This window comes from Fulvivirga imtechensis AK7, assembly GCF_000331535.1.
Classification (GTDB): Bacteria; Bacteroidota; Bacteroidia; order Cytophagales; family Cyclobacteriaceae; genus Fulvivirga; species Fulvivirga imtechensis.
Window position 1 is genome coordinate 1 of the sequence record NZ_AMZN01000064.1, and the last position, 57,671, is coordinate 57,671.

Below are 57,671 nucleotides of genomic sequence, written 5' to 3' on the forward strand. Positions count from 1 at the left end.
ATCTTTCCTTCAAGATACCGAATCTTTTAGAGTTTCACCAATTAAAAAGTATATTTTTTTAATTTAAATCGCTGATTACTAATTAGTTGAATGTGACAAAGTAGTACTAGTTACCCTTCACCTTTCTCCATTCAAGATCATCAATTAGATCAGCAACTTTTTTCTCCAGTTCTTTAAGTTCCTCAGGAGCATTGTAGTAGTCCATGATCCTCTTTGATCTTCCTTCATAATTAAATGAAATATAAGTAGTAGGGAGGTCTGTTACATTGCTCTTATAAGAGTCTTCAAAGCCAAAAAAATCTCGCTCTTCAAAGGCTACTATAAACCCACTTACATCATCGTCTGACAATTGTGCCTCATACTTACCTTTTAATGTAAGGTTTTCTTCCGCATCCAACACCACCTTTCCATTCTTATATATCTCGATCTTATAAACAGGACAAGCACCCATGCATCTGGTTTTTTCCATACTGATCAGCGCTTCCTCCTGAATATTATTAGTTTGTGACGATTTACAAGCTATCAGTGCAATGCCAAGTAAAGCAACTATTCTTATGATCATATCGTACATTTTTGAGGAATAATGACTAACTTAAAGGGGTTTACCTTTTATGTAAAGGTAATATTTATATCAAATCGTATGTGTTTATGAAGAACTTTTTACTTTCTGCTTTTGTAATTTCCTCTTTTACTATATTTCAAGCCAGCGCCCAAAAAACAAATACTATTACCCCTTCAGGAAAAATAGTTTGCTACGCTAAAGAGGTAAGTGAACATACAAGGATCCTTCCTAAAATTGCCCCTGGGGCGCGTACACAGGCCAATGCGACTTTTAAAGTTAACTATAATGGCTTCACCGAAGACGCAAAAGCAGCTTTTCAGTATGCCGTAGATATTTGGGCTTCTACTTTACAATCACCGGTGGTAATACATATAGAAGCCAACTGGTCGCAGTTGGAATCCGGTGTTTTGGGTTCTGCAGGTTGGGCTTCTGTGCATGCTAATTTTGATGGCGCCCAAAAATTAAACACATTTTATCCAGCGGCCCTTGCCGAAAAAATGGCTGGAAAAACCCTCAACGATTCCACAGATATAGTGGCCAGGTTCAATAGCACCACCAACTGGTATCTGGGTACGGATGGCAATCCTGGCGCTAACCAGTATGACCTGGTATCTGTCGTACTCCATGAAATAGGGCATGGTCTTGGGTTTGTGGATACCTTTGATTTTGACAATGGTACAGGATCATTCGGGCTAACCACTTTTTCTATTCCAATGATCTATGATACATATGTAGAGAACATTGATGACCAGATAGTATTCAAGGATTTCTCAAACAACTCCGAAAACCTTGGCAACCAGTTGATCAGCAACAATATATATTTCAATTCACCTACAGCGACCTTAAATAATGGTTCGCGCCCGCGGCTTTATGCTCCCACTACCTGGAATGCCGGCTCCAGTATTGCTCATTTGAATGAAAGCACTTATCCGGCCGGGAACGCCAACTCGCTGATGACACCGCAGATCGGTATGGATGAAGTAATGCATGATCCCGGGCCAATAACGCTGGACATGCTGGCCGACATGGGATGGGAATTTACCTATATCGACCATTCCCGGCTCACCAACACCGAGAATATTGCCGGTCCCTCGTATGAGGTCACTGCCACTGTCACCAGCGATGTAGGCGTGGAACCCGGTACGGTGAAGCTATACTACTCACTTAGCGGGTTTGAAAATGATACCACAATTGTTGACATGACTGAAACCGAAGGGGTATACTCCGCCAACATCACGTCTGCAAATGTAGCATCTCAAACCTATGCCTATTTTATAAAAGCAAACGATATCGAAGGAAGGTCTTTCACCAAGCCCGGTGGGGCAGCCGAGACTTTCTTTTTTTTCACCACGGATGTGGATACAGAGGCTCCCGAAATTACACATACGCCTCCCCCTTATGTCAGGGAGTCCGCAACGAAGCTGGTGTTAGAGGCAGTTATCAAAGATTTTTCCGCACTTCAGGATGTAACCGTTGAATATATTATTAACGATCAGACTCCACTGGTTGCTGATATGCAATTAACCGAACCAGAAACAGATAGCCTGTATCGCGCTGTAATAGATATAACCCCCTACAACCTGCTTGAAGGCGATTCCATACGATATTCTATTATTGCGACAGACGCTTCGGCTGCTAATAATTCCGCCACCATGCCTGCCTCAGGGCTGTACAAACTTGATGTAGTTGGTATCGCTCCTGCAGTGGATAAGTATACCAATAACTTCAACAGCGCTACTGATGATTTCTTCCAAACCTCCAATTTTTCAATAACTACACCCAGCGGATTTAACAACCCGGCCATTCATTCAGACCACCCATATGAGGATGGTGCAGGGCCTAACCGGGAAAGCAACTATGTGATGGAAATGAGGGTACCGATAATCATTGCAGAATCAGATGCTACCATAACTTTTGACGAAGTGGTACTCGTTGAGCCCGGAGAGTCGGGAAGCTCCTTCGGTGCCTCTAACTTCTGGGACTACGTAATTGTAGAAGGGACCATTGATGGGGGCCAAACCTGGAAAGAATTTGCGCCAGGCTACGACAGTCGTGCCAATTCCGACTGGCTGGCGACCTATAACGGCAACATCTCAGGTGATAATTCGGAGGCAGAAGGAACAGCAGCGTTATACAGGCCCCGTGAAATTGATATGCTCGAAAATGGCCACTTCTCACCGGGAGATGAAGTGCTTATCCGATTCAGGTTATTTGCCGATGCCGCAGCTCATGGCTGGGGATGGGCTATAGACAACCTGGACATACAGGTAGACACCAAGCCCCCGGTTATTCGGCACGATCACCTGGATTACACCCTGACCAGCTCGGAGATCAAATTAGAGTCAACCATTACAGATAACAGAGCCGTAGACAGTGTGGCCATTGTAACACGAGTCAATGGAGTGGAACAAGAACTGATAAGCCTGGAACCCAATGTCAGCAATAGCTACACCGTTTTGATCAACGTAGCAGGCATGGAGGTTGGAGATGTGCTGGAATACAGGATTGTTGCTTTTGACAATAACACTCCCGAGCCAAATGTAGCGTACCTGCCTTCTGCAGATAGCTTTTTTGAAGTTCCTTACATTGAATTCGGCAATGCTATTGCCACTTATTCCAACAATTTCCATGCGAGCTCTGACGATTTTGTCGGCAACTTTTTCTCTATTGCCACTCCTTCGGGTTTTGCTGATGGAGCCATTCATTCAGCGCACCCCTATCCTGTTGGGTTTGGCGAAGGCAATACCAGCAGCTATACCTACACTTTCAAAAAACCGGTAATCATCAGTTCAGAAAAACCGCTAATGGCTTTTGATGAAGTAGTGTTGGTACAACCCTCTACTTCAGCAACACAAGACTATGTGGTAGTGGAAGGGTCCAAAGACGGAGGTACTACCTGGGCGCCTTTCCTGGAAGGTTATGACTCGAAAGCTATAAACCGCAATGAATGGATTACAGCATATAATGCAGGCAGCAATGGCAGTGACGACCTGTACAGATATCGTATTATCAACCTGACATCTTCAGGAGATTTTACTGCCGGAGACAACGTGCTGATCAGGTTCAGGCTATCATCAAACAGTGAGGTTAACGCCTGGGGCTGGGCTATTGATAACCTGGAGATCCAGAATGATAATATCACGGGCGTAGAAGACAATATAGCAGTCCGAAGCCTGGAAGCATATCCTAATCCCAATGCAACAGACCTGCTGCATCTTAAGTTAAACACAAATAATATTGTAAGAGCACTTGACCTTCGCATTATAAGCCCGGGTGGCCAGGTGGTTTATCAAAAGACTTTCACCAATGTTTCGCCGGAAACAGTACAAACAGTACCCCTCAATCATATTCCCAATGGTTTGTATGCGGTGCAAGCTGTAATTGACGGACAAGTAATAACTAAAAAAATAATGCGCTCACGCTAAAAAAAACCACTTTTTAAAAGAAAAGGATGCCCTGCTTCAGGCGCATCCTTTTTTACATTTTGATTCTCCCCATTTTCATATAACTTTGTGCCAATTTATGCTAAAGTCAATAATTTAAACCCTACACAACCACTATTAATGCCAAGAGATAGAAGTATCAGGTCAGTTCTAATCATCGGAAGCGGTCCTATTGTTATCGGTCAAGCATGTGAGTTTGACTATTCAGGTTCCCAGGCGTCACGTTCATTAAGAGAAGAAGGGATAGAGGTGATACTCATCAATTCTAATCCCGCAACAATCATGACTGATAAGGTCACTGCGGATCACATTTACCTAAAGCCCCTCACCAAACAATCGATAAGATATATCCTCGACAGACACAATATTGATGCAGTACTTCCTACCATGGGTGGGCAAACAGCATTAAACCTGGCGATTGATTGTGAAAAGGCTGGTATCTGGGATCATTATGGTGTGAAGATCATCGGTGTTGACATCAATGCCATTGAGACCACCGAGGACAGGGAAAAATTCCGTTTGAAAATGAACGAGCTTGGCGTTCATGTATGTAAAGGTGAAACGGCTACCTCTTTTCTTCAGGGTAAAGAAATAGCACAGGAAATAGGCTTTCCGCTGGTGATCAGGCCATCATTTACGCTGGGTGGATCGGGGGGTGGTTTCGTAAACTCGGCAGAAGAATTTGAAAAAGCATTAACACACGGATTGCACACCTCTCCGATACATGAGGTACTGATCGAACAAAGCATATTAGGGTGGAAAGAATATGAGTTGGAGCTCCTGCGTGACAACTTAGGCAACATCATCATCATTTGCTCCATCGAAAACTTCGATCCAATGGGAGTGCATACCGGTGACTCCATCACGGTGGCTCCCGCCATGACGCTGCCCGATACAGTATACCAAAGAATGCGTGATCTGGCCATCAAAATGATGAACGGCATAGGCATGTTTGCCGGTGGATGTAATGTGCAGTTTGCTGTAAACCCGGAAGATGATGATATTGTAGGCATTGAGATTAACCCACGGGTATCACGTTCATCAGCGCTTGCATCAAAAGCTACAGGGTATCCTATTGCCAAAATAGCTGCAAAACTGGCTATCGGCTACAACCTTGATGAGCTGAAGAATGCTATTACCGGCACTACCAGCGCCTACTTCGAACCTGCCCTCGATTATGTGATTGTAAAGATACCGAGATGGAATTTTGACAAATTCCAGGGTTCGGACAGAAGGCTTGGGCTTCAAATGAAATCGGTAGGTGAAGTAATGGGTATTGGCCGCAACTTTCAGGAAGCGCTCCAGAAAGCTTGCCAATCATTGGAAATTAAGAGGAATGGCCTAGGGGCTGACGGCAAAGAGCTGACAAAACAGCAGGAGATCCTCGACAGCCTGGAGCACCCAAGCTGGAACAGGCTTTTCCATATCTATGATGCGTTTAAACTGGGGATCCCTTTTAAAACCATCCAAAACCTCACTAAGATCGACAAGTGGTTCCTGAACCAAATCGAGGAACTGATCCTGTTGGAGAATGAGATATCAAAATACGATATAGAGACCATTCCCACCGACCTGTTGAAAACTGCAAAAGAAAAAGGGTATGCCGACAGGCAACTGGGCCACCTGCTGGATTGCTGGGAGAGTGAAGTACATAAAAAAAGAACGGAATCAGGCATCAACAGGGTATACAAACTGGTAGATACCTGTGCTGCCGAGTTTGAAGCCAAAACTCCTTACTACTACTCTACTTTCGACCAGGAAAATGAGTCGGTGGTAACAAACAAAAAGAAAATAATAGTACTGGGCTCAGGTCCCAACAGGATCGGCCAGGGTATCGAATTTGATTATTCCTGTGTGCATGGCATACTGGCTGCAAAAGAATGTGGTTACGAAACCATCATGATCAACTGCAACCCGGAAACAGTTTCCACTGATTTTGATGTGGCTGACAAACTTTATTTCGAACCGGTGTTCTGGGAACATATCTACGATATCATTCAGCATGAGAAACCTGAGGGTGTCATTGTACAGTTAGGAGGACAAACGGCCCTGAAACTGGCTGAAAAGCTGGAAAAATATGGTATAAAAATACTGGGAACAAACTTTAAATCCCTGGACCTGGCAGAAGATCGTGGAAGCTTCTCCAATATCCTGAAGGAAAATGACATTCCTTACCCTGAATTTGGTGTAGCTGAAGACGCAGAGACAGCAATCGAACTATCAAAAGAAATAGGGTTCCCGCTTTTAGTGAGACCATCTTATGTATTAGGCGGTCAGAGCATGAAGATCGTGATCAACGAAAAAGAACTGGAGTCGCACATTATAGATATTCTCAAGACGATCCCGGGAAACAAAGTATTGCTTGACCACTTCCTCGATGGAGCCATTGAGGCTGAAGCTGACGCCATTTGCGATGGTGAAGATGTCCACATCATCGGTATCATGCAGCATATCGAGCCGGCCGGTATCCATAGTGGAGACTCATACGCAGTGCTTCCTCCGTATAACCTTGGAGATTTCGTGATCAGGCAGATTGAGGCTTATACGAAAAAGATCGCCCTCGCATTGAATACTGTAGGGTTGATCAATATACAATTTGCTGTAAAGGATGATAAGGTTTACATCATAGAGGCAAATCCGAGAGCGTCACGTACAGTTCCATTTATATGCAAAGCGTATGATGAACCATATGTGAATTATGCCGTTAAAGTAATGTTAGGGGAGAAAAAAGTGAAAGACTTTACTTTCAATCCTAAGAAGCATGGTTACGCCATCAAAGAGCCCGTTTTCTCTTTCGACAAGTTCCCCAATGTAAATAAAGAGCTTGGCCCGGAAATGAAATCGACAGGGGAGTCTATCTACTTCATAGATGATCTGATGGATGACTATTTCATGAAAATTTACTCTGAACGAAACTTATATCTGAGTAAATAGGTATAATAGTTAAAAGGAAAAGTATGCTGAAGTTTTTTATCATAGTATTTCTTATCGGATTTCTGGCATTTAAGGTCCTGGGGCTTTTTTTCAGAGTTCTTTTAGGAGGCTCTGCTGCCGACAGATCGGGACAAAGAAGTTATCAAAACCAGCAATACCAGTCGGGAAGAAGTACTGATGGAAATGTAAATATAGATTATGTGCCTAATGGAAAATCCAAAGGAACCTCGAAAGAATTTAAAGGTGGAGAATATGTTGAGTATGAGGAAATAGATTAATTCTTCGACAAAATTATTATTTTGGACCCCGTTTCGGATATTTGGATCTTATTTATACCGAAGCGGGGTTTCTTATTTATATAGATATGGTCAATCTGAAATTTTATAAATACCAGGCCACTGGTAATGACTTTATACTGATCGATAACAGAACATTGAAGCTGCAACTGGACCAACCTCAGATTCAAAAGCTGTGCGACAGAAAGTTCGGTATAGGGTCAGACGGTTTGATATTGATCCAGGATCATCCGGATTCTGATTTTGAAATGGTATTTTATAATCCTGATGGTAGTCAGAGCCTATGTGGCAATGGCAGCCGTTGTGCTGTTAATTTTGCAAGCTTCCTTGGCATTTTTCAGGGATCAACACGTTTTTTGGCATTTGATGGTGAGCATCAGGCTGATATTTTGCCCGATGGCCAGGTCAGGCTAAAAATGGGAGACGTACAAAATGTCAGGTTAATGGCCGATGGTATGTTTATTGATACGGGGTCACCACACCTGATCAAATACGTAATCAATGTGCAGAACTATCGCGTATATGATGAGGGTAAGGCCATAAGGAACGGTGGCCTGTTCAAAGAGGCAGGTGTAAATGTAAATTTTGTCCAGATAACAGGTGATTCCGAGATATTTGTAAGGACTTACGAACGGGGAGTGGAAAATGAAACCCTGTCGTGTGGTACGGGAGTGACGGCTGCAGCAATAGCTTCGAGCCACAAGGGGCTAAATAGTCCGGTAACGGTAAATACTCAAGGCGGTACACTTACCGTTGAGTATACACAAATTTCGAACGACAACTACTCCGACATTTACCTCACAGGACCCGCTGAAAAGGTTTTTGAAGGCACTATTGAATTGAACTAACCAATTGATAAAGATTTAATTAAAACACTGTAACTTTAGGTGTTGAAAGAGAATAGAAAAAGGAGCGATTATGTTAAAATTTATTGCGAAAATATTCGGCACAAAGTCTGAAAAGGACATCAAGTTGGTGATGCCGATAGTTGAGAAGATCAACCAGGAATTTGCTCAGTTAAAAGATATAAGTGATGATAACCTCAGGGATAAAACCACAGAAGTACAGAATATAATAAATGAGTCCCTCAAATCTATAGATGATCAGATCAGCGCCCTGCACCAGAAGATAGAGGATAACCCTGATCTGGATATACACGAAAAAGAAGAAATTTTTGCTCAGATCGACAAACTCGAGGAAGATAGGAATAAAGACCTGGAAAAGGTATTAATGGATGTGCTCCCCACTGCTTTTGCCATTGTAAAAGAGACTGCCAGAAGATATAAGGAAAATGGTCAGTTGGAAGTAACTGCCACTATGCATGACAAAACCATGGCAGCCGAGAAATCCAACGTAGAGATAAAAGGTGAAAAGGCTATCTGGCATAACAAGTGGATGGCTGCCGGCAATGAAATAACCTGGGATATGCTGCACTATGATGTACAGCTTATCGGAGGTATTGTACTACACCAGGGGAAAATAGCTGAGATGGCCACCGGTGAAGGTAAAACACTGGTGGCAACATTGCCAGCCTTCCTTAATGCATTGGCCAGAAGAGGTGTACATATTGTAACGGTTAACGACTACCTGGCTAAAAGAGATAGCGAATGGATGGCCCCTATGTTTGAATTCCACGGCATGAGGGTGGACTGTATTGACAAACACGAGCCCAATTCCGATGCCCGAAGAAAGGCCTACCATGCGGATATTACTTATGGCACCAACAATGAATTCGGCTTTGACTACCTGAGAGACAATATGTCACGCGACCCTGAAGAACTCGTGCAGAGTAAGCATCATTATGCCATGGTCGATGAGGTAGACTCGGTATTAATAGATGAAGCCAGAACCCCATTGATCATCTCCGGCCCCATACCGAGGGGTGATGAACATGAGTTTTATGACCTGAAACCTCGTATTGCTAAATTGGTGGAAGCTCAAAAGAAGCTGATATCACAATTTTTGGTAGAAGCCAAAAAACAGATAGCCGAAGGGAATGAAAAAGATGGTGGTCTGTCTTTATTCAGAACCTACAGAGGCCTTCCTAAACACAAGCCCCTGATCAAATATCTGAGTGAATCCGGTATGAGACAAATTCTGCAGAAAACAGAAAACTTTTACCTGCAGGACAATCAGAAAATGATGCCGGAGGCGGACGATCCACTTTATTTCACTATTGATGAAAAACATAACAGTATAGAACTCACCGAGAAAGGTATTGACCTGATCACAGGCGAGGGTGAAGACCCTAACTTCTTCATTATGCCCGATATCGGCACTGAGATAGCCCAGTTGGAGAAAAATGAAGACATGCCGGATGAAGAGAAACTGAAAAGAAAAGATGAGATCATTAAAGATTATTCAGTAAAATCTCAAAGGATCCATTCCGTTAACCAGCTCCTGAAAGCTTACACACTTTTTGAAAAAGATACGGAATATATCATTGTTGAAGGCAAAGTGAAGATCGTAGATGAGCAGACAGGCCGTGTGATGGAGGGCCGAAGGTACTCCGATGGTTTGCATCAGGCTATTGAAGCGAAAGAAAATGTAAAAGTGGAAGATGCTACTCAGACATATGCCACAATTACATTGCAAAATTATTTCAGGATGTACCACAAGTTGGCCGGTATGACAGGTACTGCAGAAACTGAAGCGGGCGAATTCTGGGAAATATACAAACTGGATGTTGTGGTAATACCTACCAATAAGCCAATAGCTCGTGCCGACAGACAGGACATGGTGTATAAAACCGTTAGGGAAAAATTCAATGCTGTGGTGGATGAAGTGGTTGGCCTGACAGAGAAGGGTAGACCGGTACTTGTAGGTACCACTTCCGTGGAAATATCAGAGCTTCTGAGCCGAATGCTTACAATGCGAAAGATCAAGCACCAGGTTCTCAATGCCAAGCAGCACCAAAGAGAGGCGGAAGTAGTAGCAGAAGCAGGAAAACCCGGTACAGTAACCATCGCCACCAACATGGCAGGTCGTGGTACGGATATTAAGCTTGCTCCCGAGTCAAAAGCTGCGGGAGGTCTTGCTATAGTTGGTACGGAACGACATGAATCCAGAAGGGTGGACAGACAGCTTAGAGGACGTTCCGGACGTCAGGGAGACCCTGGTTCTTCGCAATTCTTCGTTTCCCTGGAGGATAACCTGATGAGGATGTTTATGCCTGAACGGATCGCCAAGATCATGGACAGGCTGGGACTACAGGAGGGAGAAGTGATATCCCACTCTATGGTTACCAAATCTATCGAGCGCGCTCAGAAAAAAGTGGAAGAAAACAACTTCGGCATCAGAAAAAGGCTATTGGAGTATGACGATGTAATGAACTCTCAGCGTGAAGTCATCTATACCCGTAGAAAGAATGCGTTGTTTGGAGAACGATTGCAACTGGATATCATGAACATGCTTTTTGATACCTGCGAAGATATAGTAATAAACACCAAAGGCGCTGACAACTATGAAAGCTTTAAACTCACTGTACTGGGCGTATTGGGAATTGATTTCCAGATATCAAAAGAAAATTTTGCTACAATACCTCAGCAGGAGCTTTCTGAAAAGTTGTATCACGAAGCCTATGAATTCTACAAAAGGAAGAACAAAGGTATAGCAGAAAAAGCCTTCCCTATTATTAGTAACATTAACGAAACCAGGGGCGCCACTATTGAAAACATTCTTGTGCCATTCACTGATGGTAAAAGACAAATTGGCGTAGCAGCTAACCTGAAGAGATGTGTTGCCACACAGAATACTGAGCTTATAAAAGCTATGGAAAAAATGGTTACCCTGGCCATTATTGATCAGCTCTGGAAAGATCACCTCCGTGAGATGGATGACCTGAAGCAAAGTGTACAAAATGCGGTATACGAGCAGAAGGACCCGCTTTTGATATACAAATTCGAAGGCTTTGAACTGTTTAAAAGGTTCATTGCCAAAGTAAATGAAGACACTATTTCATTCCTGCTGAAGGCGGACTTGCCGGTGCAGGAGCCCGAACAGGTTCAGGAGGCTCGCTCTCACAGAAGGCAGAAGTTGAAAGAGCAAAAAGATGAGTCGAGATCATTACTTAGCGGAGGAGGCGCCCCTACTCAGGCCAATAGACCACCAGCAGAAAAAACCATGCCTCTTAAATCTGAAAAGATAGTAGGTCGTAATGATAAAGTAACGGTACAGTATATGGATGGAAAAGTGCTGAAGGATGTAAAATTCAAAAAAGTGGAAGAAGATATAAGAAATAACAAGTGTGTTTTAGTAGAAGAATAGATATGGTAAAACCCCTGATATATTGTCTTGTTGGCTCATGGATCATATTCGGGTGTAGCAGTACCACTACTCCTACCTCTTCTGACATGGAGAGGTATAAAGAGGACCTGTCTGTACTACGCCCCGAATACGAAAATCCGGAGGCGCTGAAAGACACTATATCGGCAGGTGAGGAAGAGGACTATAGCAGCATCACCCCTAAATACCATGTAACCCGCGAACTGAACGCCATTCTGGATAGTATTGATGTATTAAAGAAAGATGTAAGATATATCGATGGCTTTACTATTCAGGTGTATTCTGGCACCAACAGTGAACAAGCTCGCATAACCAGGGGTAAAATATTTAGCCTGATACCAGAGGCTGACCCGGTATTGAAATTTGATGAACCCAACTTTAAAGTAAAAGTAGGTAAATTCTACTCAAGAATTGAAGCTCAAAAAACCTATGCTAAATTAAAAGGTGAGTTCCCCAAAGCCATCATCATTCCTGAAAGGATCTACATACAATAATGTCCATCAAGCAACAAATAAAAAAGCTGGCAAAAAGAAATGCGAATGAAGTGATCAACATTAGGAGACACATCCATTCGTATCCCGAACTGTCGTATGAAGAATACAACACGGCTAAATATGTAGCCTCTCAATTAAAGGCCATCGGACTGCAGCCCACTGAAGGAGTAGCCAAAACCGGCTTAACAGCCCTTATAGAAGGAAAAAATCCAACAAAAAAAGTGCTGGCGCTGCGTGCCGACATGGATGCCCTGCCAATTATAGAAGCCAATGACGTTGATTACAAATCAAAAAATGAAGGTGTCATGCATGCCTGTGGTCATGATGCTCATACCGCATCGCTGCTGGGGGCGGCCAAAATACTTAACGAATTAAAAGATCAGTTTGAAGGTTCGGTAAAGCTTATCTTCCAGCCCGGAGAGGAAAAAAATCCTGGTGGGGCCTCTTTGATGATCAAAGAAGGAGTATTAAAAAATCCTGCACCACAATGTATCTTTGGCCAACATGTAATGCCCCTTATTCCTGCCGGAAAAGTCGGATTTAAGCCTGGCATGTATATGGCGAGTTGTGATGAAATATACCTGACTGTAAAAGGCAAAGGCGGACATGGAGCAATCCCCGAATTGACCATAGACCCGGTATTGATCACCTCTCATATTATTGTAGCCTTACAACAGATTATAAGCAGAAATGCAAGCCCAAAAACACCAACTGTGCTTTCATTTGGTAAAGTAATAGCAAACGGGGCTACCAATATCATCCCCGAAGAAGTGTATGTAGCCGGTACTTTCAGAGCTATGAATGAAGAATGGCGTGCCGAGGCGCTCAAAAGGATCAAAAAAATGGCTGAAGGCATTGCTGCCTCTATGGGAGGCATGTGCGAAGTGGATATTTCCAAAGGATATCCGTTTTTGGAAAACGACCCTGCGCTAACAGGGAAAACACGAAGTGCCGCGGAAGCCTATGTCGGTAAAGAAAATGTGGTTGACCTTGACGTATGGATGGGAGCTGAGGACTTTGCCTATTATACTCATGAAATACCTGCCTGCTTCTATCGCCTGGGCACCCGCAATGAGGCCAAAGGTATTACATCCTACGTACACACACCTACCTTTAACATCGATGAGGAAGCCCTCGAAATAGGTGCCGGCATGATGGCATGGATAGCCGTGAACGAACTGAACAGATAGCGGTTCTGAGTTCTGAGTTCTGAGTTCTGAGTTCTGAGTTCACAGTTCTGAGTTCACAGTTCTGAGTTCACAGTTCTGAGTTCACAGTTTTCAGCTCTCGGTTACAGTCCTATTCCAGAACAATGCCAAGTGCTCCCTTGAAAATTGGCTTTGAGTTAGGAGGGCGGATGTCCACGGGCAGCGTGGCCCGCTTGAGGCACGTGCGGAAGCGGCTTTAAGCGCGGGAAATAGCATTTAGAGAGGAAAACGGGCCCTTGCCTGTGGCGTCTTTTTCTTTACCGACATAGGCTTCTGCGGGATTGTTTCGTCCCGATTTGAAACATATTGAAACATCGGGATGAAAACCAGAGTTGAAACCTCAAAAAATGGCAAAAATGGGAGACTTCTGAAGTTTGAAGAAACCCGTGAACCACAATGAATTCTAAACTCAGAACAGTGAACTGAGAACTGCAAATTGCGAACAGTGAATTCTATGCCGAAACCAGATCCTCCTCGTCTTTGGCCAGTTCCCCTGTAATAGCCTCTGAAACATTGATGATATGATCACCTACCCTCTCCAAAAGATTATAGAGGTCTGAATATATGATACCACTCATGATATCATAGTTACCTTTTTCGATGTTCTTCAAATGTTTCTTTCTCAGCTTATCACGCTTGGTATTAATAGCGATCTCCCTTTCTACGGCAGCATTAAGGCTTACTTCTGAGTAGTCTTTATTCAGGTTGATGATCATAACATTGAATGCTTCATCAATTAATTCAAACATTTCAAGCAGATTTTTAACCTGCTTCTCTGAAAACCAGGCGTCACTCTCATTTTTACGCTGAACAGCCAGTGACATCTGAAAGAACAAATCCCCAATTCTTTCCAGATCATTGGTAATAGCCAGCATTCCCCGCAACCTGAGAGAAGATTCATTGCTTAGATTTGAAGTGGAAACTTTGGATAAATAATCCGCAATTTCAAGTTCCACCCGGTCTGTTATCTCCTCATATTTTTTAATACGCTTCATTAGCTTAGTTCGTGCTTTCACCTTCTTTTTCACAATGAGGGCCTGCACAAACCCCGACATACGAGCTGCAAGGTCTGCGAACTTCGCTATCTCCTTTCGAGCTTCTTCAAGTGATATTTCCGGTGTAGCCATTATGGGTGTGCTAATATATTCAAGCCTGAATTCCTCATCTTCACCCATAGATTTGACGTACCTGGTCACCACCGCAGCAATTTGGCGAACGAACCACACCAAAAGCAGCACATTTATAATGTTAAAAGTGGTATGAAAAATGGAAAGCGCTATGGGTACAGCCTCCGGATTACTTAAAGGAGACACTTCATAATTGATGGTCATAAAGGCGTCTATTCCCTTCAGGAACAAAGGGAAAGCCAATAACATCCAGAGCACTCCGAAAACATTAAAAATAAAATGTGCTCGTGCCGCCCGCTTGGCATGGATATTACCCACAATAGCAGCAATGTTGGCTGTGATCGTAGTACCTATATTTTCTCCCAGCACCATGGCCGCTGCCAGGTCAAATGAGATCCAGCCTTGGTTCGCCATTACAAGAGTCAATGCCATACTTGCGCTGGACGATTGGACTACAACTGTAAGGATGCTACCTATTGCAATAAACAATAAGGTGGAAAGGAAACCCGCATCTGTGTATCTGCTTAAAAACTCAAGCACCTCGGGGTTGGATTTCAGATCAGGTACTGACTCTTTAAGAGCTTCTAGCCCCATAAACAGCAAGGCAAACCCAATGATCACCTCTCCCCACGACTTGATCCTGTTTTTTGAAGAGAATAGCAATGGAAAACCAAATGCTATCAGCGGGAGGGCAACAGCCGCGATCTTCACTTTAAATCCTACGATCGATATAATCCACGCGGTAATGGTGGTACCTATGTTGGCTCCCATAATTACTCCCACGGATTCTATCAGCGAGAGTAGTCCGGCATTGACAAAACTCACCACCATTACAGTGGTAGCTGATGATGATTGCACCAGTGTGGTTAATAAAAATCCGGTCAGCACTCCCATAAAGCGATTAGAGGTCATAGCACGAAGTATCTGTCGCATTTTGCCTCCAGCCACCTTTTGTATCCCTTCGCTCATTACTTTCATTCCGTAGATAAAAAATCCAAGAGAACCAATGAGCGTTAGAAAATCTATTAAGGTAAATTCCATTTTATTAAATTCTAAGGATTAGTTTATCGTTTAGAAATGTTTTATTTCGCCCGAATGAGGCCTCTTTTTAGAAGTAATGATATATATCATATTCAGGGTCAATATTTAACAATTTGGTATTGACGGTGTTAAACTGGTTAAGGCAGTAGTGTTCCGGCAATAAGCATCGACAAAATAATTGAATTTATTAACAGAAAGGAAATTTTTACAACGCGAAATTAACATAAACTTAACATTAACTTAATATAAATTGTCAATGACCAACGTGCGTTCAGGGTAATTTTGCATCCGATTTAAAACTAAATAGCATGACATTAAAGGCAAATTTGACACTAGCTCTTTTAGCAACAAGCATCATTATCGCTTCTTGCGGATCAAAAGATTCAACTTCTGAAAGAGATACTACTAAAATTAAGGGCGAAGTTAAAATTGACGGGTCCAGCACAGTTTATCCGATCACCGAAGCAATAGCTGAGGAATTCAGATCAGAACAACCAAATGTAAGAGTTACTGTTGGGGTATCAGGTACAGGAGGCGGATTTAAGAAATTCAGCCGGGGAGAAACGGATATTAATGATGCTTCCAGGCCTATAAAGGACAAAGAAGCAGAGGCCTGCCGGCAAAATAATATTAATTATGTTGAGCTTACCGTTGCTTATGATGGCCTGGCCATTGTTATTAATCCTAAAAATGATTGGGTAGATCACTTCACTGTAGAAGAATTGAAAAAAATATGGGAACCTGCAGCCCAGGAAACCATTACCAAATGGAGCCAGATACGCCCTGAATGGCCTGATGAAGAATTCAGCCTGTATGGTCCTGGTGTGGCTTCCGGTACCTATGATTATTTTACTGAAGCTGTTGTAGGCGAAAGTGGATCCAGCCGGGGTGACTATACAGCCAGCGAAGATGATAATGTATTGGTACAAGGAATAATTGGAGACAAAAATGCTATCGGCTTTTTTGGACTGGCATATTACGAAGAGAACCAGAATAGCCTGAAACTTATACCGGTAAAAAATGAAGGAGAGCCTGTGCTTCCAACCCTGGAAACAGTAAAGAGCGGAGAATACTCTCCGTTATCCAGGCCTATATTTATTTATGTAAGCGATGTAGCTCTTAAAAGACCGGCGGTTGAAGCTTTTGTAAACTTCTACCTTGCTAATGCCGCAGAACTGGTTCAGGATGTTGGCTATATTCCACTGCCAAAGGAAGAGTATCAAAAAGAGATCTCTGAGTTTGAAAGCTTTACAAACAGAGGAAAATAATAATTATCAGCTTTGTGCCAGGCTCTCGGGGTCCGGCACTTTATTTAAGTTATTTTGAAAAGAACCGGAGAAAAAATTATTGAGGTCGCTTTATCAACAAGTGGCCTCATTACTATTCTTACCTCTGTTGGAATTATATGGGTTCTGGTGTCGGAATCTTTCAGTTTTTTCCAGGTAGTTTCCGTCTGGGATTTTCTGACAGACACCCAATGGACTCCTTTATTTACACAGAAGCATTATGGTATTCTACCACTGCTCAGTGGCACCTTCCTGGTTACTGCTATTGCTATTTTAACAGCCCTGCCTATTGGTATTTCAATAGCTGTATACCTAAGTGAATATGCTCCGAAATCCTTCAGAAAAAGTATTAAACCGGCACTCGAAATTTTAGCGGCAGTACCCACGGTGGTGTACGGTTTTTTCGCATTGACAGTGGTTACACCATTTTTACAGAGTTTTATCCCTGACCTGGGAAGCTTCAATGCGCTTTCTGCAGGTATTGTTATGGGCATTATGATCATACCCATGATATCCTCTTTGAGTGAAGATGCGCTTTATGCACTGCCCAAGTCGCTGAGGGAAGCTTCATACGGAATGGGGGCAACAAGATTTCAAACCGCTTTTAAAGTAGCTGTCCCTGCCGCATCATCAGGTATTATTGTGTCGATAATACTGGCTATCGCCAGAGCAATAGGCGAAACAATGATCGTAGCCATCGCAGCAGGCCAGCAACCCAACCTAACCGCTGACCCTCGCGAGGCTGTAATGACCATAACTGCCTATATCGTACAGGTAAGTCTTGGTGATGTACAGCATGGCTCTATCGAGTATAAAACAATTTTTGCCGCAGGTATAACATTGTTTGTTCTCACTTTCGTGCTCAATAACATCAGTTTTTGGATAAAGAAAAAATACCAGGAAAAGTATGAATAACACGTTAAAAAACAGGCTCATCGATTCCGGATTTAAGTACTTCGCCATCTTCTGTACTTTCTTTGGCCTAATAGTACTTGCCATATTCATTATCCAGATATTGATAGAGGGTGTGGGCAGAATAGACTGGGGTTTTCTGACCAGTCTTCCCTCCCGAAGAGCATCAAAGGCGGGTATCCTTACAGCCTGGACAGGTACAGCCTGGATACTTGGCCTTACGGCCCTGATCTCTATACCACTGGGTGTTGCTGCCGGAATATATTTGGAAGAATATGGAAAAAAGAACCGCCTGGCATCAATTATAGAAGTCAATATTGCCAACCTTGCCGGGGTGCCATCCATTATTTATGGCCTGCTTGGGCTGGAGATATTTGTTAGAACCTTAAATTTTGGTGGCAGTCTGTTAGCAGGAGCATTTACACTGGCGCTTTTGATCCTGCCTATTATTATTGTGGCTACGCGAGAAGCATTGAAAGCAGTACCAAAATCCTTGCGAGAGGCATCTTTTGGTATGGGAGCCACCAAATGGCAAACTATATGGTATCAAACACTTCCGGCTGCATCAGGGGGTATTCTTACCGGCATTATCCTGGCCCTGTCAAGAGCGGTAGGGGAAACTGCTCCACTCATTGTGATAGGCGCCCTGGCATATGTGCCCTTTGTAGCAAGAACACCGATGGATGAGTTCACAGTATTACCCATGCAGATCTTTAACTGGGTATCACGGCCCCAGCATGGTTTTATAGTGAATGCCGCAGCAGCGATCATTATTTTGTTATTAATTACTTTTGTGATGAATGGAATAGCCATTTACCTACGCAACAAATGGCAGAAAAAAGTAAACTGGTAAAGTTTACAGCATACAGATATGAAACACATTGAAACAAAAAATGTAAATGCATATTACGGTGAAAATCATGTGTTAAAGGATATCTCTTTAACTATGAAAGCCAATACCGTTACTGCTTTTATTGGCCCTTCGGGTTGTGGTAAATCTACCTTCTTACGTTGCCTCAACCGTATGAATGACTACATAGAAGGTTTCCGGAAAGAAGGAGACATCTTTATAGAAGGAGAGGATATATATGACAAAAAGGTAAGGGTTGAAGAGTTGCGGCAAAAGGTAGGAATGGTATTTCAAAAGCCCAACCCATTCCCTAAAACTATTTTTGAAAACGTGGCATACGGCTTAAAAATACAAGGCGTCAAAAATAAAAAGATCCTGGAAGAGGCTGTAGAAAAGTCTTTGATGAAATCAGCGCTATGGGCGGAGGTGAAAGATCAGTTGCATAAATCTGCCTTATCTCTCTCAGGTGGTCAGCAGCAGAGATTATGCATAGCCAGAACCCTGGCAGTGGAACCCACAACTATTTTGATGGATGAACCTGCCTCTGCACTTGATCCGATATCAACCGCCAAAATTGAAGAGCTGATCTCTGAACTAAAAGAGAACTATACTATAGTGATAGTTACTCATAATATGCAACAGGCGGCAAGGGTCAGCGATAAAACAGCATTTTTCTATATGGGTGAACTGATAGAATATGGTAAAACCAAAGATCTGTTCACTCACCCTAAACATGAGCGTACAGAAAATTATATTACCGGAAGGTTTGGATAAACAAGCCGGAACAGCTAATATAAACCCATAAATATGGCACACTTAGAACCAGAACTAGACCTACTAAAAAATAGCCTTCTTGAAATGTTAGAGTTGGTGACCTCTCAATTGGAAAAATGTAAGGCCGCTACCTTTGATGCAGATGCTGATTTGGCAAAAGAAGTAATTTCCCTTGAAAAACGTGTGAATTCACTGGAGCTTTCCATAGACAAGCGATGTGAAAATATACTTGCACTATACAACCCCGTAGCTACTGACCTTCGTTTTGTACTGGCGGCTTTTAAAATTAGCAATGACCTCGAACGGATCGGTGACAATGCAGAAGGCATTGCCAACTTCCTGTTTGATATCATGGAAAAGGCTGAAGACGATATGATTGAGAAATTTAAGCTCAACATGATGTTCGATGTGGCTATCTCTATGCTGAAGGACATGGAAGAAGCCATGGAAAATGAAGACACTAAGCTGGCCAGAAAAATCTTCAAAAAGGATGACTTCCTGAACGAGAACAATAAAAATGCTTCTAAAATTGCTGCTGAACTGATCCAGAAATATCCTAACAAGATCAAACTTATCTTAAAGTTGTTTTCAATTGTCCGAAAACTTGAGCGCGTTGGAGATTTGACAAAGAACCTGGGTGAAGAGCTTATCTTCCATATTGAAGCCAAGGTATTGAAACATAAAAAGGATCAGAAGAAAAAGAAGAAGAAGTAGTAGTCCGGTATTAACCCAATGTTAATGCTATGTTAACAATTTAACTATTCCTTAACATAAGATGAAGTGTTTTCACAATTCTAGATTATAGCTTTGCAGCTTGTTTAGAAAGGCTATTTTTAGCTTGATGAATTTCATCCCTGAAATAATGCTCGTTAATCGGTCAACAGTTATCCGGATAGGCTCAGTGGCACTATCCATTGTGATGTTTTTGTTCGCTCTGGATCTGATGAGCGATTCATTTAAGCATCTGAGCAGGAATACCGTTGAATCTATCATTCTGGCGGCATCGAACCCTTTCATTGGCCTTTTTATCGGACTACTGATCACTGCTCTTATTCAAAGTAGTTCCACCTCCACGACCATGATTATCACTGCCGTTGCCTCCGGATCGATAAGTTTCGTAGATGCTACACCAATGATCATGGGCGCCAATATAGGGACTACTATTACCAGCACAATTGTTTCATTGGGCTATATTGCCAACAGAGAAGAATTTAGAAAGGCCTTGTCAGCAGGTGTCGTCCACGACTTCTTCAATATTTTGGTGGTGCTTATTCTTTTTCCATTAGAGTTGAACTATGGCTTACTTTCATCCGTATCGCAGAATATTTCGGTGCTGATCACTGATGATGGAGTTCAGAACGGTGTAGGAACATTATCGATCAAGTTTTTAGATATTTCTCCATTAACCGGCTTGTATACCGGATTAGTAAGTAATCCCATCATCAATCTTATTTTCTCATTTATAATACTTTTTGCCGCTATAAAAATTATTGCCAGCATCATCTCCAATATGCTCATTGGAGATTCCCAGGAAAAACTCCAGGAATATATTTTCAACAATACGGGTAAATCATTTTTATGGGGAACACTGGTAACCTCTTGCGTACAATCCAGTTCGGTCATCACTTCGGTAGTGTTACCCTTTGTAGCAGCAGATAAGATCAGCTTAAGAAAAGTAACCCCATTTATAATAGGAGCCAATGTAGGCACCACAATTACCGCCTTCATTGCAGTGCTCTTTAAATCATATACTGCCGTGAATATTGCATTAGTACACCTGATATTCAACCTAATAGGGGTATTAATATTCCTGCCCTTTCCTGGGCTGCGAAGCATCCTGATAATTATGGCAGACCGGTTTGCTCTCCTGGTGAGCAAATACAGGTTTCTGGTTGTAGTTTACATACTGCTACTCTTTTTCCTGGTCCCATTTTTACTGATATACTTCACTAAAGGATTTAATCCATAGAGATCAATGACGTAGTAATTTTTTTTGACCCATACACATACAAATCCATACAACAAATGAACAAGTTAAAATATGTTCTCATTGCATTTATTTTATGTCCTTTGAGCATTATGGCCCAGGACAAAACTTCCAGTACTTTCGGAAAAGGTATTAGAGTGCTGGCCCAGGATTCATCATTCTATTTGAAATTTGGCGCTCGCTTTCAGACGCTATATGCCGGGCGATTAAATCTCGAAACCGATGAATGGTCGGATAAAATGATGATCCGCAGATCTCGTCTGAAGTTTGACGGGTGGGCTTATGACCCAAGGGTGGAGTATAAACTGGAGCTGGCAGTAAGTAACAATGACAATGGTAATATTAGCCCGGAGTCGGGTATGGCTGCTAACATAGTGCTTGATGCCGTGGTTAAGTATAATTTTGCCCCGGGCTGGGAGGTATGGTTTGGTCAAACAAAGCTTCCTGGTAATAGAGAACGGGTAATTTCATCTCAAAACCTTCAATTTGTTGACCGCAGTGCAGTAAATGGTCAATACAACATTGACCGTGGAGTTGGCATGCAGTTGCATCACATGCATAAAATAGGCAATGCTGTTCTAATGGAAATCGGTTCAATATCTATGGGTGAAGGCAGAAACCTTACCATATCGAATGTAGGAGGTTACGAGTATACAGGGCGAATAGAGATCCTGCCATTTGGAGATTTCGCAGGAAAGGGCGATTACTTTGGGTCTGACCTAAAAAGAGAAAAAACTCCAAAGCTGTCAATAGGTGTTACCTATGATCAAAATAATAATGCACCCCGTGAGGAAGGATTCACTGGAGAATTCCTGGATCAACATAAGGACCTGAAGACCATATTTATTGATGGCATGTTTAAATACAAAGGATTTTCTACCATGTTTGAATACGCTGATAAATGGACGGATGGTTCTCCGGTAGTTGCTGATGGAGTATTTTACACAGGCAAGGGTTTAAATGTGCAGTCGGGGTATCTTTTTAAGAATAACTTTGAAATAGCTGCCAGGTACACTTCAATTACCCCGGAAGAGATCACCGGTAATGAAGAATTTACTGAACTGACAATAGGTGTTTCTAAGTATATTGTGGATCATAGCCTAAAAATACAGAGTGACTTAACCCATACAGACAATCAGTTTTCCGATGATAAGTTGAGTTTTCGATTCCAGGTGGAATTGGCATTTTAATTTATAACTTAACGTGAGTCGATATAATAGAGCCGATTAAAGGTATACCTATCAGAAAACAGAACTTGCCTCAGGGAAGCATGAGGCCCTCCTTCGGTACCAATGACAAGCTTTCATTACATACTGATAGTCAGATGATTATTCAATTGCCCACTACCGTCAATTCCAGGATGACATGGTGGTTTGTGATTTCTGTGGTATAATGTCATTATCCTCAAAATCAACTCAAAGTTGTTGGCTACCTCAGGATGACCTCTAAATTAGATAGAGATATGAGTATTGAGGCCAGAGTATCTCATTTTGTAGTTCGTATTGGCGTTACTCAATACTCACGACTCACTGCTCATGACTTTTTTTGCCAAATGCATACTATTAAACCTGAATTATGCAATAGACTTCGTGATGAGCGATAAAAATGGCTGTGAGATAAGTGCTCACGTAGAATTTTGCAACGGAGGCATAGCATCGCTACGGTGAGTAGCAAAATTTGAGTAATGACTGTCCCGGCGAATGACGGGATGCTTAGATTACAGTCAGTTTTGTCGCGGAATAGATTTCTATTGCATAATTCGGGTTAAAGCTTTCGGGATAGCATGACCGAGCATTTTATATCGAGCTCACGTTAATTATTATGACCTTTTGAGTAGTCGCGCAATTTTGTTTATTTTGGTAATAGATAACCAAGCAAAATTGTGAGTGAAAAAAAAGGTTTTTTTAATTTCCTGAAACTGGATAGTCTGTTTGATCATTTGACTGCGTTTATAGAATCGAAAATTGAGATCTATAAAATACAGATAAGAGAAGAACTGGCGCAAACCATATCGAAAATAATGGTATGGCTCCTTCTGGCATCTGTTTTCTTCTTTTTTTTCCTGTTTCTTAATTTGGCGCTCGGGTACTACCTCGGATCAATCCTAAATAGCCTTTTTTATGGGTTTTTAATCATTTCAGGTTCTTATTTGTTAATATTTTTCATACTGTTCCTGCTCCGAGATACTATTGGTTTGCGGCAGCTTTTTGAGAAATTGTTAATAGACTGGTTAAAGATTGACAAGTAATATGACCCCGGATAACTTATACAACGAGAAAGAAAGGAAAGCCTATGAACGTGCTTCCGAAGAACACAAAGAAGCATTTGAACAAGAGCTTTCAGAAATGCTGGACAAAGGTAAGCGCATAGCCACATCTGCATTAGTGATAGGTGGTGGGTTTGCTATATCCTACTACCTTATGAAAAGGCTCAGTGGTGGGAAAAAGGTCAAAAAAGTTAAGAAAAAGAAACATTCACCATCAAATGAATACCCGGAAACTGTTAATGAAGTAGTAGTGGAAAAAAAGCCGACCGTACTTTCTACCGTTGGCAATGTGCTTTTAACTGAAATTGCTGTATTTTTACTGGCTATTGCCAAGGAAAAATTAGTAGAATACATAGAAAAGCAACGGGAAGATGAGCATCCTAAAGACGCTTAACACGCGTGCAGAAACCAGTCAAAAATCGCTAGCCATCCTGATAGACCCTGATAAGGTTGAGGATATTTCTTCGTTGACGGGCTTACTGAATTTAGCGAAGGAGTGTTATGTTGATTACTTTTTTGTTGGCGGCAGCCTCATCACCCAACAGAACCTTGACAAGGTAATAAAAGCAATAAAATCCAGTTGTTCCATTCCCACCGTTCTGTTTCCGGGCAGTAACATGCACCTTGATCTAAGCGCGGATGGCATCCTATTCTTAAGCCTGATATCCGGCCGCAATCCTGACCTTCTCATAGGGCAACACGTGGTCGCTGCTCCGATACTAAAAAATAGTGGTATTGAGGTACTCCCTACCGGCTATATACTAATTAATTCGGAAAGGACATCGGCAGTATCCTATATGAGCAATACCTCGCCGATACCCCCAGACAAGTATTCCATAGCTGCTTCCACAGCTATGGCCGGAGAAATGCTGGGATTAAAACTGATATTTATTGATGCAGGCAGTGGGGCCAGGGAAGCCATTACTCCCAAAATGATCCAGCAGGTAAAAAAGTCGGTAAATGTTCCGGTTATTGTAGGTGGCGGTATTAATTCGGCCGCTAAGGCCAAGGCTTCACTTGAGGCAGGCGCGGATGTGATCGTAATTGGAAATGCGGCAGAAAAAAACCCCAATCTTGTGATTGAGGTTTCTGAAAAGATCTATGATTTTAATAAGTCTCTAAATATTCATTAAAGTCTCTCTCTTTCTCATTTTTCCTGCAGGTATACCATACATCATCTTGAATCGTCTACAGAAGTATGCAGTATCTTTATAGCCACAGGCACGCCCTATATCGCGTATACTCATTTTTGTGGTACGCAGCAATTTCACTGCATGCTCCATACGCTGGTATTCGATGTAATCCTGCGGGTTAATCCCGGTAAGGGTCTTGAAATACTGCCCTACATAATCCTCAGATACGTCAGCCACATCAGAAAGTATCTTGTTGGTCAGTTCACCACCAAGGTTATCCTTGATGTATTTGAACAATTTGATCAACCTCGGATCCTTGAAGTAAGTACTGTTAGTGGCCATCTGCTCAACGAATAAGCGTTTTTCGATGATATGACGGATCGTCTCCACCACCAGCAACTCGGTTTTGATCTTCACCACCCTCTGGTTGCCCTCCAGCTCAGTTTCCTGCTCTTTAACTATATCATAAATGATATTGTTTATTTTCGAATTCTCCATCGAGAATGCCGGAATATCCAGAGCGGTGAAGAAATTTACTGTATCAAATACTTTGGTTTCAAAAACCACCGAAGTAAAATCAGCCACCGGTACCGATGATAACTGCTCTTCCGGATTAGTCTTGAAGTATTCGGTCTGTTTATAGCCAAATTCCTCCAACGATAGTTCCGGACTCTTATCATCCACATTTCCAAAAGAAAGTGGTGTATAACGCATGGCTGGAATAAACAGCGCATGACCCTCTTTTAGGAGTTCATTATCCTGCCCAAAGCGGATAACGCCCTTTTTAAGGATGATAATTGTGTTTTCTGTTTCTTCATAGTCCTGAATAGTGAACGGGTGCGTTACCTTTATATTATTGGACTTTACGAACTTAATCCCAAGGGATTCAATTATTTTATTGTAATCTTCCATCACTTCACTGTATTAAAACAACACCTAAAGGTAAACAAATTTTTTTATAAACCATGCACTTTTCAAAGATATATATAATTTAAATAGGTGGCTATTAGCTTTTAAGAAGCTCCCGGGCAATTACGATTTTCTGAATTTCTGTCGTTCCTTCGTAAATTTGAGTGATTTTGGCATCTCTCATTAGTCTTTCAACATGATATTCTTTTACAAATCCATAACCTCCATGGACTTGTACAGCCTCAACGGTGGTATCCATAGCCACCTTGGAAGCAAAGACTTTTGCCATAGCAGCAGCTTTCACATAATCTTTACCCTGGTCTTTCAGATGAGCAGCATTGAAGCACAGCAGCCTGGCAGCTTCAATCTGCGTGGCCATGTCTGCAAGCTTAAACTGGATCGCCTGATGCTGAGATATCTCTTTGCCGAATGCCTTACGCTCCTTCGAATACTGCAAGGCAAGCTCGTAAGCGCCTGAGGCGATACCCAAAGCCTGAGAGGCTATGCCTATTCGTCCGCCATTAAGCGTAGACATAGCAAATTTAAACCCAAAGCCATCCTCTCCTATTCTGTTTTCTTTAGGAACCTTAACATCGGTAAACATCAACGAATGAGTATCCGAGCCTCGTATACCCAATTTATTTTCCTTTTTACCTACAACAAAACCGTCCATGCCTTTCTCTACTATTAGAGCATTAATACCCTTATGTCGTTTCTCAGGATCGGTTTGAGCAATTACAATGTATATACCGGCGCTATTGCCATTAGTGATCCAGTTTTTGGTACCATTGAGCAGATAATAGTCGCCCTTATCCTCCGCGGTAGTTCTCTGGCTTGTAGCGTCAGAACCGGCTTCAGGCTCTGATAAGCAAAATGCCCCGATTATTTCCCCTGTAGCCAATTTGGTCAGGTACTTTTGCTTCTGTTCTTCGGTGCCGTATTTTTCAAGGCCCCAGCAGACAAGTGAATTATTTACCGACATAGCTACTGAACATGATGCATCTACTTTTGATATCTCCTCCATAGCCAGCACATAGGAAACGGTATCCATCCCTCCTCCATTGTACTTGGGGTCCACCATCATGCCCATAAAACCCAGCTCCCCCATCTTCCTGATCTGCCCGGCGGGAAATTCCTGCTTCTCATCTCTTTCTATTACACCGGGAAGTAGTTCGTTCTGAGCGAAATCACGTGCAGCAGCCTGAACTGCCAATTGCTCTTCTGTCAATTCGAAATTCATCGTTTATTACTGTTTTGCTTTGGATATAGTATTTTATAAAATAATAAGGGTTGTTATGCATGCATAACAACCCTTAAAATTACGATTATTTTAGATAAATCCCTTAGTCTCTGTTACCTAAAAACATGCTTATATAATAAAGCAGCGTTACCAGTGAAGACACGGCTACCACCACGTAGGTCATAGCCGCCCATTTTAGAGCGTCCTTAGCCATACCATATTCAGATGTATCAACAATATTTCTTTGTTTTACCCATGCCAAAGCCCTTCTGCTGGCATCGAACTCCACCGGCAAGGTTACGAATGAAAACAAGGTCATTACCCCGTAGGCTCCAATAATTACCAACAGTACCAACTGTACGGGGAATGTCTGGAATAAGAAAAACCCACCGAACAGCATCATCATCATAATGATGTTGAGGATCTTAGCACTGGCATTCTGAACAGGCACCATAGCTGAGCGGAATTGAAGCATACTATAGGCCGTAGCATGTTGCACGGCATGCCCACACTCATGAGCTGCTACCGCAGCAGCAGCCGCATTTCGTCCATGGTAAACCGCTTCACTCAGGTTCACCGTTTTGTTTACAGGATTGTAGTGGTCTGTCAATTCCCCCCCTACAGAAGTCACTTTAACATCATGAATGCCATTATCCGCGAGCATGAGCTGCGCAATTTCAGCACCCGACAAATTCTTATTCAGTGGTATCTGCGAGTATTTCTTAAACTTACTCTTCAGCCTTGAGCTTACTGCAAAGCTGATGATACCGAAAACAATCATAATGATTATTATTCCCATCTTCTATTCTAACGATTTAATTTTATCAACCAAATTAGTAGTGGAGTACCCCTCCACAAGTTGGATAGTCTCCACCCGTCCGCCATTACCCAGTACAATATCTGCGCCAACAACATTTTCTGCCAAATAGTCACTTCCTTTAACCAAAATGTCAGGCAGCAATTCCCCAATTAACTGATAGGGTGTATCCTCATCAAAATAAGTAACAGCATCAACAAAAGCCAGTGACGCTAAAACCCTGCCCCGTGAATACTCGTTGTTCAAAGGCCTGGTTTCTCCCTTAAGACGCCTTACGGAGCTGTCGGTGTTCAGGCCAATCACTAACCTATCCCCTAAAGCCCTGGCCTTTTCCAGGTAGTCGATGTGTCCCAGATGCAAAATATCAAAACACCCATTGGTAAAGACTACCTTTTCTCCAAGAGCTTTCCAGCCGGCAACCGTTTGCCGCAGGATATGCCGGTCCAGTATTTTATCTTTTGTAGCTTTCAATATTTTCTCTACGCAACAATTGACTCAAAAATAAAGATAAGGCGCCAACTATAATAATTACTAGTGTTTGCCACCCATGAAAAATAAAGGTAAATGGCACCGCCTTTTCCTCAGGAAGTGCATACAGTAGTACCAGTCCGAGTGGTACAAGTATGTGAAAGCTACCAGCCCCGCCAGGCAATGGCACCGCCATGGCGATACCACCAATTACAAATATAGTCAGCGCTGCAAAAAGGCCCAGATTCTCTGTCTCAGGAAATGCAAGCATTACCAGATACATCATCAGGTAGTAGCACAGCCATATCAGCAATGAGTAAACAATGAACAATACCCTTTTCTCCAGTTTAAAAATGCTGGTAACTCCACTTTTCAGGCCTTTTAACAGCTTTTTAAGTTTGGAGACATACCGTAAAGCCAGGAATCTTCTGCTTCTAAGCAGATATCTCACTACTAAATAAATGGCAGCAATAAAAATGAGCGCCCCAGCCAGCAATGTATAGGAAAAAGACGAATCGCCTGAAGAGGTAAGTTTTTTCATTTCATCAGATCTGAAAAAGAAGAGCAAATTATCCAGCTCGATAAAAAATGCCGCGGTAAGCAAAACTATCAGAAATATTAGATCGATGATCCGCTCCAGCACTACGGTACCAAAGGACACGTCAACTGGCGTTTTATTCAACCGGTAAAGATTATAGCAACGGGACACCTCGCCTCCGCGGGGTACCGCCAGGTTGATGAAATACCCGACCATTACTGACATGAAGCTCTCCTTTAGCCCAATACTGTACCCCAGGGGTTTCAAAAGTAGCTTCCATCGTTCTGCCCGGAATATGTGGCTGAGAATTGCAGCAAATGCAGATAGAAATAAAAAGGGTTTGTCAGCCGCCTTCCATGTATTTACTATGAAGGCCCACTTACTTTCGCCATCTGATACTTCAATATTTTGAAAGGATAGCCACAACAGAAATCCCGTAATGCCAAGCATTATGGTATACCTGATAATTTGTTTCGCGCGTGAAGCCATGAAGATTATTGCAGCAGTTTATTATCTGCGTCAGGAAAGATAAGAGTAGGTTCAAATTTCTTGGCTTCTTCAAATTCCATGGTGGCATAAGAGATGATGATAACAATATCACCAACCTGGGCTTTTCTTGCGGCTGGCCCATTCAGGCACACCATTCCACTACCGCGCTCTCCCTTTATAGTATAAGTCTCCAATCGTTCACCGTTGTTAACATTTACCACCTGTACCTTTTCTCCCTCGATCATATTAGCCGCTTCGAGCAGGTCTTCATCAATGGTGATGCTTCCTACGTAGTGTAACTCGGCCTGGGTGATCTTTACCCGGTGAATTTTGGATTTTAAAACTTCAATATTCATTGCTCAGAATTCAGAATTCTAAATTAAAAAACCACATTATCTATTAACCGTACGCCATCAACGTATCCGGCCACGCATAGCGCAACATTATTTTTCTCCGAAATGTTCGTGACAGCAGTTAAGGTGTCCGGATCTATCACCTCGAAATATTCCAACTGCACCCCCGCCTGCTCCACCATACCCCTGACTTCCTGTTTCACCTGTTCTATAGCTACAGGTACCTTTAACATTTTCTGCGCCTCTGTCAGTGCCTTATACAAAATTACAGCTTTTCCCCGGCCTTCCTTGCCCAGTCGCCTGTTTCGGGACGACATGGCGAGGCCATCATTCTCACGGATAATCGGCACACGCTTTAACTCAACATTAAATGACAGGTCTTTAACCAACTGCTGTATAATAACAAACTGCTGTAAGTCCTTTTGGCCAAAATACGCCCGGTCCGGCGCTACAATATTAAACAATTTAGAGACAACCAACCCAACCCCGCTAAAGTGACCTGGTCTGAATTTTCCTTCCATAATATGATCCAGCCGGTCGAATAGAAGCCTCGTCCGGGAAGGTTCGATATACATTACCTGATCAGAAGGGCAAAATACAGCATCACAACCTACCTCTCGAAGCATGGTCAGGTCATCATCCAATGTGCGAGGGTATTTGGCCAGATCCTGATCGTTATTAAACTGCGTGGGGTTTACATATATGGAACAAACGGTGACATCGTTGTCACTTTGTGATGCCCTGACCAGCGACAGGTGTCCTTCATGCAGGGCGCCCATTGTAGGCACAAGACCTATCTTTTTACCATGGAACTTATGCTCGTTTAAGTAATGTTGTAAAGGAGTAATATCCTTGTAAACCTCCATCAGAATCATTTAAAAGGATTGCAAAATTATGTTTTATCAAAGATAATAGCTTGAAAACTGCTAAAAATTTTGTAATTTTGTGGTCTTATTTACGCAAACAAATCTCTACTCAATATGTCAAAACTTCGTATTCTTTATGTAGCCAGTGAAATCAATCCTTTCTTACAAACTTCAAAAGTAGCAGAATTTGTGAGGAAATTGCCACAGGCTATGCAGGAAAAAGGGATGGAAATCAGGATACTGGTTCCGAGGTTCGGCTTAATTAATGAACGGAAGAACAGATTACATGAAGTTGTCAGACTTTCAGGCATCAACATCGCGGTTGGTGACGAGGAAAAGCCTTTGATCATAAAGGTTGCATCAATACCAAATGCTAAGCTACAAGTATATTTTATTGATAACGAAGATTATTTCCACAGGAAATATGTATTCCACGACAAGGAAAATAATTTTTACGAAGATAATGACGAGCGTGCAATATTTTTCTGCAAAGGCGTTATAGAAACAGTTAGAAAACTTGGATGGGCCCCGGATATCGTTCACTGCAACGACTGGATGACCAGCTTGATACCACTATATCTGAAGACCACCTACAAAAACGATCCTTTATTTAAGGATGCTAAGGCGGTATTTACAGTGTATAACAATAGTTTCAAGCATAAGTTTAACAACGACCTGATCGAAAAGGTAAAAATGATCGACATCGAAGACAGCATGCTTACTAATCTGCAAACGGCTGATTATTATGGTTTCATAAAGCTTGGGCTGGAGTTTGCCGATGCTGTAATTAAAGCCGAAGAAGATTCAGGCTTAAACGGCTACTTTGATGAAATACCCGACCGGAAGAAAATAGAAACAATAGAAAAGGACGATAATTTTACAGACTCTTATTACAACTTATATAATGAACTTGTGGGCTAGAAAATCAGGGCTGATACTACTATCAGCCCTGACACTTTTTTCGTGCGAAGAAGAATTAAGCACAGTTGGTCTCCCCCCCGAAAATGATTTGGGGATTTTTTTTGTCGATGTTCCATTAGGTGATAAAGTATCACAGGTATGGGTGGATAACGTAAACTCACGAAGCACAGGCACTGTGCTGGTGGGAAGCTATACGGATCCATATTTCGGAAATATTGAGGCCCGAAACTTTTCCGAGGTAAATCTTCCAAAGAATAATCCCGGAGAAGACGTGGATGGCTCGGCCGTGTTTGACTCCCTGGTGTTGGTGACACGTATCAGAGGTATATATGGAAATCAGGTAGCTGCCGGCACTCAGCGAATAGAGATCTATCAGTTAACAGATACCATCCCCCTGGTTGACGCAACCTATACCACTGCCTCCTCTCAGGAGACAGGTCAACTATTGTCCGCCTCTGAGTTTATGCTACACCCCGACTCATTGGGGCTAAAGTGGGAAGATACCGGACGCAAGTTGGAAACCAAGGAGGATACCTTGTATAAAGCGAGGTACTTCGACAGCAATAATGAATATATATACAGGTCTAATTTTAAAATAGATGAAGCTTATGCTTCAGAATTTTTCAATTTGCTAAAAGCAAAGGCAAAGGAATTCAGTTCAAGTAAAGATTTTGCCGCTCACCTCAAAGGAATTTCATTTGCGCCTACAACCGGCAACAGTGCAATTATAACTTATGGCGGTGCCGATACCAGGCTTGTACTTTATTACACCGAAACTGATGGCTCAGGAAATAAATCCCAGGAAACAATCAGTTTTCCTCTGAACACCATCAGAAGCTACAATCAAATAACTCCCAATGCAAAAAGTGGCTGGAATGGTTCTGATCTGGATGATATCACCACCTTTTATGAGCCATATACTATAGGTACCGATCTTGCCTATTTACAAAATGGCACGAATCTGCTACTCAGACTCGATATGTCGGGATTCAACGAATTTAGTGATACGGTGGAGAATGCTATCGTCCAAAAGGCAGAGTTGGTGTTTGAAAACCTCAAAGGTATTTCGAAAACCACTCCCCCTCCATCAACCATGGTCTATTACATGACAAGTCTTGACAGTTTAGCCAATAAGAACTACCGCGTTGGCACATTGATCAATAATAACAGATCTCCTTTGGTGATAGGTTATGATAAGGATAATAAAAAATTTTCCAATGACATTACCATATCATTGCAAAACCTCCTTAAAGAGGATACATTTAACCAATTGATCATGGCACCTGTTACCATTAACACTTCTAACGGATCAATTTCAGCAAATGGAAGTGGGGTGAACAGATTCGTAGTATCAAAGAATGACATCCGGATACGCTTTTATTATACTGTACCGAATTTAAATAATTAAAAATATGTGTGGAATCGTTGCCTATGTAGGGCCAAGACAGGCTCATGAGGTAATTATTAAGGGTTTAAAAAGGCTCGAATACCGAGGCTATGACAGCGCAGGTATTGCCTTATTGAACGGAGGATTGAATATCTACAAAAAGAAGGGCAAGGTAACGGACCTTGAAGAGAATCTTTACGATTATAACTTAAACAGTAACATTGGAATCGGACACACCCGATGGGCTACCCACGGTGAACCTAATGACGAAAATGCCCACCCCCATTATTCTCATTCAAAAAATCTCGCCATTATTCATAATGGTATAATTGAAAACTACAGCTCTCTGAAACAAGAGCTTATTAACAAAGGGCATACCTTTCAAAGTGAAACAGACTCTGAGGTCTTCATTCACTTTATTGAAGACATTCAAATGAATAATAATTGCTCATTGGATGAAGCAGTACGGTTGGCGCTGACCAAAGTAGTTGGTGCATATGCCATCGTGATCATGTCAAAAGAAAATCCTGATCTGCTCATCGCGGCCAGAAAGGGGAGCCCTCTGGTGATAGGTATAGGTAAAGATGAATTCTTTCTGGCCTCAGATGCCACACCCATTATCGAATACACCAATGAGGTTGTTTACCTCAATGATTACGAAATTGCTATTATTGACAACAACGAATTAAAGCTTAAGAACACGCAAGACGTCCCCTCTACTCCTTATATCCAAACACTGGATATGGAGCTGGAAGCCATAGAAAAGGGCGGTTACGAACATTTCATGCTGAAGGAGATCTTTGAGCAGCCTAAATCGATCAGCGACTGCATGAGGGGAAGGTTGAATGCCAATGAAGGAAGGCTGGTGCTGGGTGGGATCCGAGAATATGCCAATAAGCTAATCACGGCTGATCGTATCATAATCGTTGCCTGTGGCACATCATGGCATGCAGGCCTGGTAGCGGAATATTTTATTGAAGAATTTTGTCGCATCCCTGTTGAGGTAGAGTATGCATCGGAATTCAGGTATAGAAACCCGGTTATCAAGGAAGGTGATGTAGTTTTTGCTATCTCCCAATCCGGGGAAACGGCAGATACTCTGGCAGCCATAGAGCTCGCCAAATCAAAAGGGGCCATAATTTTTGGTGTGTGTAATGTGGTAGGTTCATCCATAGCCAGGGCATCGCATGAAGGTGCATACACACATGCCGGGCCTGAGATTGGCGTGGCAAGTACGAAAGCCTTCACAGCTCAGTTGACAGTACTGAATATGATCGCCCTGAGAGTAGCTCATCAAAAAGGCACCATTACTGAAAGAAGGTACCACGAACTATTGGTTGAGCTTGAAAATATACCGTCAAAAGTTGAAAAAGCGTTAAAGCTTGATAATCAGATACAAGCTATCTCTGAAATATTTAAAGATGCAAGGAACTTTCTATACCTTGGAAGAGGATTTAACTTCCCGGTAGCCCTGGAAGGCGCCCTGAAACTAAAAGAGATCTCATATATTCATGCCGAAGGATATCCGGCTGCCGAAATGAAGCATGGGCCTATTGCATTGATAGATGAGGAAATGCCGGTAGTGGTGATAGCAACCCGGGATAGCTCATACGACAAGGTAGTATCCAACATACAGGAGGTAAGAGCACGTAAAGGGCGTGTAATTGCCGTGGTAACGGAAGGAGATGCTTTGATACCTCAAATGGCTGAATTCGTTATAGAAGTTCCCAAAACAGACGAAGCTCTCATGCCCATGGTATCCGTTATTCCATTGCAACTATTGTCGTATCACATCGCTGTAATGCGCGGTTGCAATGTGGACCAACCGAGAAATCTGGCTAAGTCGGTAACTGTAGAATAAAACAGTTATGAATTGATATAGAACACGCTGAGGGTTTCCTCAGCCTGTTTTTGTTATTGTGTGGCCTAATACTCTTTTGATAAGTGAATAACTAGCGCGGAAGTTACTTCCGTGCTTTACCTACTTTCTATTCTCAGACTTACCTTAACGTGAGTTCGATAATGACATACTATGCAAGTTGCTGGTATTGCTGTCAAGTCTTTAGGGCGGTTTGCAATGTTGATCATAAGGCACAAAAGAATAACTACTCCTCTGCAAAATCAATTTGATATCATCAAGCTTTACATTAATGAAACTCTATAAATCATTACTTCATTTATGTATCTACTTAATTTTTAGCGCTGCACCCAATCTCTGTGCTACATTGTCCCAATTGATAATATCCATTACACAATCTACAAATTCGCCCCTACGGTTACGGTAGGTCAGGTAATAGGCATGTTCCCACACATCAATTACGAGTAAGGGGATGCATCCCCATTGAGTAAGTTTCTGATGATCGGCGCAGCCCAGCACGGTGAGGCGGTCAGTAAACGGCTGGTAAGCCATTATGCCCCAACCACTGGCTTCCACCGATTTGGAGACTTCTCCAAGTAAGGCTTTCAGGCTGTCTAACGTGTTAAAACTTTTTTCAATATATTTCAGCAGCGTGCCTTTGGGATCATTCTTCTTGTTGGTCAGGTTAGTCCAAAAAATGGAATGTAGAATATGGCTGGAAAAGTGGTACGACAGCTTTCTTGTCCAGTGATCCACCAGTTCATAATTATTTTCTTTCATGGCTTTGTGGATCATCTCCAGATCCTTATTTGCTCCTTTCACTGCGCCACCATGGTGAAAAGTATGATGAAGGTAAAGTGTTTCTTCGTCCATACAGGGCTCAAGAAAATTATTGGCGTAAGGTAGTGGCGCCTGTATGAAATTTCCATTATCATCCATTAACTTATCTATCCCTTCCTGCTCCACACTTTGAGCCAGCACACTGGATGTTGGCAGGATAGATGCTCCACCGATTATCATTGAGTTTTGAATGAATTTTCTGCGTTCCATAATTGAAAATGTTTTAAAAAGAGTTTAAAGTATCAGAAATTTTACCAGCAGCCCGAGCACTATACAAAGGCCAATGGTTTTAAGCATATCCAGTTTAAATCCGAAATAAGCCACACAAGCCGCTATAGTAATGCCTGCTACCCCGGCATCCATTGAGCTCAGATCGGGAACAAGCAAACGCATACCATAAAACGATCGCTCTTCGACCGTTTTAAAAATAGCATTGACAGAGAACCAGATCCCGAGATTAAGTATAACACCAACCACAGCAGCAGTTATAGAGGAGAGTGCGGTGCTCAGATTTTTGTTATTCCGTAAATGTTCGATATAAGGCGCACCGAGAAATATGAAAAGAAAACAGGGTATAAAAGTTACCCAGGTAACCAGAAATGAGGCCAATACACCAGCCATCACGGGATCAAGCATTCCCGGATTTCTAAAGGCGCCCATGAAACCAACAAATTGAACCACTTGAATAAGCGGCCCAGGGGTTGTTTCTGCCATTCCCAGTCCGTCCAGCATCTCACCGGGTTGTAGCCAGCCAAAGGTTTCCACCGCCTTTTGAGAGATATAAGCCAAGACCGAATAGGCTCCTCCAAAAGTAACCACGGCAGCCTGGCTGAAAAACAAGCTTTCCTTTGTAAAAATGTTTTCCACACCTAAGAAAACAGTCAGCAAAATAATTGGAATAAACCATAGTAAAAGCCAGAATGCAGCAGTCTTCAGACTTTGAAACAGGTTTGGACTGGCTGTCGTTATGAGCGTATCAATCAAGCCCTCTTGTGTGCTATTAGCCGTTTTATGGCCCTTGATCACGTAAAATTTTTCTTCACTGATCTTGCCACCTATGAAGCCTATGAATGCTGCACTTATGATAATAACGGGAAAAGCAACCTCGAAAAAGAATATAGCAATAAAGGCAAAAATGGCAATTGCGATCATTACTTCATTTTTGAGCGCCTTCTTGCCAATCTTGATTACAGCACCAACCACAATAGCCAACACTGCGGGTTTGATGCCATAAAATATACCCTCTACTACAGCCACATCTTTCCAAAGCGCATAAAGCACACTCAGTAGCAGTATTGAGAGAAACCCAGGCAATACAAAAAGAGTACCTGCGACAATGCCTCCTTTACGCCCATGAAGCAACCAGCCAATATAGGTGGCCAATTGCTGCGCCTCAGGCCCCGGAAGCAGCATGCAGTAATTTAAAGCATGCAAAAAACGGTTCTCACCTAACCATTTTTTTTCTTCCACAAGAAACCTATGCATGACTGCAATCTGACCTGCCGGCCCGCCAAAACTATGTAATGCAACTTTTATCCAAATATTTACAGCTTCCCGGAAGCTCGGAAGGGTCATTTTAGGCTTAGGTGTAGCGCTCATGATCAAATATAGCTCATTCAATATGCATGTCCATGGGTCAGAGGCTGCTCTTTTGATACCAGCACTATTATTTACAAGAGCATAAAAACCATGGTATTGTTACCGTCCCTTCTAGTACAAGAAGCGGCAATCAAATGGCTGAACCTGTATTAATGTATGTACTCCCGGGAACCTCTGATACAATCATGTTGTTTATCGCAAAATAAAGGCTTTTGTTGTCTCTGGTTGCGACATCTTCTATTGCACCTCTGCAACGGAAATCTGAAGATGACATTTTTAAAATTCTATTCTTATGGCAACTTGTCTGTTAATTGATGACGATCCTGATGAGTATGAAATATTCCCTTTGGCACTTCAGGATATGGATGACGCCTATTCGTGCTTGTCGAGTGCCTCGACCAGGTAAAGAGCATGCATCACCTGGACAATATGTCCATCATTATGTATTCGAATTCATCTGACCAAAATGATATTAGGATGCCGCAGGAGAAGGGCGCATCGCATTACTTTGTAAAGCCTGTCCGGGTGAGTATTCTGTCTGAGACATTGAACAAAATATTTCATAAGGAGCCTTTGCCTTTTCTCCTACCTTAGAGGGGGTGTAACAGAACCAAAAATAGCGGACCTATGTTTAAATAGTGCCTCTAAGAAAACGCCAATGCCTGCGTTACGCTCGCCCCAAAAATGCTCATCCCGACAACTGTAACAACTGTACGGGACTCCGCTTTTTGGCACTTCATCCCGCTCTTTAGCGGGAACGTTTTCTTAAAGCCACTTAGAGTTTTCTTATATACACTATTTAGGTAATTTCCAAGCTGAAGAAATTGACTTTTATAAGTTGGCACATAGTATTCTTGAAAAATACCGAGCCGATGACGTTGAGGTGAGACTTAATGTTTACCTGCCAAGGACACACTTTCATCTGTTGGAAAGAATTTTTATTAACCTTTTGGACAATGCCTTTCGATATCGCCTTCCCCGGAACCAGGCATCGCGTAAAGGTACACATTGAAGATAATGACGATGCCCTACAGATTATTATTTCAGATAATGGCCGGGGCATTAAAAAAGATATCCAGGACAAGATATTTGAAATGTTTTTTAAAGGTGAATATTGCACCCGAAAGAATGGAATGGGATTGTTTATTGCAAAAACCGCTGTTGATAAACTTTATGGAAAAATCCATGTTGACAGTGAGGAGGGACTAGGGACAGTAGTTACGGTTGTTTTGCCATAGGTCTCGTTTTTCAGTATTACGTTTAATTGTCGCCAGCCTGCTCTTCTATTCCCAATTTCGTAGAATTCTCCGGCTTTGATATGATATACCATTGGAAAAGTAGTGGGTATCTAAATCCTGATACCGGACCCCATTTATTACCTTAACATTGATATTTCGATAGATCAACTTTCAGATATCTGTAAAATGTAGCTTTTGACAAACCGAATTGCTCGCGTATTTCCGTGGTAGGCTTCGTACCATACAATGCTTGTACTGCCCTTATTATTTCCGTCCGCTCTACAGAGGCCTCTCCTGGTAATTTCATAGATGCTGGTTTTAACTTTGCCGCAAATAATAACAATTACTGATGAAAAATAATGCAAGAATGAAATAAAATTACAGACGGTTGTTCATCCAATATCCGTTAACATGGAACTCCATCCAGGTTTTTATAAATATTGAAGCCTGTCATAAACGCTTCTGCTTCTTCGAAAGCTTCCTCCACTGTATCAAATAACCTTCTGTTGCCATTTTCATCCCTAACATTCAGTCCCGCCACTTCAATCTGCATAGATGCCCGTTTTCTGGTAATAGTAACAAAAGCTGTATAGAGCCCATCTTCACATTTCGGATCATTTAAATTGACTTCAATATCAAAAGTATGATCCCGTTTATCTATTGACTTGTTAAATCTATTCACGATAATTTGCTTTACATTCATACTTTACGAATCCATTAAAAAAAAGAACATGACTATTAGACGAAATCCCTATTCTCACGACCAAGTGGCTTTTAATAAAACCAATGACATTGGCTGTTTACAGATTCATCAAAGATCTTCGCCAGTGCCTAATGTCCGTTTGATACAATTTCGCATTTGTCTTGCTGCAGGTCTGCCACTGTACAATGACTCTCATATTGTTCACCGCATCAAAACAGGCGCCTTCAAGCTTGCAATTTTAGTAAATACTAAAATTATTAGCAACATAGGCGAAGGAATTTTTAGCCCTTTGGCAACATATTCTTTTACAGACACTCAGACGTGGCGTCTGAAGCTTTCATTAATTCAGAGGTTTCTACCATATAGTAACCTGTTTCGTTCACCATATACGAGTAGTTTCCTCTTACCTTATCGACTGCTCCTTCCATTAACCTGCCATTATGTCTCCAAAATTTAGTTGCTGCTTTTGTTGTTGATTTTTCTGTCATTTTTCTTTATTTTAAGGAATCACTATAAGGTTTTAAATACTTTTAAAAATGTTTCCGCTCCCTCAAAAGCTTGCTCCGCAGTATCAAATTCCATTTTCTTACCCTGATCATCCCTCACGGCCATTCCGGCAATTTCCTTCGTTTTAGACCCTTTTTTACTGTAAATCCTTATAAATGCTGTCCAGGGTTTATTATGGTCAGATATAGACTTTAGGCATCAATCATGAACAGATACTCCTTTCGTTCTATTGATTTTATATGTTGTTTCATGTGTTTTGATCGGTATATTAAATATAAAAGAAAAGGATAAACTGAGGCGATTAAAACAAGCCTAAAGCCATCTCTGTAAGTTATCTGGATTTTTTAACTTGAAACATTCAATGGATCAATTCGCTCCTCAACTCGAGATCCATCGCCTGTTTCGTTCTGACCTTTAACCCTTTATTTGGTCTCACGGCCAAAACAATTAAGCTGCTGAAGGGTTTTTTCATAAAGCTCTAGTGGTCCTATGGCAGAGACAAAGAACGAAATACATCCCATACCCCCTGGCTGGGACTACAACCCCTCTTCCTGGGACCAGCGGATCCCCATCGTAGTGCTGGCAGCAGTGGGAATGTTCATTGCTTTATACCTCGGTATATACCAGCTTGACATAATAACCACGGTATGGGAGCCCTTTTTTGGAGATGGCAGCACTACAATTTTGAATTCCAAAATTTCACATATCTTACCTATACCTGATGCCCTGCTGGGAGCATTTAGCTACTTTCTGGATGTGGCCGCTGGCATCATCGGTGGTACCCGCAGATGGCGCACTATGCCATGGATGGTTATAGTCTTTGGGCTAGCCGTTGGTCCGTTAGGGATCGTAAGCATTATGCTCGTAGTATTCCAGCCGGTACTGTTCGATGCCTGGTGTACGCTTTGCCTTGCATCTGCTGTAATATCAATAACCATGATAGGCCCGGCCATGGATGAAATGCTTGCCAGCTTACAATACATGCAGCGCGTGAAACACTCGGGGTGTTCAATGTGGAAAGCATTTTGGGGTGTGGAGGATGTAGTACTTAAAGTAGCGTAGGATGTGGGCACAGATCGTAAATGTAGTTATCGGAATCTGGATCATGGCCTCACCTGGCATTTTGAATTATCCGACTCCGGCGGCTGCCGACAATAACCACATAGTAGGGCCTTTGATCGTTACTTTTGCCTTCACTGCCATTTGGGAGGCGACACGGACTGTAGGCAAGTGGAATATACCTTTAGGCCTCTGGCTTATTATCGCTCCCTGGATACTTGATTTTGAAGACAACACGGAAATTGTGGGTGAAATGGCAGCCGGGATAGTCGTCACAGCCCTGGCAATGGTTAAGGGCAAGATAGAACAACGATTCGGAGGCGGGTGGTCATCACTTTTCAGTAAGCACCCGGAGCATAAAAAGGCGTTGGAAAAGGGAAAATAAGCTATATAGTGTCTCTAAGAAAACGCCAATGTCTGCGTTACGCTCGTCCCAAAAATGCTCATCCCGAGGCATCCAACAACTTCAGTTGATTTTGTGAATAATGACAAGTTAACCGAACGGCCTTGAGAAAATGGCGTTAAGAATTTCAATGCCACACGTACACTTTATAAATCACACTGTTTGAGTCCCGTTGTTTCAAACGGGGCGAGTTTGTGATTTGTCATCGCAGGCATTGAAATTTAGCCATTTGCTCACAGCCTTGACTTTTTTTTGTTATCCCCGAATGCTTTAATGCTTTAGGGAACAAAAAAGTAAGACATATGCTATGAAAAACCAAAATAGATACAAAAGTTACAAACTGAGCAATAAGATGTTATCATCTGGCTATCAGCATGTAATGAAAACTTATCATTGGTACAAATGTACGGGACTCCGCTTTTTGGGACTTCGCCCCGTCCTTTGGCGGGAACGTTTTCTTAAAACCGCTAAATAGTTAGCAGCATGTATTCCTTTTTCAGTAACGGACAGATCTTATATCTTTCGTCTTTGGTGTCTTCATAAATGGCCTCCAAAGTTTCGTATACATGGTGTATACCTATTTTTTCAATCCACTCAAATGGTCCGTAGGGATAATTGGTTCCGAGTTTCATGCCTAAATCAATATCCTTCTTGCTTGCGGTCCCTTCCTGCACAGTATAATAAGCTTCATTGATGATCATAAAGATTATACGTGGGGTCACCATTCCAACACGATCTTCCACAACCTCAAACTTCGACTGCAACGCTGAAAATATTTCAACCAACCGGTCATCCTTTTTGCCATCAATAGTACTTAATTCTACTATTTCACGATTTAAAAATGTGGGCAATCCATTGAACCCATAAACATCCTTTACACTACCATGAAAAAAATTAAGTTCTGTCAGGCTTATTTTAACAGTATTGAGGAATATAACGGTGCCATTAGCTGCTTTGTAAAATTCGAAATTATCAGGGGTTTCATCGATCTTAAAATCGAAAACAAGATCCTTACCATTCAAAAACTTAGGAGAGTTTAGCTGTGTTAGAAACGTGTACTCGTGATTATCCGAGAACTTTTCTCTAAATTCTTTAAAATTTTCCTCCTCTCCTATTATTAATATCTTCATAAATTGCAGCTTTGAGACAAAAATAGATATTATCACAAAAAATTCAGTTATGAACGCAACAATAATCAACAGCAAAAAAGCCCCCGCACCTATAGGCCCTTACAGTCAGGCTGTAATGGCTGGCAATACCCTTTATGTATCAGGGCAGGTAGCAATAGATCCTGAAACCGGCAACCTTGTGACCAGCAATATTGAAATTGAAACCGAACAGGTAATGAAAAACCTGGGGCACGTACTTTCGGAAGCCGGAATGGACTACAGCAACATAGTGAAATGCAGCATATTTGTTGCGGATATGAATAATTTCCAGTTGATCAATACTATATATGGGAAATACTTCCAGCAAAACCCTCCGGCAAGAGAGACAGTGGAAGTAAGCCGACTACCTAAAGACGTAGGTGTTGAAATTTCTTGTATTGCAGTGAAATGACCATTATCCCCCATAAACGCGAAACGCTAATATTACCTTTCTCTGCCAATGAAGTAATTAGCAGGTTGAGTAGAGCAACTCAGCCTGCGTCACTGACCGCACCAAAAATCAGTGATAGCCATATCCGTTTCATCGGGCAGATCAGCCGAAATTCATTTAAGATCTCCAGAAAGATCAATTACCCACAAAACTACCTTCCCATAATTACCGGTGATATCGAGGAGTCCAGCCGGGGCTGTATCATTTTTGTCAAATACAAACTCTTCTTTAGCTCCCTGATGTTTTTTATGTTCTGGACAATCATGACTGCGCTAATTGGCGCTTTCTTTCTAATTTATCCCAGGGAATACCTTTACGCAGCACTTTCCTTTGTATCAGGCGCTATCAACTATATTGTCACTGTTCTTAATTTCCATAAACAAGTAAAAATAACAAGAGAGGCTCTTGACGAGGTGCTAAAGATAACTTCATAACTATTATCCTAACCGAACTTTACGTACTTTTGCAGCCCCAAAAAGATTGTCGTAAATATGGATCAAAATGTTCGTGTCAGATTTGCTCCAAGCCCAACTGGAGCTTTGCATATCGGTGGGGTAAGAACTGCCCTTTACAACTATTTATTTGCCAAAAAGTATAATGGCACTATGGTACTGAGAATTGAGGATACTGACCAGGCTCGCTTTGTACCGGGTGCAGAAGAGTATATAAGGGAATCCCTGGAATGGATAGGCATCATTGCTGATGAAAGTCCATTTGCAGGCGGTGAATATGGCCCCTATCGTCAATCTGAACGCAAAGAAATATATGCACAGTACGCTCAAAGACTTATTGACGAAGGAAACGCATATTATGCTTTTGATACACCTGAAGATCTGGAAGCTATGCGGGAAAGGCTTAAAGCAGCCCGTGTCGATACTCCGCAATATAATGCCATCACAAGAACGCAAATGAAAAATTCTCTCACGCTGTCGGAGGGTGAGGTAAAAGAGCGATTGAATTCCGGGGAGCCGTACGTAATCAGACTGAAGGTTCCTCGAAAAGAGGAAGTGCGCCTAAACGATATGGTAAGAGGTTGGGTGATGGTACACTCTTCAGCAATTGATGACAAAGTGCTTATGAAATCAGATGGTATGCCTACCTATCATCTCGCCAATGTCGTTGATGATCATTTAATGAAAATAACACATGTTATACGTGGCGAAGAATGGTTGCCATCAGCGCCCTTGCATGTACTTTTATATCAATTCCTGGGTTGGGAAAGTTCAATGCCTCAGTTCGCGCATTTACCACTGTTGCTGAAGCCTGATGGCAACGGCAAATTAAGCAAGCGTGATGGCGATAAACACGGATTTCCTGTATTCCCGATAGAGGGAAAATTTCCTGGCAAAGATGGCAGACCGGAGGTTTTTAATGGCTTCAGGGAGGAGGGCTACCTTCCCGATGCACTGATAAACTTTCTGGCATTTCTGGGCTGGAACCCCGGCACCGATCAGGAAATATTCTCGCTTGAGGAACTGATCGAAGCCTTTTCGATTGAGCGGATAGGCAAGTCAGGAGCAAAGTTTGATATTGAGAAAGCCAAATGGTACAACCAACAGTATATTAAGGTCAAATCCGGTCAGGAACTGAGCACATACCTTCAAAAACAACTGGAGACACACAACATTTCCTGCGCTCAGGAAAAGCTGGAGCGTATTTGCGAAGCCATGAGAGAGCGTGTTGTTTTTCCTGTAGACTTTTGGAAAGACGGTCAATTCTTTTTTGTGAAGCCTGAAAATTACGATGAAGATGTAGTTCGAAAAAAATGGACTGAAGAAGCTGTGTCTGTTCTGGAGGCTTACAGGAAGGCTATTCTTGAGGCCGATGTGCTTTCTGCTGAAGATGCAAAATCAATATTGAATAACATATTAGACAAAAAAGGCGTTAAATTAGGACAGGTAATGCAGGCTGTTAGGTTAGCTATCACCGGCAAAGGTGCAGGACCTGACCTCATGGAGATCATTGAGATCCTGGGCAAGGAAGAGGTGGCTGATCGTATAACAAAAGCAATAGGTGCATTGCCTGTAAAGCAAGTAAACTAAACACCTGAAAGCCATGTCTAAAAAAGATCCCGGAAAAAAGAAAAAGCAGAAGGAAAAACCCAAGGTAAACCCTGAGCTCGAAGGTTTCGATATCAAGATCAATTCATTCGGTGAAATTCAGACAAATTTCAACATAGATAAGATCAACGAATTCCTCAATAAAAACGTAGAAGATAAAAAGCTGGCAGAGCGGGAAGATTATGATGAGTTAAAATCCAAAAAGAAAAAAGACCCTGACGAGGACGAATAAATAAATATGGCCCGACAATCACATGAAATTGACTACGAGATCAAAGGGGAAAGCATACAAATTGTAGAGGTAGAGCTTGATCCAAATGAAACAGTAATAGCCGAAGCAGGCGCTATGTTATACATGGAGGACGGTATTGTCTTTGAAACCAAAATGGGAGACGGCTCTGAGCCTAATCAGGGTCTTTTTGGTAAATTACTTTCCGCAGGCACTAGAATGCTTACCGGTGAGTCGATGTTCATGACACATTTTACATACCGAGGTGTTGGTAAGGCAAAAGTGGCCTTCTCTGCTCCATACCCCGGCACGGTTATTCCAATCGATCTGGCCCAAATTCCGGGCAGAGAAGTTATTGTACAAAAAGATGGATTTCTGTGTGCAGCTCTGGGCACAAAAGTAGCTATTACCTTCAACAAAAGGCTTGGCTCCGGACTTGTCGGAGGTGAAGGGTTCATCCTTCAAAAGCTTCAGGGTGACGGAAAGGCTTTTGTACATGCAGGCGGAACGGTTATCGAAAAACAACTTAACAACGAAGTGCTTCGTGTTGACACCGGCTGTGTAGTGGCCTTCGAACCGGGCATTGACTTCAATGTGGAATCCGCAGGTGGTTTAAGGTCAATGATCTTCGGGGGCGAGGGCTTGTTTCTGGCAACCCTCCGGGGTACCGGTAGGGTGTGGCTTCAATCTATGCCCATCAGAAAGCTCGTACAGGCGCTGGCCCCATATGGACGCAACAGAGGCAAGGAATCCAGTTCTTTGTTAGGCAATTTCCTTGAGTCTTAATAATTAGTGTTTGCAAGAAACTCTTGCCATCATCGCGCCTGTCCCGGCCTTGCCACCATAGCTGTTAACTTAAGAGAAAACGAGCCCCCAGAGGGGGCAAATCTTTGTAGCCCGGGACAGCCTTCACCTCTCCCAAAGCTTGAATATGGTGCATTAAATATTAAATCCTTTCCCGGGACTTCACCCCAGGCTACCAATATTGCATCCCAACCGGGATGCTTAAGTTAACGGCTATGGGGCTTGCCAGGGGGAGGAATCGAGGCGATCCCTGCTTAAAAGAAGAGGGGATTGCCGCACTTCGTTACCGATGACGTATAAGTTGTGAGTTTTCTTACAAAAACTAATTAAGAGATCCTTCCTCTCGTGCCAATGACGAGTTTTTATTACACACTGATAATCAACTAATATTAACGTGAGTTCGATATAAGATGCCTGAAAATAGGCGGTCATCCTGACGAAAGGAAGGATCTTCCTAAGTGTTTTAATTGTAACCTTGAACTTAGTAAGATTCTTCGTGCCTCCCCGAGGCAAGCCAGGCAAGCTCGGGACAGGCAGAATGACCTTAAAAAGAGTTTTTTAGGTTATTTTTGGATACAAATACAATTTAATCGGTTCTACTATATCGAACTCACGTTAATATTAAATTCCCAATACCGTCATCTCGGACCTAACACAGTGAAGATCCGGGATCTCCTCACTACTGGCAGTGTCCGGCCGTTCTTCTACTCAATACAACTCAGTACTCATGACTTTTCTTTGCCAACGCATTCCATGTCGATTAATCCAGGGGGGAAATCAAAATCGGATATTAATTTTTTATATTTGCCCCCGATAAGAATAACCTGTTATTAATCAGATGGAAAAAGTGAAATTAGGTATCATCAGAGAGGGGAAAGTACCTGTGGATAAACGCGTTCCTTTTACCCCTGTGCAAGCCAGGGAGGTAATGGACACTTTCGACAATATAGAAGTAATCTGCCAATCAAGTGGCATCAGGTGCTTCCAGGATGACGAATACCTTCACAATGGTGTAAGAGTAGAGCCGGAGGTTAGTAGTTGTGATATACTTATGGGTGTTAAGGAAGTACCCTTAGATCAGTTGATCTCTGAAAAAACATACTTTTTCTTTTCGCATACGATCAAAGAGCAGCCGTATAACAGAAAGCTTCTGCAAGCTATCCTGGAAAAGAACATTCGGCTGATCGACTACGAAGTACTTACCGATGCGGACGGCACCAGGATCGTAGCATTCGGTCGCTATGCAGGTATTGTTGGCGCGTATAATGGCATCTGGACCTTTGGGAAGAGGTATAATCTTTTTCACCTGCGCAGAGCGCATGAATGTTTTGACCTGGAAGATCTTAAAACCGAATATAAAAAAGTATCGTTGCCGCCTGTGAAAATTGTAGTTACCGGTGGTGGCCGAGTATCTAAGGGTGCCATGGAGGTACTCAATGGTATGGGCATTCGTAAAGTTTCTCCGGCCGAATTCCTGACAGAGCGATTCGAGAGCGCAGTTTATTGCCAATTGAACAGCAGAGATTACAACACTCCAAAAGGTGGTGGAGAATTTGTAAGAGGAGACTTTTATAAAAACCCGGAACATTACGAGGGCGATTTTTTAAAATATGCCAGGGTATCGGATATTTTAATAGCAGGCGCCTACTGGGACCCCCGGGCACCTGTACTTTTCAGGCGCGAGGATGTAATGAAGCCCGATTTTAAGATAAGAGTCATTGCTGATATTACCTGCGATATAGAGGGTTCCATTCCATCCACCAAGCGGCCATGTACGATTGATGAGCCAATATACGACTACAATCCAAGTGAGGATAAAGTGGAAACACCCCTTTCAGATGAAGGAAATATCACTGTTATGGCCGTTGATAACCTACCTTGCGAGTTGCCACGGAATGCCTCCGGGGACTTCGGTCGCGAACTCATTGACAATGTGCTGCCTCACCTTTTAGGCGATGATAGTGAAAATGTTATAAAAAGAGCAACCATTGCCGAAAATGGCAGACTCACAGAAAGGTACAGCTATCTTCAAAATTATGTGGAAGGAAAGCTCAGCAATCAGCTTTAGTGGCCTGTTACATGTAGTAAAGTACAGACTATTTTATTACATTTAGGAGATATGTTCAAAGAAACGGAGCTTGTAAGCCGGTCGAAGCAATATGTTGAAGGTGTTTTAAAAAATCTACCTGATGAGTATTGTTATCATAACCTTCAACATACACGTGAAGTGGCCGCTGCTGCAGAAGAAATCGGAACTCAGTCAAAACTATCTCAAGAGCAGTTGGAGTTGGTAGTTTTGGCAGCGTGGTTTCACGATATCGGCTATAAATGTGGCTTTGACAACCATGAAGAAGAGAGTATCAGGCTGATGCGGGAAACCCTCACCGAGTGGAAGGTGCCTTCTGAAAAGATTGACAACATCGAAAAGATCGTACTTTCCACAAAAATGCCTCAAAGCCCTGATGATGAGCTATCAAAAGTGATGTGCGATGCAGACCTGTATCACTTGTCATCTAATGACTTTTCTGTACGTAGCGAGGCCCTAAGACAAGAACTGGTGACTCTTTGCAATAAAGATATTTCATCGAAAGACTGGGTAAAAAATAATATTGAATTTCTAAATCACCACCGCTATTTTACTGGCTACGGCAAGCAGGTGTTAGAACCTAAAAAAAGAGAAAATCTGGAAAAGCTGAAAAAAAAAGAAAATAAGCAAATAGACGCCAGGTATGTGCAGAAGCTTGAAGAACAAGTAGCCAAGCTTAAAAAAAAGATAGAGAAGGACAAGGTAATGAAGCCTGACCGGGGTATTGAGACAATGTTTCGGATCACCTCTAAAAACCACCTTACCTTAAGTGGGATGGCTGATAATAAGGCCAATATCATGATCTCGATTAACTCTATTATACTATCAGTACTGGTATCGGTGCTCTTTAGAAAATTTGAAGACTATCCGAACCTGATCATACCCGGAATGCTGTTGGTCATAGTGTGTCTTACCACTATTGTTTTTGCAGTACTTGCCACGCGGCCCAACATCTCATCAGGCACCTTTACCAGAGAAGATATACTGGAGAGAAAAACTAACCTCCTGTTTTTTGGCAATTTTCACAATATGGAACTAGACAACTACATGTGGGGTATGAAGGAAATGATGAAGGATGCTGACTTCCTGTATGGCAGCATGATCAAAGATATTTATTTTCTGGGTATAGTATTAGGAAAAAAATACCGCATGCTAAGGAAGTCATATAATGTGTTTATGTATGGCTTCATAGTTTCTATTCTGGCCTTTGTTATTGCCATGGTATTTTTCCCTGCATAGCTTATTCAGCTTCCTGCTCTTCCAACCACTTATGAAAAGCAACCTGAGCCTGCACGCAAGGCAATTCATTGTTGATTCTAGCATTATTAAGCGTTGGGTCCAGGAAGCACGATTTAACACTATCTCTGAGTTGTACATCTATAAGCTTGAGGACCTCTGACTTCAGGTCCGGTTGATAAACAGGAAAAACAACTTCTATCCTTCTGTACAGGTTGCGTTTCATCCAGTCAGCAGAGCCCTGATACAGCTCATCATCGCCATTGTTATAAAAATAAAAAACTCTGGAATGCTCGAGGTAGCGATCCACTATCCTCCTTATCGTAATATTCTCGCTCAGGCCTTTTATACCAGGCTTCAAACAGCATATCGCCCTGATGATCAGCTCTATTTTAACACCTGCCTGACTTGCCTCATAAAGCCTGTCTATCATAATGTCATCTTCCAGGTTGTTGAGTTTGAGAATAATGAGGCCCTTCCCTCCGTTTTTCACGTGAGCTATTTCCCTATCTATCAATTTATTGAATCTTTCAGTTAAATTAAACTGGGATACAAGCAAATGCTGGAAAGGAGTGATCTCCTCCTGATGATAGAGGTACTGAAAAACCCTGTCCAGCTCAGAGGTAAGCTCTGCATGACATGTTAAAAGCGCTTCGTCAGCATAGATAGTGGCCGTTTTCTCATTGAAGTTGCCTGTTCCAAAAAAACCGTATCGTTTTAAAGAACCATCGCCTTGTCTTCTACAAACCACCGCCACCTTAGCATGCACTTTTAGCCCGGGAATACTATAAATGATCTTAATACCGGCCTTTTCCATCCTTTCCGCCCATCTCAGGTTGTTTTCCTCGTCAAAGCGGGCCTTGATCTCAACGAATACAGTAACGCTCTTTCCGTTTTGAGCAGCACTGATCAGCGCATTGCTGATAAAAGAATTTGCGGCTATTCTATAGAACGTGACTTTTATTTCTTCAACCTGCGTATCCAAAGCGGCTTCATTAAAAAACCTCAGTACATAGTCATAACTCTGATATGGAAAATGCAGCATGATATCCCTTTCATCGATGGCCTTGAAAACAGAGGGGGTTTCTTCCAGGCATTTCTTTCTTATTGTTGGCAGAGGCTCATTCTCCAGCAGAGGTTTCAGTGGGTTTTCCAGGTCAAACAGATCATACATGTTGTGATACCTGCCTCCCGGAATCAGATCGTCCTGGGAAAGTTTAAATTTCTTGACAAGAAAATCCAGCAACTCATCAGGCATATCCTGATCATACAAAAAGCGAGAGGGCACACCCAAATTGCGTTTCTCTATCTGCTTTCTTATTTTCTTTACGAGATCACCCGAATATTCATCTTCAATATTTAAATCTGCGTCACGGTTGAGCTTGATTGAATAAATACCCTCTATGGAATAGCTTGGAAAAAGAAACCCAAGCTTTTCTCTGATAATATCATCTATTGCTATGAAAAAGAAATAGTCATTTACCTTAGGTAATTCCACAAATCGTGGAAGATGGTCGGTAGGAATATTTAAATGAGCATAATCTATCTCACCGCTACTTCTATCCTTTAAAATAATAGCAAAGTATAATGCGCGGTTATCCAAATAGGGAGCCCGGCTTTTCTCATTTGTCATGATCACAGGCTGTAAGTATGAAAGCACTTTGCTCTTGAAATAGCGCTCTACATATCGGTCATGCTCCTCAAGTATAGGTTCATCTCTATAAAGAATTATTTTGTTTTCCTTTAACTCAGGAATTATTACTTCCTTTTTGATCCTGCCGAATTCTTCCTGTTGTCGGTGGACCTCCTCCAACACATCATCCAATAGCTTTTTCGGCTTTCTGCTAAATCTTTTATTGATCTTTTTCTTATCAATGCCTACAATACTCCTTAGTGAAGCGACCCGCACCCTGAAGAATTCATCCAAATTAGATGAATATATAGCCAGGAATTTTATTCTTTCATATAGTGGCACCGTTTTGTCTGCCGCCTCCATCAACACACGCTTATTAAAAGATAACCAGCTTAAATCGCGATCGAAGTATTTATCTGAGTCTTCCATAGTTATTAAATCAACAAAAATTGACCGATGATGTTAGGGCCTAAGTTAACAAATCGACTGATTTTGAGTAGGATGTAACAAAAAAGAGGCTCATGATGATGAGCCTCTTTTTTATTTCTTCAAGCTTTATTTTCAGTTTCCGAAAATGTACCGCAGACCGAACTGCATCTGCCACCTGGAGCTAAACAAACCTGAATCATCCTTTACGAGCATATCTTCCATTTTAGTAACATCAGTATTAAACCTGAATGTAGGAACGTCTGTACCTGGAGCCAAACCTGCATAGTCCAGCAACTGTACTGAGGTGCCATCACCATTAGGAACACCGTACCTTCTTCCCCAATCTTTATTAAGGAAGTTGCCAAAATTAAATATATCGAAAGACACTTGCAGCGTTTGCCTTTTTCCTCCGGCTACTATGTAGATATCCTGAAGAAGTTTAAAATCTACTATGCTCTCAAATGGAGTTCTCGCCATATTTTTCTCCGCATACTGCCCTCTTCTCTCTGAAAGGTAGTCGTCATTAGAAATATAAGCGTCCAAAGCCGCCCATTGAGCTGCTGCACTTGCATTGGCTTCATTAAAAACAATCTCAGAAGCATTAGCAGGAACATAAATAAGAGCTCTTTCGCGAGAATCCTCACCGGTAAATCCTGAGTTGTAAGTATAAGAAAAAGGTGCACCGGACTGGCCTTGGTAATACAGACCTATAGTAGTAGCAAAGTTATTCAAATACTCTTTTCTATAAGAAATAGAAGCTATAACACGTGATGCCGCATCAAAATCAGACCGGCCAAGAGGAGCATTGTTTCGTCCATCGATACTGTAAACACCTCTCCACTGTGAAGAGTTTTGAGATGAAGTTCCCTCAAAAATGGCTTCTGCTCTTCCAAAATTATATGCAACATTAGCAGTCAACCCATTTTCAAAAGGTTTTGTTAGACTTGCAGTGATATTATACGAATATCCTTCATTTGTATTAGAGCCCAGATAAATACCTGTATAAGTAGGATCAACCCTGCCATTAGTAAATCTGGGGCGATCATCAGGTCCTTCAAAACGTTGTGTTGAAGGAATGACGTTCACGTTCTCATAAAAGATATTGTTAAGCGTCTTGGTGTACATAAATTCTGCAGTACCTATTAAGCCCCAGAATGGAAGCTTTTGGTCAACAGCCACGCTGGCTCTCAACATTTGAGGGAATTTGAAATCCTCGGCAAACAGATCCATCTGTCCCTGGGGTATATCATCGGTACCACCAAAGTCACCAACAGTTGGCTGGTTAAAGGGATCGGGATTAAAATCTATGTTATTAAATTGTCTTGTTCCCCCTACCATCAACCCGTTGTTGTTATACATTGCTCCGGGCCAAACAAAAGGCACACGGCTGGTAAAAATACCTACACCACCTCTTAGCTGAGTAGTCTGATCTCCATTGAGGTCGTAGTTAAACCCAAACCTTGGAGCCAGGAGAAATTGAGTTTTGGGCGCCTTCCCTGCACGAGCGCCTTTCATATCATAACCAGCGGCCTCTATCAACCCAATCGTGGTATTGTTAAAATAAGTATCCTCAAGAGGGTCATCGGTAAACATTGGAATATCTATACGTAAACCGGCAGTTATTTTTAATTTATTGTTCACCTGAATATCATCCTGAACGTAGAATCCAAGCTGGATAGCTTTAAAATCAGCCGCGGCATCAGTCTTGTCTCCGGTGGTATTATCTACCAGAGAATAGCTGCGATCATATTGGAAAGCCAGACCTGTACCACCATTGACATCATCGATAAAGTCCTGAATGGTACTATATCGGTAGGAGCCAAAGTTTTGTCTTATAAATACGTTTCTCATATTATAAAACTCATTGTGGGTACCAAAAGTAAAGGTGTGTTTTCCTCTGTAGAGATTAAAGTTATCGGTAATTGTAAATATCTTTTGCTCTAAAACGTTACCTGTAGAAAACTGCTCACTTCCTGCCTCTATATCTCCCACTGTAATATCAATATAGGGAAATGGACTTCCCAGTGGATCCCGGTCATCATTTACTGTTGTGTATCCTATGATGAGCTTGTTGGACTTGTCATTAAAGTTACTTACAAATTCAAGCGTGGTAGCATTGGTGGTCGAGGGGAAGAATACACCTGCATTGGCAAATCTTATTCTGCTGGAGTTAGATGTGCTGGGTGAAAAGTTCTCTCCTTTGTTATAGCTATGACGGAGAGAAAGTTTATGATTCTGGTTAATATTGTAGTCAAATTTCACCAGAAATTTTTCAGCCTCAAGCTTTTGAATTACATTCTCGTATCCACCGGGCTCATAGCCCAAAGACCTTAATGTATTGGCAAACTGATCTATTTCTGCTCTTGTTACACCTCCGGTATAGGTATTGAAGTTAAAAGGTTGAGGTGTTTCATCTCTTTGAATCTCACCATTAGCGAAGAAGAACAGCTTATCTTTAATAATAGGGCCGCCCACTCTGAAACCATATGTTTTTGCGCTAAACTCAGCCAGTCTTTCTCTTTCTTCTTCACTAACCAAAGTAGGAGTTTTTCCGGCCAGACTTTCATTTCTAACCAAATAATATACAGACCCCTCCACATCATTGGTACCCGATCTGGTTACCGCACTGATACCTGCTCCTGCAAAGCCTCCAAGAGTTACATCATAAGGCGCTACTGCTACGCTGATCTGATCCAAAGCATCTATACTTATTAAAGAAAGTCCGCCTAACTGGCCTCCATTTTGTCCGTTGGCAGCCAATCCAAAAACATCATTGCTAACAGCCCCATCAATGAAAATCGAGTTGTAGCGGTTATTCATACCGGCAATGCTAATACCACCGCCTGATGTAAATGACGCTTGTGGGGTTAATCTTGTAAAGTCGTTAATGCTTCGTGAAGCATTGGGCAAAGAGGTTAATTCCTGTCTTGATACAGTAGTTACAGCCCCCGTTCTTTCACTGTTCATGATTGAAGAATGATCGGCAGAGATGGTAACACCTGCCAGCTCTGTTACATTTTCGGATAGTTGGGCATTAAGGTCGAAAGTTTTACCTAGTGCCAGGAATATTTCCTCCCGAACGTGTGGTTCAAAGCCAACATAAGTTACTTTTACTTCATAGGGACCACCAACACGCATGTTGTTGATCCTGAAAAAACCGTTCACATCGGTTACACTTCCATACTGTGTACCAGACGGTTTGTGTACAGCGCTCACTGTTGCTCCGGGTAAACTCTCTCCGTTTTTGTCAGTGATCTTTCCACTCATTGCTGAGGTAGTTGAGCCTTGGCCAAATGCCAAAGTGGCACAAAGCATCAACCCTGCAAAAGAAATAATCTTGAGTAAATTTTGTTTCATTCCTGTCAAGGTTTGTTAAAAATAAGTTTAGTTTAATGATTTATGCATAGCTTGTTAATGCGGGGCAAAGTTAATATATTATTCTACTACCTCTAAGTGCCTTATTTTATTTTTATAAAAACAGATAGCTTTTAAAATTAACAGTTTGATAATTTACCACTGGTAAGATTCTTTATTGCAAGACCTCCTTTCTTTTCTTTATATTCGGTGTTTTGAATATATTATGCTTATGAAACTTCGGCCTTCCGACTTCGGTCTTCGAGTTATCTCAATAATAAATATATATACATGAAAAATATTTTCACCTTCATAATAGCTATCTCCTCATTTTATTTCAGCTATTCGCAGAATACTGACCTCACATACTACCTGCCCGAAGGCACCGAATATGACCCCAAAATACCCGCTCCGGAATCGGTGATCGGCCATGAAGTGGGACAGTGGCATATCAGCCACGATCGCCTGACGCGGTATATGTATGCTCTTGCAGAGGCCTCAGACAGGGTAGAGATCAGGGAATATGCACAAACGCATGAGGCTCGTCCGCTACTGGTTTTAACCATAACATCTCCCGAAAACCATTCCCGGCTAGATGAAATCAAAAGCAGCCATGTCAGGTTGACGGATCCTGCTGTTTCAGACAATCTGAACATCAAAAACATGCCTGCGGTTGTTTATATGGGTTATAGCATTCATGGCAATGAATCCAGTGGCAGCAATGCAGCATTGTTAGTGGCTTATCATTTGGCCGCAGCTCAGGGCACGGAAATAGAAAAGACCCTTAATGAAACAGTCATTCTTCTGGACCCAAGCTTTAACCCTGACGGCCTTCAACGCTTCTCCGGCTGGGTAAATTCAAGAAAAAGCCACAACATCATTACTGATCCAAATAATATGGAGCAAAATGAAATGTGGCCCGGCGGCAGGACCAATCATTATTGGTTTGACCTTAACAGAGACTGGCTACCAGCCCAACATCCCGAATCAAGAGGACGTATAGCTCTTTTTCACGAATGGAAACCAAACGTGCTGACCGATCATCATGAAATGGGGACCAATTCCACCTTTTTCTTCCAGCCGGGAATTCCTTCAAGAAATAACCCGCTTACTCCTGCAAAAACCTATGAGCTCACCAATAGAATGGGGGAATATCATGCGCGCGCTCTTGATAAAATAGGATCTCTGTACTACACCAAAGAGAGTTTTGACGACTATTATTACGGCAAGGGCTCCACATATCCTGACATTAACGGAGCGGTGGGAATACTGTTTGAACAAGCCAGCTCACGTTCTCATGCTCAGGAAAGTGAGCACGGTATACTTTATTTTCCATTCACCATCAAAAATCAATTTACCACCAGCCTCTCAACACTTCGCGCGGTGAATGATATGCGGGAAGATTTCTTAAACCACCAGCGCACTTTTTATAAGGAGGCATCTGCCGAAGCCAGAAAAGATCAGTCCAAAGCCTATGTATTTGGGTCTAAAGATAAGTTCAGAAATCATCATTTGGCAGAATTGATCTCCCGGCATCAGATAAATATCTATCACGGCAGTGAGCCCATGTCAATCAATAATATACGGTATGGAGCAGACGAGCTGTACTTTATTCCACTGGAACAATCCCAATATCGCCTTATAGAAGCGATGTTTGAAACCCGCATAGAATTTCAGGACAGCCTGTTTTATGATATTTCTACCTGGACACTGCCACTTGCTTTTAATGTGGATTATAAGAAGATCGACTCCAAGGCATTTGATCAGAAGCTATTGGGCCGGCCATTTGACAGCAATAAAAAACCAACAGGCGAAGTTGTAGGAGGTAAGTCGGCATATGCATATGCCTTTGAGTGGTATGGCTACTATACACCGAAAATGCTCAATGATCTGCTCGTTAATGGCTACAAAGTAAAAGTAGCGAACGAGCCATTTCATTCTCCTGATGGTAAAAAATTTGAGCGTGGTTCTATTCTTATCCCGGTACAAATACAAAATGGATCACGGGATAGGATCCATGCTGACCTCACAATGTTGGCCAGGGAAAATGGTGTTGACATTTATGCCCTTCACACCGGCCTTGATTATACCGGGGTAAGCCTTGGAAGTCCAAATTTCAATAATATTAAAAAACCTCAGGTTATGATGTTGGTTGGCGAAGGTGTTAGCCCGTACGATGCCGGTGAAGTATGGCATCTGTTTGATCAGCGCTATAAAATGGACATCTCTTTGGTACCCATAGACGTATTCAACAGGTCTGACATTAACAAGTATACAACCATTATCATGGTTAGCGGTACCTATAAAGAGATCAACGATACTGCCAGGGAAAAGCTAAAGCAATGGGTTCAAAATGGTGGGACGATTGTGGCCAGCGAGACCGCACTGACCTATTTGAATTCTATAAATCTCGGTAAATTCGACTTTGTGAAAACTAACGATAATGATTCAAATGAGCCGGCAAAGTATGCTGATATAAGACAAACAAGAGGAGCTCAGGAAATCGGTGGCGCCATCTTTGAAACCAATGTAGATATTACGCACCCACTATTTTATGGTTATTATAAAAAAGAAATGCCTGTATTCCGGGGCAATAAGATATTCCTCGAAAAATCAAAAAATCAATTTGCCAATCCTATGGTTTACACAGATTCTCCCTTGTTGAGCGGCTACATTTCACTACCAAATCTTAATTCCCTTAAAGGTTCATCTGCAGCCGGGATAAGCAATTATGGTCGCGGTCAGGTGATCGGCTTCACTGACAATCTCAATTTCAGAGCCTTCTGGTATGGTACTAATAAAATATTCATGAATGCCATATTTTTCGGGCCATTGATCAGCAATGCATCAGGAAGATAAGGGGCTGCTAAAAGAGCAGCATCCATTTGTTTGTCTTGTTATATTGTATTAATTTGAAAGTTATTATGAAAGATTTGGCATAGTTTTGGCGCTGATGTGCATGTAAATAACCCTCAAATATGAATTTTAGAACAGGAAGGATCTTATTTCTAGGTATAGTCTGTGGTTTGGCTTTTTTATTAGCAAATGAGGCGTTTTCCCAGGGAGAGATTATTAATGATGTGAAGGAGGCTATTAAAACAGGTAGTTCTAAAGAAATAGCAAAGTTTCTCAATCAGAATGTGGATGTGACGCTTGATGGCAATATGCAAAGTTACAGCAAGACACAAGCCGAATTTGTATTGAAAGATTTCTTTAAGAACAATCCGCCATCAAGTTTTACCATTGTCCATCAGGGGGCTTCCAAAGGAGGTTTACCCTATGCTATTGGTCAATATATGTCAAAGGACGATACTTACCGGGTATGGCTGCGTATTAAGAATACCGGCAATAAATACCTGATACACGAGATAAGTTTTATCAAAGAATAGAAAAGAACGGCTTTTAGCGGATAGAAAGCACTGTTTAATCAGTGCTTTTTTTATTTTTGC

49 protein-coding genes are annotated in these 57,671 nt (G+C 42.0%); 32 read left to right on the forward strand and 17 right to left on the reverse strand.

The features are described from left to right. Nucleotides 1-106: 106 nt before the first annotated feature. Nucleotides 107-562 (reverse strand): DUF6438 domain-containing protein, encoded by a 456-nt coding sequence (locus tag C900_RS28660; RefSeq protein WP_009581619.1) that lies wholly within the window; start codon nt 560-562, stop codon nt 107-109. Nucleotides 563-648: 86 nt separating this feature from the next. Between C900_RS28660 and C900_RS28665 the strand changes: the two genes are divergently transcribed. From C900_RS28665 to C900_RS18280, 7 genes are all read left to right on the forward strand, one after another. Continuing rightward, nucleotides 649-3,987 carry a T9SS type A sorting domain-containing protein gene (locus tag C900_RS28665; RefSeq protein WP_009581620.1) on the forward strand — a complete coding sequence of 1,113 codons (3,339 nt, stop codon included), beginning with the start codon at nt 649-651 and terminating at the stop codon, nt 3,985-3,987. A 138-nt stretch (nt 3,988-4,125) separates the two neighbouring features. After that, nucleotides 4,126-6,939 (forward strand): carbamoyl-phosphate synthase large subunit, encoded by a 2,814-nt coding sequence (gene carB, locus C900_RS18255; RefSeq protein WP_040497068.1) that lies wholly within the window; start codon nt 4,126-4,128, stop codon nt 6,937-6,939. 23 nt (nt 6,940-6,962) lie between these two features. Further along, the gene (locus C900_RS18260; protein WP_009581622.1) at nt 6,963-7,217 is read left to right on the forward strand and encodes a DUF4834 family protein; all 255 of its coding nucleotides are present in this window, start codon (nt 6,963-6,965) and stop codon (nt 7,215-7,217) included. 86 nt (nt 7,218-7,303) lie between these two features. Further along, nucleotides 7,304-8,083 (forward strand): diaminopimelate epimerase, encoded by a 780-nt coding sequence (dapF, locus tag C900_RS18265; protein ID WP_040497079.1) that lies wholly within the window; start codon nt 7,304-7,306, stop codon nt 8,081-8,083. Nucleotides 8,084-8,153: 70 nt separating this feature from the next. Further along, the gene (gene secA / locus C900_RS18270; RefSeq protein ID WP_009581624.1) at nt 8,154-11,501 is read left to right on the forward strand and encodes a preprotein translocase subunit SecA; all 3,348 of its coding nucleotides are present in this window, start codon (nt 8,154-8,156) and stop codon (nt 11,499-11,501) included. Between the two features lie 2 nt (nt 11,502-11,503). Next, a complete protein-coding gene (locus C900_RS18275; protein ID WP_009581625.1) occupies nt 11,504-12,013 on the forward strand; it encodes an SPOR domain-containing protein in 510 nt (169 codons plus the stop codon). Beyond that, on the forward strand, nt 12,013-13,203 hold the full coding sequence (locus tag C900_RS18280; protein ID WP_009581626.1) for a M20 metallopeptidase family protein: 1,191 nt from the start codon (nt 12,013-12,015) through the stop codon (nt 13,201-13,203). The genes C900_RS18275 and C900_RS18280 overlap by 1 nt, the downstream gene beginning before the upstream one ends. 470 nt (nt 13,204-13,673) lie before the next feature. Here the strand turns inward: C900_RS18280 and C900_RS18285 are convergent, their stop codons facing one another. After that, nucleotides 13,674-15,389 carry a Na/Pi cotransporter family protein gene (locus tag C900_RS18285; protein WP_009581627.1) on the reverse strand — a complete coding sequence of 572 codons (1,716 nt, stop codon included), beginning with the start codon at nt 15,387-15,389 and terminating at the stop codon, nt 13,674-13,676. Nucleotides 15,390-15,697: 308 nt separating this feature from the next. Here C900_RS18285 and C900_RS18290 point away from each other — a divergent pair, with 308 nt between their 5' ends. From C900_RS18290 to C900_RS18335, 10 genes are all read left to right on the forward strand, one after another. After that, nucleotides 15,698-16,657 (forward strand): PstS family phosphate ABC transporter substrate-binding protein, encoded by a 960-nt coding sequence (locus C900_RS18290; protein WP_009581628.1) that lies wholly within the window; start codon nt 15,698-15,700, stop codon nt 16,655-16,657. A 54-nt stretch (nt 16,658-16,711) separates the two neighbouring features. Then, nucleotides 16,712-17,590 carry a phosphate ABC transporter permease subunit PstC gene (pstC, locus tag C900_RS18295; RefSeq protein WP_009581629.1) on the forward strand — a complete coding sequence of 293 codons (879 nt, stop codon included), beginning with the start codon at nt 16,712-16,714 and terminating at the stop codon, nt 17,588-17,590. Then, nucleotides 17,583-18,440 carry a phosphate ABC transporter permease PstA gene (pstA, locus tag C900_RS18300; RefSeq protein WP_009581630.1) on the forward strand — a complete coding sequence of 286 codons (858 nt, stop codon included), beginning with the start codon at nt 17,583-17,585 and terminating at the stop codon, nt 18,438-18,440. Before pstC ends, pstA begins: the two co-directional genes overlap by 8 nt. 18 nt (nt 18,441-18,458) lie before the next feature. Then, nucleotides 18,459-19,211: a phosphate ABC transporter ATP-binding protein PstB gene (gene pstB / locus C900_RS18305; RefSeq protein ID WP_009581631.1), complete on the forward strand. Its 753-nt coding sequence runs from the start codon at nt 18,459-18,461 to the stop codon at nt 19,209-19,211. A 33-nt stretch (nt 19,212-19,244) separates the two neighbouring features. Beyond that, a complete protein-coding gene (gene phoU / locus C900_RS18310) occupies nt 19,245-19,925 on the forward strand; it encodes a phosphate signaling complex protein PhoU (protein WP_040497069.1) in 681 nt (226 codons plus the stop codon). A gap of 127 nt (nt 19,926-20,052) precedes the next feature. Further along, the gene (locus C900_RS18315) at nt 20,053-21,180 is read left to right on the forward strand and encodes a Na/Pi symporter (RefSeq protein ID WP_157494071.1); all 1,128 of its coding nucleotides are present in this window, start codon (nt 20,053-20,055) and stop codon (nt 21,178-21,180) included. Between the two features lie 56 nt (nt 21,181-21,236). Beyond that, entirely contained in the window at nt 21,237-22,388 is a 1,152-nt protein-coding gene (locus C900_RS18320) for a porin (RefSeq protein WP_009581635.1), read from the forward strand. A gap of 692 nt (nt 22,389-23,080) precedes the next feature. Next, nucleotides 23,081-23,446, forward strand: coding sequence for a phage holin family protein (locus C900_RS18325; RefSeq protein WP_009581638.1), 366 nt, complete (start codon nt 23,081-23,083; stop codon nt 23,444-23,446). 1 nt (nt 23,447) lies between these two features. Further along, nucleotides 23,448-23,858, forward strand: a complete 411-nt coding sequence (locus C900_RS18330) for a hypothetical protein (protein ID WP_009581639.1) — start codon at nt 23,448-23,450, stop codon at nt 23,856-23,858. Continuing rightward, nucleotides 23,836-24,597, forward strand: a complete 762-nt coding sequence (locus C900_RS18335; RefSeq protein ID WP_040497070.1) for a phosphoglycerol geranylgeranyltransferase — start codon at nt 23,836-23,838, stop codon at nt 24,595-24,597. The genes C900_RS18330 and C900_RS18335 overlap by 23 nt, the downstream gene beginning before the upstream one ends. On the opposite strand, the gene C900_RS18340 is transcribed toward C900_RS18335, so the two are convergent. The 7 genes from C900_RS18340 to panC all read right to left on the reverse strand — a co-directional run bounded on the left by C900_RS18340 (nt 24,583) and on the right by panC (nt 30,277). Next, nucleotides 24,583-25,509: a helix-turn-helix transcriptional regulator gene (locus C900_RS18340; RefSeq protein WP_009581641.1), complete on the reverse strand. Its 927-nt coding sequence runs from the start codon at nt 25,507-25,509 to the stop codon at nt 24,583-24,585. The two genes, C900_RS18335 and C900_RS18340, sit on opposite strands and share 15 nt — an antisense overlap. A gap of 94 nt (nt 25,510-25,603) precedes the next feature. Further along, the gene (locus C900_RS18345; protein ID WP_009581642.1) at nt 25,604-26,746 is read right to left on the reverse strand and encodes an acyl-CoA dehydrogenase; all 1,143 of its coding nucleotides are present in this window, start codon (nt 26,744-26,746) and stop codon (nt 25,604-25,606) included. A gap of 103 nt (nt 26,747-26,849) precedes the next feature. Then, nucleotides 26,850-27,545, reverse strand: coding sequence for a zinc metallopeptidase (locus C900_RS18350; RefSeq protein WP_040497071.1), 696 nt, complete (start codon nt 27,543-27,545; stop codon nt 26,850-26,852). A gap of 3 nt (nt 27,546-27,548) precedes the next feature. Then, on the reverse strand, nt 27,549-28,034 hold the full coding sequence (gene rfaE2, locus C900_RS18355) for a D-glycero-beta-D-manno-heptose 1-phosphate adenylyltransferase (protein WP_009581644.1): 486 nt from the start codon (nt 28,032-28,034) through the stop codon (nt 27,549-27,551). Then, nucleotides 28,015-29,058 carry a lysylphosphatidylglycerol synthase transmembrane domain-containing protein gene (locus C900_RS18360; RefSeq protein WP_040497072.1) on the reverse strand — a complete coding sequence of 348 codons (1,044 nt, stop codon included), beginning with the start codon at nt 29,056-29,058 and terminating at the stop codon, nt 28,015-28,017. Before C900_RS18360 ends, rfaE2 begins: the two co-directional genes overlap by 20 nt. A gap of 5 nt (nt 29,059-29,063) precedes the next feature. Further along, complete coding sequence (gene panD, locus C900_RS18365; protein ID WP_009581646.1) at nt 29,064-29,414, reverse strand: aspartate 1-decarboxylase; 351 nt, start codon at nt 29,412-29,414, stop codon at nt 29,064-29,066. 23 nt (nt 29,415-29,437) lie between these two features. Next, on the reverse strand, nt 29,438-30,277 hold the full coding sequence (gene panC / locus C900_RS18370; protein WP_009581647.1) for a pantoate--beta-alanine ligase: 840 nt from the start codon (nt 30,275-30,277) through the stop codon (nt 29,438-29,440). Nucleotides 30,278-30,391: 114 nt separating this feature from the next. On the opposite strand from panC, the gene C900_RS18375 reads away from it, so the two are divergent. Genes C900_RS18375 through glmS form a run of 3 tightly spaced genes read left to right on the forward strand, consistent with a single transcriptional unit; the run spans nt 30,392 to nt 34,446 of the window. Then, a complete protein-coding gene (locus C900_RS18375) occupies nt 30,392-31,198 on the forward strand; it encodes a glycogen/starch synthase (protein WP_009581648.1) in 807 nt (268 codons plus the stop codon). Beyond that, nucleotides 31,182-32,606, forward strand: coding sequence for a DUF4270 family protein (locus C900_RS18380; RefSeq protein WP_009581649.1), 1,425 nt, complete (start codon nt 31,182-31,184; stop codon nt 32,604-32,606). Before C900_RS18375 ends, C900_RS18380 begins: the two co-directional genes overlap by 17 nt. Before the next feature lie 4 nt (nt 32,607-32,610). Then, nucleotides 32,611-34,446, forward strand: coding sequence for a glutamine--fructose-6-phosphate transaminase (isomerizing) (gene glmS / locus C900_RS18385; protein ID WP_009581650.1), 1,836 nt, complete (start codon nt 32,611-32,613; stop codon nt 34,444-34,446). A gap of 324 nt (nt 34,447-34,770) precedes the next feature. Here glmS and C900_RS18390 read toward each other — a convergent pair whose 3' ends face one another. Next, nucleotides 34,771-35,493 carry a superoxide dismutase gene (locus C900_RS18390; RefSeq protein ID WP_040497073.1) on the reverse strand — a complete coding sequence of 241 codons (723 nt, stop codon included), beginning with the start codon at nt 35,491-35,493 and terminating at the stop codon, nt 34,771-34,773. 24 nt (nt 35,494-35,517) lie between these two features. Next, on the reverse strand, nt 35,518-36,882 hold the full coding sequence (gene chrA / locus C900_RS18395; protein ID WP_245558453.1) for a chromate efflux transporter: 1,365 nt from the start codon (nt 36,880-36,882) through the stop codon (nt 35,518-35,520). 956 nt (nt 36,883-37,838) lie between these two features. Between chrA and C900_RS18400 the strand changes: the two genes are divergently transcribed. Then, nucleotides 37,839-38,120 (forward strand): sensor histidine kinase, encoded by a 282-nt coding sequence (locus tag C900_RS18400; RefSeq protein ID WP_009581655.1) that lies wholly within the window; start codon nt 37,839-37,841, stop codon nt 38,118-38,120. Between the two features lie 142 nt (nt 38,121-38,262). On the opposite strand, the gene C900_RS30000 is transcribed toward C900_RS18400, so the two are convergent. The 3 genes from C900_RS30000 to C900_RS18410 form a co-directional block, all read right to left on the reverse strand. After that, a complete protein-coding gene (locus tag C900_RS30000; RefSeq protein WP_009581656.1) occupies nt 38,263-38,427 on the reverse strand; it encodes an IclR family transcriptional regulator in 165 nt (54 codons plus the stop codon). A 99-nt stretch (nt 38,428-38,526) separates the two neighbouring features. Next, a complete protein-coding gene (locus tag C900_RS18405) occupies nt 38,527-38,802 on the reverse strand; it encodes a hypothetical protein (protein WP_157494072.1) in 276 nt (91 codons plus the stop codon). Nucleotides 38,803-39,128: 326 nt separating this feature from the next. Then, nucleotides 39,129-39,311 carry a hypothetical protein gene (locus C900_RS18410; protein ID WP_009581658.1) on the reverse strand — a complete coding sequence of 61 codons (183 nt, stop codon included), beginning with the start codon at nt 39,309-39,311 and terminating at the stop codon, nt 39,129-39,131. A gap of 508 nt (nt 39,312-39,819) precedes the next feature. On the opposite strand from C900_RS18410, the gene C900_RS18415 reads away from it, so the two are divergent. Beyond that, nucleotides 39,820-40,392: a vitamin K epoxide reductase family protein gene (locus tag C900_RS18415; protein ID WP_009581660.1), complete on the forward strand. Its 573-nt coding sequence runs from the start codon at nt 39,820-39,822 to the stop codon at nt 40,390-40,392. A 1-nt stretch (nt 40,393) separates the two neighbouring features. Next, nucleotides 40,394-40,774 (forward strand): SPW repeat protein, encoded by a 381-nt coding sequence (locus tag C900_RS18420; protein WP_009581661.1) that lies wholly within the window; start codon nt 40,394-40,396, stop codon nt 40,772-40,774. A gap of 485 nt (nt 40,775-41,259) precedes the next feature. Here C900_RS18420 and C900_RS18425 read toward each other — a convergent pair whose 3' ends face one another. Next, nucleotides 41,260-41,922: a 3-hydroxyacyl-CoA dehydrogenase family protein gene (locus C900_RS18425; protein WP_040497074.1), complete on the reverse strand. Its 663-nt coding sequence runs from the start codon at nt 41,920-41,922 to the stop codon at nt 41,260-41,262. 49 nt (nt 41,923-41,971) lie between these two features. On the opposite strand from C900_RS18425, the gene C900_RS18430 reads away from it, so the two are divergent. The 7 genes from C900_RS18430 (at nt 41,972) to C900_RS18460 (ending at nt 48,809) form a co-directional block, all read left to right on the forward strand. After that, nucleotides 41,972-42,352 (forward strand): RidA family protein, encoded by a 381-nt coding sequence (locus C900_RS18430; RefSeq protein WP_009581663.1) that lies wholly within the window; start codon nt 41,972-41,974, stop codon nt 42,350-42,352. Then, nucleotides 42,349-42,825: a hypothetical protein gene (locus C900_RS18435; protein WP_009581664.1), complete on the forward strand. Its 477-nt coding sequence runs from the start codon at nt 42,349-42,351 to the stop codon at nt 42,823-42,825. Before C900_RS18430 ends, C900_RS18435 begins: the two co-directional genes overlap by 4 nt. A gap of 57 nt (nt 42,826-42,882) precedes the next feature. Continuing rightward, nucleotides 42,883-44,433 (forward strand): glutamate--tRNA ligase, encoded by a 1,551-nt coding sequence (gene gltX / locus C900_RS18440; protein WP_009581665.1) that lies wholly within the window; start codon nt 42,883-42,885, stop codon nt 44,431-44,433. A 13-nt stretch (nt 44,434-44,446) separates the two neighbouring features. After that, nucleotides 44,447-44,683 (forward strand): hypothetical protein, encoded by a 237-nt coding sequence (locus C900_RS18445; RefSeq protein WP_009581666.1) that lies wholly within the window; start codon nt 44,447-44,449, stop codon nt 44,681-44,683. A gap of 6 nt (nt 44,684-44,689) precedes the next feature. Beyond that, nucleotides 44,690-45,466, forward strand: coding sequence for a TIGR00266 family protein (locus tag C900_RS18450; RefSeq protein ID WP_009581667.1), 777 nt, complete (start codon nt 44,690-44,692; stop codon nt 45,464-45,466). 856 nt (nt 45,467-46,322) lie between these two features. Continuing rightward, on the forward strand, nt 46,323-47,552 hold the full coding sequence (locus C900_RS18455; protein WP_009581668.1) for an NAD(P)-dependent oxidoreductase: 1,230 nt from the start codon (nt 46,323-46,325) through the stop codon (nt 47,550-47,552). A gap of 51 nt (nt 47,553-47,603) precedes the next feature. Beyond that, nucleotides 47,604-48,809, forward strand: coding sequence for a Pycsar system effector family protein (locus C900_RS18460; RefSeq protein WP_009581669.1), 1,206 nt, complete (start codon nt 47,604-47,606; stop codon nt 48,807-48,809). 1 nt (nt 48,810) lies between these two features. On the opposite strand, the gene ppk1 is transcribed toward C900_RS18460, so the two are convergent. Next, nucleotides 48,811-50,868 (reverse strand): polyphosphate kinase 1, encoded by a 2,058-nt coding sequence (gene ppk1 / locus C900_RS18465; RefSeq protein ID WP_040497075.1) that lies wholly within the window; start codon nt 50,866-50,868, stop codon nt 48,811-48,813. A 132-nt stretch (nt 50,869-51,000) separates the two neighbouring features. Next, nucleotides 51,001-54,225: a TonB-dependent receptor gene (locus C900_RS18470; RefSeq protein WP_040497076.1), complete on the reverse strand. Its 3,225-nt coding sequence runs from the start codon at nt 54,223-54,225 to the stop codon at nt 51,001-51,003. 288 nt (nt 54,226-54,513) lie between these two features. On the opposite strand from C900_RS18470, the gene C900_RS18475 reads away from it, so the two are divergent. After that, nucleotides 54,514-57,081, forward strand: coding sequence for a M14 metallopeptidase family protein (locus tag C900_RS18475; protein WP_009581673.1), 2,568 nt, complete (start codon nt 54,514-54,516; stop codon nt 57,079-57,081). A gap of 119 nt (nt 57,082-57,200) precedes the next feature. After that, entirely contained in the window at nt 57,201-57,611 is a 411-nt protein-coding gene (locus C900_RS18480) for a DUF4783 domain-containing protein (RefSeq protein WP_009581674.1), read from the forward strand. Nucleotides 57,612-57,671: the final 60 nt, after the last annotated feature.

What these genes read in the sequence shown, in the direction of transcription:
- C900_RS30000 (WP_009581656.1), bottom strand. Translation starts at nt 38,427, where the DNA reads ATGAAATTACCAGGAGAGGCCTCTGTAGAGCGGACGGAAATAATAAGG.
- glmS (WP_009581650.1), top strand. Translation starts at nt 32,611, where the DNA reads ATGTGTGGAATCGTTGCCTATGTAGGGCCAAGACAGGCTCATGAGGTA.
- C900_RS18420 (WP_009581661.1), top strand. Translation starts at nt 40,394, where the DNA reads ATGTGGGCACAGATCGTAAATGTAGTTATCGGAATCTGGATCATGGCC.
- C900_RS18290 (WP_009581628.1), top strand. Translation starts at nt 15,698, where the DNA reads ATGACATTAAAGGCAAATTTGACACTAGCTCTTTTAGCAACAAGCATC.
- C900_RS18415 (WP_009581660.1), top strand. Translation starts at nt 39,820, where the DNA reads ATGGCAGAGACAAAGAACGAAATACATCCCATACCCCCTGGCTGGGAC.
- C900_RS18425 (WP_040497074.1), bottom strand. Translation starts at nt 41,922, where the DNA reads ATGAAGATATTAATAATAGGAGAGGAGGAAAATTTTAAAGAATTTAGA.
- C900_RS18445 (WP_009581666.1), top strand. Translation starts at nt 44,447, where the DNA reads ATGTCTAAAAAAGATCCCGGAAAAAAGAAAAAGCAGAAGGAAAAACCC.
- C900_RS18330 (WP_009581639.1), top strand. Translation starts at nt 23,448, where the DNA reads ATGACCCCGGATAACTTATACAACGAGAAAGAAAGGAAAGCCTATGAA.
- C900_RS18280 (WP_009581626.1), top strand. Translation starts at nt 12,013, where the DNA reads ATGTCCATCAAGCAACAAATAAAAAAGCTGGCAAAAAGAAATGCGAAT.
- C900_RS18480 (WP_009581674.1), top strand. Translation starts at nt 57,201, where the DNA reads ATGAATTTTAGAACAGGAAGGATCTTATTTCTAGGTATAGTCTGTGGT.
- C900_RS18260 (WP_009581622.1), top strand. Translation starts at nt 6,963, where the DNA reads ATGCTGAAGTTTTTTATCATAGTATTTCTTATCGGATTTCTGGCATTT.
- C900_RS18360 (WP_040497072.1), bottom strand. Translation starts at nt 29,058, where the DNA reads ATGGCTTCACGCGCGAAACAAATTATCAGGTATACCATAATGCTTGGC.
- C900_RS18435 (WP_009581664.1), top strand. Translation starts at nt 42,349, where the DNA reads ATGACCATTATCCCCCATAAACGCGAAACGCTAATATTACCTTTCTCT.
- C900_RS18285 (WP_009581627.1), bottom strand. Translation starts at nt 15,389, where the DNA reads ATGGAATTTACCTTAATAGATTTTCTAACGCTCATTGGTTCTCTTGGA.
- C900_RS18340 (WP_009581641.1), bottom strand. Translation starts at nt 25,509, where the DNA reads ATGGAAGATTACAATAAAATAATTGAATCCCTTGGGATTAAGTTCGTA.
- secA (WP_009581624.1), top strand. Translation starts at nt 8,154, where the DNA reads ATGTTAAAATTTATTGCGAAAATATTCGGCACAAAGTCTGAAAAGGAC.
- panD (WP_009581646.1), bottom strand. Translation starts at nt 29,414, where the DNA reads ATGAATATTGAAGTTTTAAAATCCAAAATTCACCGGGTAAAGATCACC.
- C900_RS18410 (WP_009581658.1), bottom strand. Translation starts at nt 39,311, where the DNA reads ATGACAGAAAAATCAACAACAAAAGCAGCAACTAAATTTTGGAGACAT.
- carB (WP_040497068.1), top strand. Translation starts at nt 4,126, where the DNA reads ATGCCAAGAGATAGAAGTATCAGGTCAGTTCTAATCATCGGAAGCGGT.
- C900_RS18275 (WP_009581625.1), top strand. Translation starts at nt 11,504, where the DNA reads ATGGTAAAACCCCTGATATATTGTCTTGTTGGCTCATGGATCATATTC.
- C900_RS18400 (WP_009581655.1), top strand. Translation starts at nt 37,839, where the DNA reads ATGCCTTTCGATATCGCCTTCCCCGGAACCAGGCATCGCGTAAAGGTA.
- C900_RS18460 (WP_009581669.1), top strand. Translation starts at nt 47,604, where the DNA reads ATGTTCAAAGAAACGGAGCTTGTAAGCCGGTCGAAGCAATATGTTGAA.
- panC (WP_009581647.1), bottom strand. Translation starts at nt 30,277, where the DNA reads ATGGAGGTTTACAAGGATATTACTCCTTTACAACATTACTTAAACGAG.
- chrA (WP_245558453.1), bottom strand. Translation starts at nt 36,882, where the DNA reads ATGAGCGCTACACCTAAGCCTAAAATGACCCTTCCGAGCTTCCGGGAA.
- C900_RS18380 (WP_009581649.1), top strand. Translation starts at nt 31,182, where the DNA reads ATGAACTTGTGGGCTAGAAAATCAGGGCTGATACTACTATCAGCCCTG.
- C900_RS28665 (WP_009581620.1), top strand. Translation starts at nt 649, where the DNA reads ATGAAGAACTTTTTACTTTCTGCTTTTGTAATTTCCTCTTTTACTATA.
- gltX (WP_009581665.1), top strand. Translation starts at nt 42,883, where the DNA reads ATGGATCAAAATGTTCGTGTCAGATTTGCTCCAAGCCCAACTGGAGCT.
- C900_RS18315 (WP_157494071.1), top strand. Translation starts at nt 20,053, where the DNA reads ATGAATTTCATCCCTGAAATAATGCTCGTTAATCGGTCAACAGTTATC.
- C900_RS18320 (WP_009581635.1), top strand. Translation starts at nt 21,237, where the DNA reads ATGAACAAGTTAAAATATGTTCTCATTGCATTTATTTTATGTCCTTTG.
- pstA (WP_009581630.1), top strand. Translation starts at nt 17,583, where the DNA reads ATGAATAACACGTTAAAAAACAGGCTCATCGATTCCGGATTTAAGTAC.
- C900_RS18430 (WP_009581663.1), top strand. Translation starts at nt 41,972, where the DNA reads ATGAACGCAACAATAATCAACAGCAAAAAAGCCCCCGCACCTATAGGC.
- pstB (WP_009581631.1), top strand. Translation starts at nt 18,459, where the DNA reads ATGAAACACATTGAAACAAAAAATGTAAATGCATATTACGGTGAAAAT.
- C900_RS18375 (WP_009581648.1), top strand. Translation starts at nt 30,392, where the DNA reads ATGTCAAAACTTCGTATTCTTTATGTAGCCAGTGAAATCAATCCTTTC.
- dapF (WP_040497079.1), top strand. Translation starts at nt 7,304, where the DNA reads ATGGTCAATCTGAAATTTTATAAATACCAGGCCACTGGTAATGACTTT.
- C900_RS18475 (WP_009581673.1), top strand. Translation starts at nt 54,514, where the DNA reads ATGAAAAATATTTTCACCTTCATAATAGCTATCTCCTCATTTTATTTC.
- C900_RS18335 (WP_040497070.1), top strand. Translation starts at nt 23,836, where the DNA reads ATGAGCATCCTAAAGACGCTTAACACGCGTGCAGAAACCAGTCAAAAA.
- C900_RS18470 (WP_040497076.1), bottom strand. Translation starts at nt 54,225, where the DNA reads ATGAAACAAAATTTACTCAAGATTATTTCTTTTGCAGGGTTGATGCTT.
- C900_RS28660 (WP_009581619.1), bottom strand. Translation starts at nt 562, where the DNA reads ATGATCATAAGAATAGTTGCTTTACTTGGCATTGCACTGATAGCTTGT.
- phoU (WP_040497069.1), top strand. Translation starts at nt 19,245, where the DNA reads ATGGCACACTTAGAACCAGAACTAGACCTACTAAAAAATAGCCTTCTT.
- C900_RS18350 (WP_040497071.1), bottom strand. Translation starts at nt 27,545, where the DNA reads ATGGGAATAATAATCATTATGATTGTTTTCGGTATCATCAGCTTTGCA.
- C900_RS18455 (WP_009581668.1), top strand. Translation starts at nt 46,323, where the DNA reads ATGGAAAAAGTGAAATTAGGTATCATCAGAGAGGGGAAAGTACCTGTG.
- C900_RS18450 (WP_009581667.1), top strand. Translation starts at nt 44,690, where the DNA reads ATGGCCCGACAATCACATGAAATTGACTACGAGATCAAAGGGGAAAGC.
- C900_RS18345 (WP_009581642.1), bottom strand. Translation starts at nt 26,746, where the DNA reads ATGAATTTCGAATTGACAGAAGAGCAATTGGCAGTTCAGGCTGCTGCA.
- ppk1 (WP_040497075.1), bottom strand. Translation starts at nt 50,868, where the DNA reads ATGGAAGACTCAGATAAATACTTCGATCGCGATTTAAGCTGGTTATCT.
- C900_RS18390 (WP_040497073.1), bottom strand. Translation starts at nt 35,493, where the DNA reads ATGGAACGCAGAAAATTCATTCAAAACTCAATGATAATCGGTGGAGCA.